This window comes from Achromobacter sp. 2789STDY5608621, assembly GCF_001299375.1.
GTDB classification, from domain to species: Bacteria; Pseudomonadota; Gammaproteobacteria; order Burkholderiales; family Burkholderiaceae_B; genus Achromobacter; species Achromobacter insuavis.
Map to the genome: position 1 here is coordinate 1 of NZ_CYTU01000024.1, position 56,289 is coordinate 56,289.

Genomic DNA, 56,289 nt, shown 5'->3' on the forward strand with positions numbered 1-56,289 from the left:
GCCGCGTTCAGGCACTGCGCTGGCGGTTTTGGTTCAGGCCCGCGGCCTTGAACGCCTCGAATAGAGCCGCTCCATGGGGGGGGAGCGCCACGTCGGTGCGCCGCAACAGGCCTATCGGCTCATCGGTTCCGCCAACCGGCATGGGAACCCGCATCAGTTCACCGCTGGCGACATAGCTGTCGACCAGGCTGGCCGGAACGAACCAGATTGCTTCATTCTGCAGCGTGAGTTGAAGATTCAGCGAGACCGACAGGCTGCAGATCATTGCCGCGCGTTCGGGCACGCCGAATGCGGCCAAGACGCTATCCGCCGACTGGCGGATGAGTGTGCCCGCAGACGGCAAAAGGAGGTCATAGGAAGCAAGCGTGCTCGCTGTGATGGGGCCCCGGAGGATGGGATGTCCCGCGCGGACGACGATCGTGAGCGGCTCGCGAAAGAGGTGCTCGAAGCTCATTCCCGTCATGGATGATGGCTCGCCCAGTCGGCCAACGACGAAATCGACCTCGGCCGCCTTGAGGCTGCGCAGCAGTTCCAGGTTGGGGCCCGTGTGGACGTCGACGCTTACGGTCGCGAATGCCCGCCGGAATTCCGCCAATGCCGGTGGGAACAACACCTGGGCGAGGGTGGGAAGGATTCCGACCCGCACAATGGACGGGGGCGCTTGATTTCCGCCCCGGAGTTTTTGCACGCCTTCCTGTAGCGCCGACAGGGCTGCGTTTGCGTAGGGCGCGAACATCCGGCCGTGGTCGGTGAGTTCCGCCCCTTTTCGTCCGCGCTCGAACAGGCGAGCGCCAGTCGCTGACTCCAACTCCGCCAGGGTCTTGGAAACCGCCGGCTGAGTGATGGCAAGCGCTTCACTCGCTTTTTGCAGACTGCGAAGTTGGGCGACCGCGATGAAGCATTGAAGATGCCGTAGTTTGATGCGATTCCCGTGTATGTTGAAATCCATAACTTTTTTTGGATATTGTAGGTAGAAAAGATCACTATATATAACTTTCGGTCGTGGTTAAAGTTGTGCTATTCCACCTACGATCGGGGTCTACCTTGAGCCACGAAGACGCTATCCTTCTTACGCCTCGCGATTGGCAGGCGAATCCGCCCTACAGGCATCCGCCGTACAAGTCCTCTGTGTTGCGCAGTCCGTCGCTGCCCTTGGTGCCTCTGAAGGGCGCGCTGGGCAATCGGTTGGCGCCCGTGTATGGCAGTGAGCAACTGGGAAATTTGGATCACGACCTGACCCTAAACGCGATCAAGAACGGAGCCCCCCTCGGCGAGCGCATCATCGTGACGGGCCGGGTGTTGGATGAGTCAGGTAGACCTGTGCGTCACACGCTGGTGGAAATCTGGCAGGCCAATGCGGCGGGCCGGTATGTTCACAAGGGTGATCAGCATGACGCGCCGCTCGACCCCAATTTTCTTGGGGCGGGGCGCTGTATTACGGATGATCAGGGGCGCTATCGCTTCGTCACGATCAAGCCGGGCGCATACCCGTGGGGCAACCATAGCAATGCGTGGCGTCCGAATCACATTCATTTTTCGCTCTTTGGCCAGTACTTCGGGTCGCGGTTGGTGACCCAGATGTACTTTCCGGGCGACCCGTTGCTCGCGTTGGATCCCATCTTCCAGGGCGTGCCCGAATATGCCCGCGACCGCCTCGTGGCGCAGTTCTCTCTTGCCGCAACCCAGGAAGGGGTGGCTCTCGGCTACGAATTCGACATCGTGCTGCGCGGCGCGCGCCAGACCCCCACGGAGTAATCATGAGCCAACTGAAGCAGACTCCCTCCCAAACGGTAGGCCCGTTCTTCGCATATGGCCTCTGTCCGGAGCAATACAACTTTGATTTGAAAAGCCTGTTCACCGCCAATGCGGCGGAACCCGGCGTGGCGGGCGAGCACATCATCATCACGGGCACGGTCTACGACGGCAGCGGAGCCGCCGTGGACGACGCCATCGTCGAGTCCCTGCAGGCCGACGCCTCGGGGCAATACGTTGCCAGCCACGATGACGCGATAGCTCGCGGATTCAAAGGCTTCTGCCGTGTCGGAACAGGCACCGAGGAGAGCAACAGGTTCGTGATTCGTACGATCAAGCCAGGACCGGTTGCCACCGGTTCGGCTCCCTACATTGATGTGATCCTTCACATGCGCGGCATGTTGATGCACGCCTTCACCCGGCTCTACTTCGAGGATGAGCCGGCGGCCAATGAGAGCGACCCTGTTCTGAACAGTGTTCCCGCAGCCCGCCGCCGAACGCTCATCGCCAAGCAGGTTGCCGGCTCGGGGGTGAAGCAGTATCGCTTCGACATCCACCTCCAAGGTCCGGACGAAACGGTATTCTTTGACTGCTGAGGGCGCGGCGATGGGCACGCTGACAGATCTGCTGCGCGGTCATCCCGCCATGAACCATGTCTGGTCTGAAACCGGGACCCTTCAGGCCATGCTCGATGTCGAAGCGGCGCTGGCCCGTAGCTGCGCAGAGCATGGCGTCATTCCTCAAGACGCGGTGGCGCCCATCGTTGCCGCATGCCGTGCCGATCTGTTCGATATCGATGCCCTCAAGAACGAGGCGTCGGCCGGCGGAAACCTGGCCATTCCACTTGTTCGGCAGCTCACGGCAAAAGTGAAGCGCGCGGACATCCGGGCGGCGGGATTTGTGCACTGGGGCGCGACGAGCCAGGACATCATCGACACCGGCCTGGTGCTGCAACTGCGTTCCTCTTTGGTGATTCTTGAGCGGCAGATCAACCCCCTTGCGTCCAGCCTGGCCGCGCGGGCCAGCGAGCACCGTACCACGCCGACGGTCGGCAGGACTTGGTTGCAGCAGGCCCTGCCGATGACGTTCGGACTGAAACTCGCGCAGTATCTCGATGCCGTGGGCCGTCTGCAGGATGACCTCGCGCGGCATCAAGAGAACGTGGCGGTGCTGCAGTTCGGGGGAGCCGCTGGCACTTTGGCCAGCCTGGGTGATCAGGCATCGGCTGTCTCCCGGTCCCTCGCGCGTCATCTTGGACTGAACCTGCCCGACATCCCTTGGCATACGCAACGGGACAGACTCGTATCCGTGGCGGCATGGATGGGCATGTTGACGGGAGCATGCGCGAAGATGGCGCGCGACATGAGCTTGCTGGCCCAGACCGAAATCGGTGAAGTCGCGGAAGCGAGTGCAAAGGGCAAGGGAGGCTCCTCGACCATGCCGCACAAACGCAATCCGGTCGGTTGCGCCGCTGTGCTCAGCGCAGGGGTGAAGGCGCCTCACTTGGTGGCGGCTCTCTTCAGCGGCATGGTCCAGGAGCATGAAAGGGCGCTTGGCGGTTGGCAAGCAGAGTGGGACGTCTTGCCGGAGCTTGCGGTGATCACGGGCGGCGCCGTGGCAACGACTGCCGACATTATGTCGGGGTTGGAGGTGCACGCAGACCGGATGCTGCAAAACCTGAACGTTACGCGGGGTCTGATCCAGGCGGAAGCCGTCATGCTGGCGCTGGGCACGCACATTGGACGCCTTCCTGCGCACGAGTTGGTCGAGAGGGCGTCGCGCCTGGCGGTCTCGTCAAATCGTCCCTTGCTGGAGGTTCTCTCGCGAGACGCCGCGGTAACGGACTATCTGTCCCCTGCGAAGCTCGCCGAGCTGTTGAGCCCGCTCAACTACTGCGGCCAGTCGACAGGCTATGTGGATGCCGTCCTCGCCAAATACCACGGGCGGTCGAGCGGTCTGGGGGCGTGCGGAGAAGTACTAAATGAGAGGGAGGAAGATCATGGACGAGCATGACCGCTATGAGGCGGGGTTGGAAGTCCGGCGTGAGGTGCTCGGCGACGCGCACGTGCAGCGCTCCTTGAGCAACCGCACCGCGCTGAATACGGACTTCCAGGATCTCATCACGCGCTATGCGTGGGGAGAGATCTGGACGCGCGATGGCCTGCCCAGGCATACACGCAGTCTCATCACCATAGGCCTGATGGTTGCCCTGAACCGCCAGGAGGAACTGGCGCTGCACCTCAATGCAGCAAAGAACAATGGCGTATCCCCCGAAGAGATAAAAGAAGTGCTGTTGCAGACGGCCATCTACTGCGGAGTGCCTGCGGCAAATTCGGCGTTTCATCTCTTCGACCGCCTGTTTGCCTCCGGGTAGTGCCGGCTTGCGAGGAGCGCCTCGGCATCCCTGCGACGGATCGCGGGGATGTTGGCGCTTGTCCGCCAGAAAGCGGCGCGGCAGCGTGCTTTCAGGGAATACGCGAACGGAAAAAAAGGCAGCAACTGATTGAAAAATACTTAGGTCTCTAATATTATTTTGGAACGCGCCCGGTGGGTGTCAGACGGCAAGAAACGTCGACATTCGCCCTCACGAGAAGGCGCGGATCCAATGGAGACAATTATGTTCAATAGATACGCAAAGCGCATTCCGTCCTGTCATGTCGTGCGCCGAGGGTTTGCGCTCGCCGCCATGCTGTCCGCGCTGACGTTGTCGGCGAATGCCCTGGCCGAAGATGCGGCGAAGTTTCCCTCTCATCCGATCCGCTTCATCGTTCCGTACGCCGCGGGCGGACTTCCAGACACGGTTGCGCGCGTTGTCGCTCAGCGCATCAGCCAGAACCTCGGACAGTCTGTCGTGGTGGAAAACAAACCGGGCGCGAATGGCGTGATCGCCGCGCAGACGCTCACCAGCAGCCCGCGCGATGGCTATACGTATCTCGTGACCGACGGATCGATGATGTCCATCAATCCGGCGCTGTATAAAGACCTTTCCTATGACCCTAAGCGGGATTTCGTTCCTGTCTCGCTGATCGCCACTTCTCCGTTGTTTCTCGCGTCCAACAGCCAGAGCAACATCAATACGCTCCAGGAGTTCGTCGAGCGCGCGAAGCGTGATGGCGCGAAGATGAACTATGGCTCTTCCGGCGTGGGAAGCTCGCACCACCTCACGATGGAAGCGTTGAACGTCGCGCTCCACTCCAAGATCACCCATGTGCCGTTCCGCGGCTCGGGGCAGTCCGTTCCCGCAATGATCGGGGGGCAGGTCGATGTCGTGTTCGCGGCGCTGCCGTCCCTCTCCGGTTTCGCGGAAAAGGGACAGGCCAAGATCCTGGCGACCAATAGCGGCCAGCGTTCCGCGCTTGCTCCGAACATTCCCGCCATCGCTGAGATCGTTCCCGGTTTCGACTTTGCCGTCACCGTGGGCGCTTTGGGCGCGTCCGGAATTCCCCCCTATGCCGTCAAGCGCATGAGCGAGGAAATCGCGAAAGCAGTCAAGGACCCCGCCGTGGTGAAGCAATTCAGCACCCTGGGCATCGAATCCGTGGGCGGTACGCCGGAAGCGTATCGCGGCGCGATCGAGGCAGAAGGCAAGCGCTACGAAAGCGCGATCAAGGATGCCGGGATCAAGGCCAATTGAACCGTCACCGTATCCAGCCGGAAATCCAGCATTGAATAAATACTTAGATCTCTAATATAATTGTTTTGCCAGACGCCGCCTGCGCGTGCTGAGAGATCCGAGGATGAGGAGGGTGTATGTTGACGAATGAAGAGAACGAACTGCTCTGCCGCGTTGAAGGGGACGCGCCGATGGGGCAGTTGATGCGCAATTTCTGGATACCGATTTGCCTGAGCGAAGAGGTGAGCGAACCCGACGGAGATCCCGTCCATGCGCGGATCCTGGGCGAAGACTTGGTCGTGTTTCGCGATACCGAGGGGCGGGTTGGCGTGATGGACGAGTACTGTCCGCATCGGCGGGTGTCGCTCGTCTACGGCAGAAACGAAGACTGTGGGCTGCGTTGCCTCTATCACGGCTGGAAAATGGATGTCGAGGGAACCGTCATAGAGATGGTCTCGGAGCCGGCAGCCAGCACCATGGCCGAGAAGGTGAAGCACAAGGCGTACAAAGTCCAGGAATGGGCGGGGCTGATCTGGGCGTTCATGGGAGACCAAGCCCGCATCCCAGCGTTCGTGCCTCCGCCCTGGGCGCCGGAGAAGTCCGCGAAAGTCAGCATCGCGAAGGTCCTGATTCCGTGCAACTGGGCGCAGATTCTGGAAGGCGCCATTGACTCGGCCCATAGTTCCAGTCTGCATTCTTCGGACTTCGTGCCGGCACGCGTGGGGGGGGCGGAGGCAACCGAAAAGAATTGGTTGCGGCCGTCGACGGACAAGGCCCCGCGCATGCAGGTCCATCGTACGGAATATGGCTTCCGCTACGCGGCCATCCGACGCCCCATTACGAATGCCGCGCAGACCGACTATGTCCGGTCCACGGTTTTCGTCGCACCCGGAACCGTGTTGATTCCGCCAAACAATCTGTACAACGTGGCGAACGTCAACGTGCCGATGGATGACACCAATTCGGTCTTCTACTTCATTGCGTGGGGTGACCGCGCCACGACGCCGGATACCGAAACCTGGCGCAAATTCCTGGGTACCAGCATCGGCTCGGATCTCGACGATCAGTACCGCCCGCTGCGTAACGTGGACAACCGATTCTGGCAGGATCGCCAAGCGATGAAGGCAGGTAACTTCACGGGCATCAAGGGCTTTCCGAACCAGGACATCGCAATGTGGGTAACGATGGGCCCGATCGCCGACCGTTCCAACGATCGCCTCGGGGCCAGTGACCTGGCCATCGTCGAGTTCCGGCGCCAGATGCTCGAAGCGGTCCAGGAATTCTCCCGGGGGCAGCCCGCTATCGGCACGGGCGACAAGCAGATCCTACCCAGCGTATGTTCGTTCCAGGCCATTGTCCCCAAGACTGTCGACTGGCGGGATTTCGAAGCGAAGCCTGTGTATGGCGCCGGTTCTGGACCGCAGCTCGAAAGCAACTACGAAACCACCGCCTAGGGGCAACAGTGCATGTCTAAACTTCAATTGTCTATTGCAATGGGCGACTACGATCGCAATCGCGCCTTGTATGACGGGGCCGTGCAGATCGATGGCGTCAATCCGGTGTATGCGCTGTTGAGCCCGGAAGAAATGTTCTTCCGCGCTTTCCGCTTTCAGGATTTCGATGTCAGTGAGCTGTCGTTTTCCAGCTACCTGGTCAAGCATGCGGCCGGGCAATGCCCGTACATCGCCATCCCGGTGTTCCTGTCCCGCGCATTCAGGCACACCTCTATCTATGTCCGCAAGGACAGGATTCGCCGTCCTGAGGATCTCAAGGGAAAGCGCATCGGGATTCCGGAGTATCAGTTGACCGCGAATGTGTGGGCCCGCGCCATCCTGGAAGAGGACTATGGGGTGAAGCCGTCGGACGTGATCTGGGTACGAGGCGGCATCGATCAGCCCGGCCGGCCGGAAAAGATCAAATTGAAGCTGCCCGACAGCGTGAAGATGATAGATGCGCCTGCCGACACGACCATCTCAGACATGCTGGATCGCGGAGACATCGATGGTTTCATGGCACCGCGCGCCCCGTCGGGGAATGCCCGTGTCAATCCCAATATCGGTTGGTTGTTCGACGACCCGACCGAGACCGCAAAGGGCTACTACCGGCGGACCGGAGTCTTTCCGATCATGCACGTCGTCGGCGTGAGAAAAACGCTGGTGGAACAGCACCCCTGGCTACCCGGCACGCTCTTGAAGGCCTTCGACCAGTCCAAGCTTGCTGCGCTGGAAAAGCTGTCCGACACCTCGGCCACTAAGGTGACCTTGCCGTTCGTGGAGGAGCAACTGAAGGCCGCAAGAGATACGCTGGGCGCGGATTACTGGGCCTATGGCGTTGAAAAGAGCTTGCCCACGCTGGAAGCCTTTACTCGGCATCATCATGCGCAGGGGCTCTCGGACCGTCAAGTTCGGGTCGAGGAACTGTTTCATCCCAGCACGTACGAATCCTACAAGATATGAAGGAGGGCGGGAGGCAATGCTTCCCCGCTCGAGGAGGCAGTCATGACAGATCCCACGACGGACAACGCGGCATTGATGTCGCTGAAAATTCTTGCTACGCACCAGGCCGCACAAGGCATACGTTCATTCGAACTGGGACGCGAAGATGGAACCGACCTTCCCGAGTTTTCGGCGGGTTCGCACATAAAGATCCAGGTCCCCAACGGAGAGTGGCGGAAATATTCGCTGTGCAATGATCCCTCCGAACGTCAGCGCTATGTCATTACTGTGAAGCGAGAGGCGCAGGGCAGAGGAGGGTCGGTCAGCATGGTCGACGAGGCCAAAGAGGGCGACACGGTTTTGGTCGCGCCGCCCGATAACGCCTTTCCCTTGGTCGACAATCCTGGATCGCTGACGTTCATTGCCGGGGGCATTGGCATCACGCCCATCTTGTCAATGATCCGATCGTTCGGCGAGCTTCCTCCCGCGCCTTGGAAGCTGTACTACTTGAGCCAGGCCGCCGAGACAACGGCGTTCCTCGAAGAGTTGGGATCGGACCTGTACCGGTCGAATGTCAAGATACACCACGACCTCGGCAATCCGGACGCCTGCTTCGACCTGTGGCCCATTCTTGAAAAGCCGAACCGAGGGCACGTCTATTGCTGCGGCCCGAGGGGGCTGATGGAAGCCGTCCGCGATATGTCGGGTCATTGGTCGCCCAAGCGCATCCACTTTGAGAGTTTCCTGGAGGGCGGAGGAAAGCGGCCGGAAGACAAGCCGTTCTTGGTGGAGCTCGCCAAATCGAACCAGACCCTTGAAGTGCCCGTGGGAAAGTCGATACTGTCGGTATTGCAGGCTGCGGACGTGCGCGTCGGCTATTCGTGCGAAAGCGGGACGTGCGGGTCCTGTCGGACGCGGATGCTCGAAGGAACGGCAGACCATCGCGACATGGTGTTGCTTCCGGAAGAGCAAGCGTCCCAGATCATGGTCTGCGTTTCCCGAGCCACGTGCGAAAAGCTGGTCCTCGACCTGTAGCCGAGCCCCCAATCATGAAAAACGGAAAATTGCGTATCGGCGTGGTCGGCCTGGGGCGGGCGTTTTCGTTGATGCTTCCCACGTTTCTTGCGGACCCCCGAGTCGAACTCGTGGCCGGGTGCGACCCGCGCGCGGGAGCCAGGGATCAGTTCAGCCGAGACTTCTCCCGGCCAGCCTACGAGGCAGTGGAAGCGTTGGCCGCTGACCCTGAGGTGGAAGTCATCTACGTCGCCAGCCCGCATCAGTTTCATGCGCGGCATACGCAGATTGCCGCCGATCATGGAAAGCATGTCCTGGTGGAAAAGCCCATGGCGTTAAGCCTGGCCGAATGCGATGCCATGATCGACGCCTGCACGCAGGCCGGCGTCCATCTGCTCATCGGCCACTGCCACAGCTTTGACACGCCCTATCTGAGAACCCGCGAACTGGTGCAATCAGGGAGATTCGGCGCCGTCCGCATGATCCACGCCCTGAACTTCACGGACTATATCTGCCGGCCGCGCAGGCCGGAGGAACTACGGACGGAACAGGGGGGCGGGGCAGTGTTCAGCCAGGCTGCGCACCAGGTCGACATCGTACGGCTGTTGGCGTGCCAGGAGCCGGAGCGCGTGCGCAGCGCGCTGGGTAACTGGGACGAAAGCCGCCCAACGGAAGGGGCCTATAGCGCGTTGATGTGGTTTCACGGCGGCGCATACGCGGCATTGAATTACAACGGGTATGGCCATTTCGACTCCGATGAATGGATGGGATGGACGGGCGAGATGGGGCTGCCCAAGTCGTCGGAAGACTATGGCGCGGCCCGGCGGCGGTTAAAGTCAATCGCTGGCCCCGCGGAGGAGTCCGCGCTCAAAAATGCGGGCACCTATGGCGGGAGCGCCTATACGCCGCCCGACCGGCAGGCGCCCGGCGCGGCGCGCCATCAACACTTCGGACCCTTCGTCGTGTCGTGTGAAAAAGCGGATTTCCGGCCGCTTCCGGATGGGATCTACGTCTACGAAGACGACAAGAAATACCTCATCGACATCGAGCCTCCCCCGGTTCCCAGAGCCGAGGTCATCGATGAACTCTATGCCGCTGTCCATGCCGGGCAGCCATGCCTGCATGGAGGGCAATGGGCCCGGCGCACACTGGAGATCTGCCTTGCGATGATCGAGTCTTCCCGGGCGTCGCGGGATGTCATCTTATCCGGGGTTATGCGCCACGTTTGATCTATGACAACCGGCTGAAGAATGTTTCGAGTATCATTTTTAGACATCTAAGTACACGAAACTTCATATAGCCGATGACTTCAAAAGAAACCAGGACAGTCCTTGACCACTGGCGCGAGGCTGTTCCAGACGATAGGCTGGCGCACCTGATCAAGGATGCCACGCGCGCTTTTGTCCGGGGCCTGCAGGTGCGCCTGTCCGACTACAACGTGTCGTTCGGCCACTGGACTTTCCTGCGTATCCTCTGGGAGCAGGACGGCCTGACTCAGCGGGAATTGAGCGAGCAGGCTGCCGTCATGGAACCAACCACGTTTTCCGCGATGAAGGCGATGGAGTCGCTCGGTTATGTCGAGCGCAAGCATCTGCCCGGGAACAACAAGAACATCCATATCTTCCTGACGCGAAACGGCCGCGCGCTGAAAAAGAAGCTGGTACCGCTTGCGGAAGAAATCAACGCGATCGGCACACGCGGCCTGACCGAGGTCGAAATCAAGACCACGCGCAAAGTGCTGCTCGCAATCATCACCAACCTGGCGGAAGACGAAGCCGCCCTCGAGAACGCCGAGCGCAAGGTACCCTCGACCCGGGAGCTGTCTCGCCGGATATCGTCGGCCGAGTGAGCCGCCGCTAATCGATCCACGCGCCCGGGCAAGGTGTTGGGGCTGGATCGGTCTCGTCCAGCCCGCCTGCCGCGGCGTGCATCGCTGTTGCAATAAAGTTAGATCTCTAATATTCTCGTTCATGGCCAACCGAGCGCCGGGTGGCGTTCCTGGTGTTGGCGCAAACAATGGACGAGACAACAATGGACTTGCTGTCCCAGGTGCCGTGGACTTTCACAGGGATTCCAGCGCTTGCGCTTCTGGGATTCGCCGGACTTGCTTTTTTTGGGGCAGGAGTCGTCAAGGGAGCCCTGGGAGTAGGGCTGCCGCTCGTCGCGGTGCCGCTATTGTCGCTAGTGCTGCCGCCGCCCACCGCGATCAGCCTGCTGGTGGTTCCCGTGCTCATCTCCAATCTTTGGCAGGCGTGGCAGGCCGACAAGCCAGCAAGGTATGCCATGCGTTTCAAATGGCTGTCGCTGAGCCTGCTGGTGAGCACGGTGGTATCCGTCCGGTTGTCGCTCGCGCTTCCCACCGAGCTCTTGAGTGTGCTCGTGGCCGCGTCGGTCATCTGTGCGGTGGTACTGATGATGTACAAGCCGCAGGGTTCGATACCGTCTGAACAGGAGCTTCCGCTTGGAATCGGGGTGGGCGTGCTGGCGGGCATGATGGGCGGATTGTCGTCCATGACAGGCCCTTTCATCATCACGTACCTGCTCGCTCTCAAGCTTGGGCGAGACGAATTCGTGGGCAGCATCAGCATCATCTACCTGTTCGGGATGATTCCGCTTTACCTTGCGCTTGCCTACTACGGTCGCCTTGGTTTGGTCGAGACGTCGATGTCGTTGCTGGCGCTGGCGCCGATGGCGCTGGGAATGATGATAGGCCGGCGAATGCGCGCGTTCCTCAGCGAAGAGGCTTTTCGTCGCGTATTGCTGGGCTTCCTGGCTTCGGTGGCGGTGCTGCTGGTTTCCAAGGGGGCTTGAGCAATCCACCCTGCGATGTCGGCGCGCTGGCGGTCCCTATCTGTGACGCCGCCGTGCCGATGCAGGATGGCCGCGGCCTGCCAGGATATCAGCGGCTAATCGTCGTGCGACCGTGTCATGCCCGATGACATTGCCGGGCTGTATCCCGGCGTCACGTGGACATCGACGACGACGCTACCCCCGGCGCGCACGAGTTCCACGGCGTTTCGCAAGACGCCCACCAATTCCGCCGGCTCGGAGACAGGGCCAAAGCCGGTAAGGCCTTGTGCGCGGGCCAGCCCTGCCAGATCAGGCGCGGGATCATCGATGCGTTGCCCGATCCACCGGTTCTCGATAGGCCGGCTGCGATCCCGCGCGACGCGTTCCTGGTGCAATTCGTCGTTGAAGAAGGATCGATTGTTGGCGACGATTATCAGTAATGGAATTCTGGCGTTGGCGGCGGTCCAGAGCGCGGATACGCCCATGAGGTAGTCTCCGTCGCCGATGATCGCGACGGGAAGCCGGCCGGAGTCCTTGAGCCCCAGCGCCGCGCCTACCGCCATGCCTGGCCCTGACCCGATCCCGCCGCCGCCGTCGTAGCCGAGATAGTCGAGCGGGTGGTCGAAGTCGCAAAGGTCGCCGGACCATCCTAGCGGCAGGCGGATCAGGCTCATGTCCAGCCCTGCGGCGGCCGCCTCGACATCGGCGGCAAGCTGAGCGATGGAAATCGTGTCCGACTTTGCAATCTGGCTGCGCGGATATGGGCGCTCGCTGGGGGAGGGTCGTTTGTCCACTTGGGAAAAATCAGGATGTTCGACGACCGACGCCACGAAGGCGTCAGGGTCGCACAAGAGGGTGAGATCTGTCTGGGGCAGCGCCTGGTGATCCATGGACCAGCCGTTGTGGACGTACTGATCCAAAGACACGTGGACGACGCGAGCATGGCATGCGGCGTCGCCAAAGGCCTGGCCCAGTGTCCCGGCCAGGTCGAGCCAGTCCAGACTGACGATCAGGTCGGCTTGCCTAAGTGTCCCCGCGGCCTGGGGAGAGAGGAAGAACCCTGGGGCGGCGCCATGTGCGCCGTGCGAGGTGGGAAAGGCGGCGCCAAGTTTCAGATCGGTCAAGACCAAGGCTCCCCAGCTTTCCACGAGCCGCACGCGCTGCTCCCAGTCGGCGGTGTTTCGAGAGACTCGCCCCATGAGGACCACGGGTCGCCGCGCGGCCCGGACCCATTCCAGTACTTGGCGCACGTCCCGCGCCAGCGGCCGCCCGCCCGCGGGCTGGGGGTAGCGGGTCCGGTCCAGCCGAGGCGGCCGGTCATTGACCGGCGCTTCCTGTAGCGCGGCGTCGAAGCAGACGTAGGTGGGACCTTGCGGCGCCGTGTTCGACATCAGCACCGCCCTGGCGATCGCCTCCTGTGCGGCTTTGGGCGATGCCGGCTGCGCATCCCATTTGACGAAATGACGAACCAATGCGCCCTGGTCCTGCGCAGTGTGTATCCAGTCGATCCAGGGACGGCGTTTCGCCGCGTCTACGGGGCCGGTCGCTCCCAGTACCAGGACCGGGGTGCGGTCCGCCCAGGCATTGAAGATGGCCATCGATGCGTGCATCAGGCCAACGTTGCTGTGGACAATGGCGCCGCACAGATCTCCCGTCACTTTGGCATAGCCGTGCGCCATGGCGACGCCGTGCTCTTCATGCAACACCAGCAGCATTTGCGGCTGCTGGTTGCCCAGGTGGTTCACCAGACTATCGTGCAGCCCACGAAAGCTGGCGCCCGGGTTGACGAAGAGATAACGGATGCCGACGTCTCGAATCGCGTCGGCGATGACGTCGCTTCCCCAGCATCCACTTTCAGACGGAGAGGGCACGGGCACATCGCGACGAGGGTAGTCCTTGCTCATATCGAACTCACATTGATGATCTTGATCGGGTGCGCAGGCACGGGCGGTGCGCTGGCGGAAACGCGGGGAGGCTTAGCGGCTTTCCGCAGAGATTCCCGCATGCTTGATGACTTGGCCCCAGCGCTTGAGGTCTTGTGCCGCAAGTTCGCGAAATTCCTCGGGTGTGCTTGTCTTCGCTTCGATGCCTTGTTCGGTCAGAGACTTTTTCACGCTGGGCTTCGTCAGGACCGCGCGGGTGTCTTGATTGATCTTCTGCAGAACGCCAGCGGGCGTGCCGGCGGGGGCAACCAGCCCCACCCAGATGTCGCTCTCGTAGCTCGGATATCCGCTTTCGGCGATGGTGGGAACGCCTGGGAGCAAGGCTGAACGATCCTTGCTTCCGAGCGCCAGCGCCCGAAGCTTCCCGGCTTGAATGTGGGGCAGAACCGAGTTCAACGGCGCAAACAGTACGTGGACCTGGCCCGCCAGAAGATCGGCGGTGGCAGGGGCCGCGCCCTTGTAGGGGATGTGCGTCATGCTTATGCCGACGACGCTTTTGAATAGTTCGGCCGAGAGGTGCTGGGGAGACCCGGCTCCCGAGGAGGCGTAATTCAATGTGCCTGGGTGCGCCTTGGCGTACGAGACGAGTTCCCGCAACGATTTCGCCGGGACCGAGGGGTTGACGACCAACACGACGGGAACCGTCCCAAGCAAGGTGATCGGGGAAAAGTCCTTTGCCGGATCGAAATTCTGCCGGTACATGACAGGATTTACGGACATCACGTTGTTGGCGGCGATGAGCAGCGTGTATCCGTCCGCCTGAGACCTGGCGACGAGTTCGGCGCCGATGTTGCCAGCGGCCCCAGGCTTGTTTTCAGCGATGACGGGCTGTTCCCATTTTGCGCTGAGCTCCTGGGCGATGACGCGGGCCAGGACGTCGTTGCTTCCGCCCGGCGTGAACGGAATGACCAGTTTCACGGCCTTTTCAGGGTATTGCTGTGTGGCCGCAGCGGGAGTTGCGGCAAATGCGGCACAGAGCGCGCAGAGCGCGGACGCAATAGTGATTTTCATGTCTTCCTCCTCGGCTCGCATGGAGCCTTTATGTTTTTTCGGTCTGCACCAATCAGGCGAAGTACCGCCCTGCCATAAAGGTTGGTGGAATCTCGTTGTTCTCTGCCGAATAGCCATCGAAAGGACGGCCGTCCATTCCAACACGCTGCAGGACGTCCGCGCCCGGCGAAACGGCCGCGCCGATTCGAAGCAGGACCAACGCTTCATCGTCGAACGCCTGGAATTTGTAAAAGCTCCCGGCGGGTAGCAAGACGCAGTCGTAACGCCGCGCCTCGTGCACTTCTCCAGCGGGTCCTTCGAACCGCGCACCTCCTTGCAGCACCACAAACACGTGGTCTTCGTTGGGATGGGCGTGCAGTTCGTTCTCGCCACCCTCGGCGTACGTCTTGAGGACGACGCTCAGCATGTCAGTGGCGCCGAGCACCTGATTGGTACGGCCCGAGGAGGGAAGCGGGGCGGTCAGATGGAAGAAGCTCGGCGTTTTTTTCTGGGCAAGCTGCAGCATTTCGGCTCGCCAGTCATCGGCGCTGTTAACGATAGGGGCTACGGGCCGGCTTCTGGATTCTTCAGGGGTTTTCATCGACACTCCAGGGGTTACGCGGTGCGATGGCTGGGCACCGCCTTCAGGTAGACGTTCTTCTCCTTGGAGAAGCTCAGAAGTTCTTCAAGGCATTCCTCGCGTCCCAGGCCGGACTGCTTGTGACCGCCAAACGGGGTGCCAAGGAAGTGCTTCGACGTTTCGTTCACCCACACGTAGCCAGCCTCGACATTGGCGATGCAGTGCTGGGCGTGCCGCAGGTCATGGGTCCAGATTGAGCAGGTGAGGCCAACGGGCAGGGCGTTCACGTCTTGCAGCATTGCGCCCTCGTCTTCCCACTTGAGCACCGAAAGAACCGGGCCGAAGATTTCTTCGGACGCGATGCGCATGTGCTGCTTGACGTCCACGAACACGGTGGGCTCCAGGAAGAAGCCGCCTTGGAGCCGCGGGTCCGTGGGCGGCTTGCCGCCACACAGCAGACGCGCTCCTTCCTGTTTCCCAAGCTCGATGTACTGGCGAATGCTGTCGTACTGCGCGCGGCTGATGATGCAGCCCATGGTGGTGGCAGGATCCGTCGGGATGCCGGGGACAAGCGCCTGGCAGTGGTCGATGAGTAGCCGGTTTACTTCGTCGTAGATGTCGGCGTGAATGAACGCTCGGCTCGTCGAGCCGCAGGATTGCCCGCACCAGGAAAAATTCATCCCTGCGACGACCGCGGCTGCGACCGTGGCAGGGTCGACGTCGGGATATGCGATCAACGCATTCTTTCCCCCGAGCTCCAGCAGTACGGGCTTGACGGTCTCGGCGGCGGCTCGACCGACGGCGATTCCCGTTGCAACGCTCCCTATGACCGCAACAGCGGAAACGCGCGGATCCGACGCCAATTCCGCACCCACTTCCTTTCCGCCAGGTATCACATTGAATACGCCGGCGGGAAACAGGCCCTCGGACAGCTCCGCGAGTCGCAGCGCAGAAACGGGCGCCTGCTCCGGCGGCTTGATGATCAGCGAATTGCCGGCAGCGAGCGGGGCGGCTGCCTTGCCGGCGGAGAACATGAGGGGGTGATTGAAGGGAATGATGCGGGCAACGATGCCCAAGGGCTCGCGCACCGAGAACGAAAAATCGCCTGGCCCCATGGGCACGGAATGCCCCTTCATCTCCGTTACCAGCCCTGCAAAGAAGTCAAGTTGCGATGCGGCAATTTCCACGTCCATGACCAGGTCGCGCCACGGATTTCCCCCGGTCGCCGCGTCTATCAGCGCGAGTTCCTTGGCGTTCTCTCGAAGACGTTGGGCAAAGGCGCGAATCGACTTGGCGCGTTCCAGGGGGCGGATGGCCTTCCACGCCAGGAAACCGGCTTGCGCTGCGGTAATGGCGCTCTCTACATCCGCGGTCGACCCTTGCGCGACGTCACAGATCTTCCCCCCTGTGGCGGGATTACGGATAACGGAGTAGCGCGCGTGCGCTGGGCGATGCCACGATCCCCCGTAATAGAGATCGAGATTTGAAGGCATCGATGCGTTCAGGCCTGGTACTTCATGCGCAGCATTGGGTAAATCAGAGTTCATCAAGCTTCCTCTTTGAAAGACGAGCTCGTCCCTTGCCATTCCTTTTCGGGGCAGGTCGGGATACTTGTGCTCCTGGAGCGCTGAGGGCTCACGATGGTCGATCCGAGGCGACGGATCTTGAAGATGGACAGAAGCTAGGGAGGCCGGGCGCTGGGCGGGCACATGGGGATGTCTCCTGATCGTGAGCCACGGAAAGGGCGGCCCGTCTTTGCGGGCTTCAATCAGAATACTTAGATCGCTAATGAAAAGGATACTGGTAGATGCCCTACGGCCTTGACGTACATAGCGTGGACATTTGACTTGCGGCTGCGTCACCGTTCCGGCCAGCACGACTCCGGTTGGAGTCGTGGCCGTGGTGTTTGCCGAGTGTCTACCGTTTGACCGCTGTGGCGGGCCTGCGTCGGCAGGGGAGCAATCTCACCTGTGATTGGCGGGAGGGGCGGTGGTGAAGGCAGTCGCCACCAATCCGCCGTTCAATCGAAGAAGGAGGCGGTGACTGGGGGACGCGGCCCTTGGGCGCGGACGGGGGCTCAGCATTGGGTGAAAGTTGTAGGGGCGCGGTTGGGAGCCTGTCCGTATTTCTGTGGGCGAGGCGTTTTAAAAGTTGTTATCCCCGCGCCGCAGCAAACCGTTCGCCGAACAGGATAGCAAACCGGTTCATGGCGGCTTTCCAGTCGAAGGTCGCCCTCACGGACTTGGCCAGCACGTTGCGTAGCGCCAACCATAGGAGCTTGATGGCGGCCTCGTCGGTGGGGAAGTGACCGCGCGTCTTTGATGATCTTTCGCAATTGCATGTTCAAGCTCTCGATGGCGTTGGTAACCGGCATGATATAGCCAGCGCCCCACCGTTCCGCGCCGCGCAGTTCCGGCGTATGGATGTGACCATTCGGGACACGGGGCACTGGGGAGCACTTCGGGTGGTCAGGCCGTTCTTATACGATGAGCCGCGAGCTCGTGTTAGTAGTTGGCCGCCCCTGCGACCCGCCCAGTTGCGCTGCGAGCGCGAATCCGTAGTTGTCGTGCTGTCCCACCGGCTCCCTACATTCATTCGAATGGGAGAACGGTTATGCGAATCGTAGGGTTAGATGTTTCTCGCTCCGTCGCTGAGATTGCGTACCTGGAGGACGGCGTACTGCGTGCAGGTGGCCGTGCCGGGCTGAGACGAGATGAACTAGAACGCTTTGCCGCGAAGTTGCACAAGAGCGATCATGTGGTGCTCGAGGCGACGGGCAACATCGCTGCCATCGTCAATGTGCTTCGCCCGCATGTGGCGCGCGTGGCGATTGCGAACCCGCTACAGGTACGGCTCATCGCCGAGGCTCGCGTCAAGACAGACAAGATTGACGCGGCGGTGCTCGCACAACTGTACGCGAGCCATTTCCTGCCCGAAGTCTGGATGCCCGACGAGAACACGCTGGCTCTACGCCGACAGGTCTCGCGCCGGGCACAACTCGTTCGGCAACGCACGAGGCTCAAGAACGGAGTCCATGCGGTGCTGGCTGTGCATCTGATCGCGCGGTGTTCTGCTACGCACCTGTTTGGCGAGAAGGGACGGGTGTGGCTCGGCGCGCAGCCTCTGCCAATGGATGAGCGCTTGGGCGTCGAGCAACGCCTGCGGGAACTGGACCGCCTTGGTGAAGATCTGCGAGAGGTGGACCGGGCCTTGGCGCAGGTCAGTATCAGTGACGAACGACTGCGCAGTCTGCTGACCATCACCGGCGTAAACACCACGGTGGCAATCGGCCTGAAGAACGGGCCGTCGCTGCGCAGGCTGAACGTACCTATCAACGGCTGTTCTCAAGATGGAAGGAGGCGCGCCCCAAGGGGCGCGACGCCCCACTGTTATGGCCGGGGACACGGATTTCATAAAAAAATCGCGTTGGGGCTTGTCGTTTTCATCCGTCGTATAGATCACGCGCCTGATGTCCGGCGGGAAGACGACGAACGGCGTGACGTTCTCCCAGGCCCGCTGCCAGGCCGCGACGATCGTTGGGTACTTGATCCCCCAGGGCCCATCGGCGAATGTTTGCAGCCCCTGCTCGGCCGCCACGGCCTTGCGATCCTTCCAACACGCGTAATCCAGGCTGTTGCGGATCAGATGCACAATGCAGGTCTGCACCGTCGTGCGCGGGAACAGGTCTTGAACCTCGCTGGGCGTCATCGGTCCCTTGACCAGATGGTCCAGCAACTCGGCCGGCACTTCAGGCAGCCGCCCACGGGCCGCTGCCTGAGCGGCTGCCGTGCGTTTCTTCTTCATCGGCATATCCATGATCTTTAGTCCTCATGATATGCCCCGCACACAAAATCACGGATAGGCCCGGCCGTCGCCGAACGGCGGCTTCCGACCGACCCAAAGCGGAAGTTCGGATGTGCTCTAACCAACGACTGTTGTGCTTGGATTGCTGTCGTAGTGGCGGCCGCCAATTTGGCAATCGTGGGCGGCGCCGCTACAATAGCGATCCTCTTTGGGGAGTAGCCGGCTTCCAGATTGCCTGGAAGAAGCTTTCGTCAACAAGCTCGGCCCCCACGGCCGTGGCGAAGGCAACCCAGCGTAGGCGAGACCAACGAGCATCTTCCGACAGCCCAGGCCGGGCGCGGACGATGTTCGTCGTGTCCCACAATGCCCGGCCGACTTCTTACCATGAATCCCATCTCTGTCTTCATGCTCGGCTTGGCCATGTCCACCGACGCATTTGCCGCCGCCCTCGCGCGCGGCGCCGCCATGTACAAACCCCGCCTCTTCGAGGCGCTTAAGATCGGCCTTATTTTCGGCGTGGTGGAAGCTATCACCCCTGCCGTTGGGTGGTTGCTTGGCTCTGTGGCGTCAAATCTTATTGAAGCCTACGATCACTGGTTGGCTTTCGTGCTCCTGATTGGATTAGGCGCGCATATGATCTACAAAGCGAGTCAGCCGGATGAGGGGGAAGAGGCGGCGCCGGTATCAAGCAAAGAGAAGAAAATCGCCGCGATTGCGCTTACGGGTCTGGCCACAAGCATCGATGCCATGGCGGTGGGTGTAGGACTTGCGTTCATTGACGTCAACATTATCGCGGTTTCGCTCGTCATCGGCTTCTGTACGTTTGTCATGGTCACCGTCGGTGTCATGGCTGGCCGGGCGCTAGGCTCGCTCATAGGTAAACGCGCCGAGCTGGTGGGGGGGCTCGTGCTGATCATGGTAGGCGCCACGATTCTCTACGAGCACCTCACTGCTACCTAACAGCGCGGCGCAAGGGATAAATTACATTCTTATCTACGACTGGGGTTTGAATTCCTGGTTGAACCAGGTTTCGAACGTGTGGCTGCTCCGCATAATCGAAGGTTTGTTCTTCGAGGTCGGCGAGGCAAACGATCTGCGCGTGCGGAGCAAGCATTTCAACGCATTGCCGGGTTTCGATTCGGTTTCGATCCATGTCGACGCGGCAGTTGAATTCGCGCTCGGAGAGCGCTTCCGGTAGTTCCTCTTCTAAAGTGCACCCGGTTTAACCTCGGACGTCCCTCGGCTGGATTTCAGCTTATGGCCGAAAACGGACCCCATCGTCGGCGGCTTCCGACCTTGGCTTACAGCCGGATATGACGTCCGGAAGACCGATTTCGAGTGTCAAGTTCTGGATGACGCGCCGCTCAGCCTCGCATGCAGCCGGTGGCTGCTGCTATTGATACGATGCGGCCGACTTAGGGCACGGGTGTGGCCACCAGCTTGTCGCTTGGAATGGGCACCAGGAAATCCCCGCATTCGTCGACAGGCGCGGTAAACCAATCGCGGTAAGCGCCCTCAGGCAGGATGACAACCATGCGCTTTTCTTTGCCGGGCTGGTGGTATTCACGGAAAAGCGGGTCCTTGCCCGCTTTGATGGTCAGCTTGGTGTAGCTTTCCTGTCATTGCCCGGCGGGATCGCGGTACCGGTGCGACAAACGTGCAATGCCGATGGGTGTGCCGTCCGGGTGAAGCGGGTCGCGGCGGCCGTGCCTAAGCGCCAGTCAGGCTCGAAGATGGCATCGGCCGGAATGATGCAGTGTTGCGCGCTTCTCCAGGCATTACCCAAGGTGAACGACTTCGGGGCTGTCTCGCTGTGGGCGTTGAAGGTGGAAATTCAGAGACACGCTGTCGGAGACCAGCGTGTTGCCGTCCCACCTGGCGCTATTATTCACGGCGTTGACCCTGCTTGCCTCTCGTGCGGAGGACATTGACTTGTCGGGGCGGGTCATCGAATCTCTCTCGGGGATTCCTGCATTCGATCCAGTTGCGCGAGCTCACGCATATCTTTCGGGCCGGACGTTCGGTGACGCGCCGCCGGGGGATGGGCAGGTTCGTAGGGACTCTGTGCCTATCGGGGGGAATCGTCAGGTCGCTCCAATCAGCGCCAGCGCCGTAGTCCGAACGAACTGTGGTTGTCGTGCCCTCCGATCCGCAGGATGCCGAAGGACGCTTCGCCCAGTAGGCGGGATACGCCTGGTCAGCCGGGTTCTTGCCGGCCAGCAAGGCCGCATTATTCGACCCCAAACGCGACTGATGCTCGCGGCTAGCGTACCCCGCAAACTTCGAAATCGTCTTGACGGGCCGCGTTCAGGCACTGCGCTGGCGGTTTTGGTTCAGGCCCGCGGCCTTGAACGCCTCGAATAGCGTCGCTCCGTGGGGGGGAGCGCCACGTCGGTGCGCCGCACCATGCCCAGCGCTCGTTCGAACGTCTCGGCGACACCGCGGAGACCGGATCGGTGGTCAGGGAGTTGATGGTGGCCTTGGCGCCCTCGCGCGGCCCAAGTCGAGCTTGGCGTCGTCCGCATCCACGGCTACAACGCTCAGGCTTATCGCCTTGGCGTACTGCACAGCCATCCAGTCGACTCCGCCGATGCAGGAGATGACAATCCGACTGCCGGACGGGGGGCGCCATTGACGCCAGCGCAAAGCACCGGCGCCAATCGAAAAAATTCTACTTCTGCCTGCATCGCGTTTCTAGAGGGGTAATTAATCGACACCGCCTTGGACATGAGGGTATTCCTGATCCAGCCTGACCTCATTGAGCAGGTGCCGACGGACGGCCGGGATCACCGCTCAACGGGGGAAGGCTTGTCGGCGTCATCCCACCCCTCTGACGGATTGAAGAAGTCGCCAGGCGAAATTTTTAGGAGACGAAACTTTTCATTTGCCGCAGGAGAGCGCCGGAGGGGCTCGTCTACACAGCCAATTGCCTCCATCAATAATAGTCACTTCAGGAGATCAGGCGGACGGAAGCGCTCATATAAGGATTGAAGTGAGAGGCGCGAACAGGAATCTAGAGACACAAAAATGTGTACTCGGGCCACTCATTTGTGCTCATCGCACGGACAGTGCCATGAGCTCAAATGAGCAAGAGTTGCGGTCGGGGACGCTGGCCCGAATTTTGCATCCATTGATTGCTGTAATACTCCCGCGTCAGCGTCGGACGAGCCGGTAGATTGAGTAACGCCAGAGACCCCAGAAGAAACTGATACAAGGCAACTTGGTCAATTCCTATCTTCACACCTGTACAGACTCCTCGCGCATGAGGCACTCGACTGTCAGAGGTGCAATTGAATATCTCGGAGGCAAGCAGATGGACTTTAATCAAACTGAAGAACAGATCATGTTGCGTTCGGCGATCGAACGGCTTGTGCATTCAATGTGCACGCCCGAAAAAGTTAGGCAGTGGGACCGCGACGGTTCGTATCCGGAGGAAGTCTATGCGGCTATGGTCGACGCCGGTTTTGTCTCCATGGTAGTCCCGGCCGAGTACGGCGGGATGGGCAGTCCGATGTCTGATTGCATCATCCTCTACGAAGAGGTCGCCAAGCCCAGCGTGGACTTCGCGACGCGCATTGCGCTACAGGCCTGGGGCTGCTCGATTCTGGCGGATGTGGCGCCAGAGGAGTTGAAGCGCGAATTCCTGCCGCGCGTGGCGCAAGGCGAGGCCAAGCTATCGTTCAGCCTCACTGAGCCCAGTTCCGGGTCGGATGCGGCGTCGCTGACCACGAGCGCGCGGCGCGACGGCGATGATTGGCTGATCAACGGCCAGAAGGTGTTCTCCAGCGGCGCGGATGCGCCCGACAACCACATCGTGCTGGCCGTCAGGACCGCGAAGAGCGACAAGCGGCACGATGGCATTTCCCTGTTCCTGGTGCCCAATGATCTCAAGGGCATCACCATCCGGCGTCTGGACGTCATCGGCCGCCGCGTGTTGGGCCTGTCGGAAATCTACTTCGACGACGTGCGCGTGCCCTCGCGCTATCTGCTGGGAGAGGAAGGCAAAGGCTGGGGATATATCGGACGCCATCTGGAACGCGAGCGCATCACGCTCGCGGCGAACTATCTGGGCTGCGCCAGCAGCGCCTTGAACGACGCCACGATCTACGCCCAGGAAAGAAAGCAGTTCGGGCGCCCCATCGGCCAGTTCCAGGCCATCGCGCACATGCTGGCCGACATGGCGACCGAGGTGGAATGCGGCCGCTGGCTGACCGCGATGGCCGCCTGGCGCTATGACAATGGCTTGTCGTGCCGCAAGGAAGCCAGCATGGCCAAGCTCTACGTTTCAGAGATGCTTCAGCGGGTCACCGCCTCGGGGATGCAGATCCTGGGCGGACACGCCTACACCACGGATCACGCGATGCAACGGCATTGGCGCGATGCCCGCAACGCGACCGTCGGAGGCGGCACCTCGCAGATTCAGCGCGAATTGATCGCGCGGGAATTGGGACTGTAAGCGCTTGACGGCAGGGCGGCCCGGTAGCGGGCCGCCCAGTGGGACGATGCCGCAGCCGCCTAGTCGGCGGTGATGCCTACCTTCTTGATGATGGCGCCCCAACGTTGCGTTTCATCGCGGATCACCCGGGTCGTTTCTTCCGGCGAGCTGCCCACGGCCTCCATGCCGCGCACGCGCATGGCTTCGCGGAACTTCTCGCTCCTGCCTATATCCATCAGCGCCTTGCTCAGGCGGTCCGTCACCTCCGCCGGCACATTGGCCGGGGCGAGGATGGCGTACCAGCCGAACACGTTGAAGTCCTTCACGCCCGATTCCTCGACCGTGGGCACGTCGGGCATCAAGGCGCTGCGCGCGTTGTCGGCCACAGCGATGGGGCGGACCTTGCCCGACTGGATAAGCGGCAGCGCGCCGCCCACCGTCGCGAATGTCGCGTCTATGCGGCCGCCCAGCAGTTCGGTAAACGCCAGGGACTCGCCCTTGTACGGGATGTGCATGATGGGCATGCCGGTGCGGTCCTTCAGCATTTCCATCGTCAAATGCGCGGTCGAGGCATTCCCCGCGGATCCATAGTTGAGCGCGCTGGGATTCTTCTTCGCCCGGTCGACGAGGTCTGCGACGGTGTTGATCGGCTGATCGGGGTTCGTCACCAGCACCAGCGAGAACTTTGCGATTAGGGAGATCGGCGTGAAGTCCTTGAGCGTGTTATAGGGCAGGTTCGGGTACAGAGTGGTGTTGACGCTGGCCAGGCCTTGGCTGGCCAGCGCCAGGGTGTAGCCGTCGGGGCGCGACTTGGCGACGAAGTCCGTGCCTATGATGCCGCCCGCGCCGGTGCGGTTTTCGACGATGACGGATTGGCCCAGACGTTCCGACAGATCCTGGGCCAACGTGCGGGCCAGGATGTCGGAAAGACCGCCGGCGGCGTAGGGGGTGATCAGGCGTATGGGCTTGTCCGGATAGCTGCCGGCCGCCGCTTGCCCTTGCAGCGCCACGCTGGCCAGCAGGGCCGCCGCAGCCAGTAGCGGTTTTCTGAAAACGGTCATTCTTATCTCCAATTCCGCTTTTCGCCAGCGGAGAATACATATGTAGTTATTGTTCAGCCTGCCTCTGCGGGCGGGCCGGCAACATGAACGCAGGGCGCGTCGGGGGTAACCACGCAACATCCGTGCCAGGGGCTGGCGCCGCCTGCCTGCCCGCCTGGAGACTGTCCGCATGCGCGTTGGTGTTCATGGTCCGATCAGCAGTGTATGGGCGGCGCACAGCAGTTGCTCCGTCTACTTCCTGCCGAGCCCGTGTTTTTTGACGACTTGCAGCGACAGCGCAAGCTGCTCCTTCACATAGGCGGAGAATTCGTCGGGGCCAGACGTCGAGATCGAAATGTGGTGAACGGCAAGCGCGCGCGCCACGTCCGGTTGGGCGAGAACCCCATTGATCTCCGCGCTCAGCTTCCTGCGCAGTTCCGGCTGCATTCCGGAAGGACCGAAGAACCCGCCCCACGGCACCAACGGCATGTTGGAGTAGCCGGCATCGGTCATCGTGGGCACTTCGGGAAACTGCTCCAGGCGTGTCCGGGTGGTGGTCATGAGCGGGCGCACCTTCTCTTCCTTGATGAAGCCCATGGTCGTGGTGGGCGTGGCGAACATGACGTCGATCCTGCCCCCCACCAGATCCACCACGGCAGGCGGTTCGCTGTTGTAAGGGATGTGATGCAGCTCCAGGCCGGCCATGCCCATCAGCTGCGCCATCGCCACGATGGAGGACGAACTGCCAGACGCATAGGTCAGCTTCTTGGGGTTGGCCCGGGCGTATTCCACGAACCCGCGGGCGGTCGTAAATGGCAGGCCGGTGTTCACGACCAGTAGGAAGGGGAACTCGCCGGCCCGGCTGATGGGAGACAGCTCGGTCAGCGGGTCGTAGATCGGTTTGGCATTGAAAGAATTTATGCCGGTGATGGCGGTGTTGGTCGAGAACAGCAGCACGTCGCCCGAGGGTTCCGCCTTCATGACCTCCTTGACCGCGATGTATCCTTCGGCGCCGGGCTTGTTGTCTATGACCACCGCGCGGGACAGGGACCGGCTCAGGTTTTCTCCGATGATGCGTGCCGCGGTGTCGGTGGCCGAACCCGACTGGAAAGGGACCACGATTCTCAGGGGCCTGTCGGCCGCCAGGGTGCGCCCGGCCAGGAGGGGCGCGGCCAGCATGGCGCCCAGAAGGTATCTTCTGCGAGCGTTCACGATGTTCTCCGGCGGTACAGCAGCGTGGCCGTCATCTCCTGGGCTATCGTGCCGTCGTGCTTGACGCACTGCCGTTGGAAGGTGACGACGCCGCGATCCGGCTTGCTGCTGGCCTTCTTGTCGACGACCCGCGAATGCAGTCTGATGGTGTCGCCATGCTTGACGGGGTCTAGCAGTTTCCACCCGTCGATCTGCAGCAGGGCCAGCAAGGTGCCGTCGTTCAGACCGCTGGCGTACTGTAGGCCGCCCATGATGGCGTACACCAGCGGTCCGTGCGCGATGGGTTCGCCGAATGGCGTGGTCTTGCAGTATTCGAAATTGGTGTGGACCTCATTGAAGTCGCCCGACAAGCAGGCGAAATTGACGATGTCCGTCTGCGTGATGGTGCGGGCCGGGCTCACGAATTCCTGGCCAACCTCGAAGTCATCGAAGTACCGGCCGCGCGCGGAGGGAGTCGTGGTCATGATTGCGTTATCCTTGTAGTGGTTTCCGGATGCGGACCAGCCGCGTTGAATTCAGCCTTTCTCGTTGGCCAGGATGGCGGTGCCGTGCGAGGACAGGATGCCGCCTTCGTTGTGCACGAGCGCCACCTCCGCGCCTTCGACCTGGCGTTCTCCCAGGCCTCCGCGCAATTGGCGCACCGCTTCCACGATGCCGAACAGGCCGCCCGCGGCGCCGGCGTGCGCATGCGAGAGCATCCCACCGTGGGTATTGATGGGCAGCCTGCCGCCGATGCGAGCGTGTCCCTGCTCGAAGAAGGCGCCGCCTTCTCCGGGCTGGCAGAAGCCGAGTTCCTCGGCCTCTAGGATGGGGACGATGGAGAAGCAGTCGTAGAGTTCGGCCACGTCGATATCGCCGGGCGCGAGTCCTGCCATCTCGTAGGCGATGCGCCCGGATTCGGCTGCGCCGAACTCGGTCAGGCTGGGGGCGCACATCAGATGCTCATGCGTGTGGTATTCGCCTATGCCTTGCAGGTAGGCGGGCTTGCATTTCAGGTCGCGCGCGCGCTCGGCGGACGTCACGATGAAAGCGCCGCCGGCATCCGAGATCAGGCAGCAATCCAGCATGCCCAGCGGATCGGCGATGGGTTTGGCGGAGATCACCTGGTCCAGCGTCAAGGGTGATTTCATGTGCGCATTGGGGTGCAGCAAGGCGTGCGTGCGCGTGTTCACGGCGACGTGCGCGAGCTGCTCCCGCGTGGTGCCGTACTTGTGCATGTGGCGCAACGCGATCATGGCGTAGAAACCGGGTATGGAAGTGCCGTAGGGCTGTTCGAAATAGGGGTGGCCCACCGCCGTCAGCGCCGCCACGGCCGCGTCCCGGCTTTGGCCCGTGGCCCGGTTCTCGCCCGCGCAGACCAGGATGGTCTCAGCCTGGCCGCTGACGATGGCCTGCGCCGCATGCTTGAGCATGACGACCGGGCTGGCGCCACCCACGATCATTGATGCGTTGAGCCTGGGCTTAATACCGAGGTACTCGCAGATGACCGATCCCAACATGAAGTACGGTTCAGTGAAGGAGTAGGCCGTCAGCACGCCGTCGATGTCGGACACCTGCAATCCGGCGTCGTCCAGCGCGCGCTTGGCGGCCTGGGCGTTGAGGCCCAAGCCCGTCATGTGGGGAACCTTGCCGATGTCCGATTCGCCTACGCCGACGATGGCGATTCTGTTCTTTAGCGATGCGCGTTCTTTCATAACAATCCCAGTCAGGCCTCGGTTCTTTTGAATTGGGGAATCAGGGCGCCATCGCCGCGGTCTTCGAAAACCACGCCGACCTTGTCCCCTATCCGTACCGAGAGGGCGTCGTCGCCCACGATGTTGGCGACCATGCGGGGGCCTTCGTCGAGTTCGATCAGCGCCGTGACATAGGGAGTCCTGGACGCGAACGCGGGCAGCGGCGCGCGGCGGATGATGGAAAAGCTGTAGACGCTGCCCGTTCCCTTGCTTTGGATCCATTCGAGCTGATCCGACCAGCATTCAGGGCAGAGATGGCGCGGCATGAAATGCAGCGCTGCGCATGCCTTGCATTTTCGGATCAGCAGTTTGCGTTCGCGGGCCCCGTCCCAGTAGGGCTGGGAGTCTGCATTGGCGATGGGTTGCGGCAGATCCTGGCTCATGTTTCTTCTCCCTTGTTCGCGACCGCGGCGGCGCCGGAAAAATCGGGGCGACGGCGTTCCAGGGCGGCATTCAAGCCTTCGCGGAATTCGGGGTTGGACATGGCCAGAACCTGACCGAATCCCTCGAATGCCAGCATGTCGTGCAACGAAGTCTCGAAGCTGCGCGCCATGACTGCTTTGGCCAGCCCCATGACCTCGGCGGGCCCCTCGGCCAGCCGCCTGGCCTCCGTGAGGCCGGCGTCATACAGGTCGGCATCGGCGACGACCTTGGACACCAGGCCCAGTTCGGCGGCTTCTTGCGCGGAGTACGTGCCGCCGCTGAACAGGAAGTTCTTGGCGCGCGCCATGCCGATCAGGCGCGGCAAGTGGTACATGACCGCGATGTCGGGCACGACACCCAGCCTGAAGAATCCGGACATGAACTTCGCGCTTTCGCCGGCGATGACCACGTCGCCGGTCAGCGCGAGGCCCATGCCGCCGCCCACCGCATGGCCGTTCACGCCGACGACGACTGGCTTGTCCAGCGTGATCAGCGGCGTAAGCCAACGGCTCAGATTGCGGAAACGCCGATGCACCGTCCACGGATCGCAGGCCGTGCGCAGATGGTTCAGGTCGCCGCCGGAGCAGAAGGTGGGGCCGTCGCCCGTCAGGAAGACCGCGCGGATGCCGGGCTCGCGCTCGGCCAGTGCGATCGCCGCGCCGAGCTGTTCGCGCATGTCCATGGTCATCGAGTTCCGGCTTTCGGGGTTCGCCAGGCGGATTATGAGTACGTCTCCGTCTCTTTGTGTTGCTACCAGCTCCTGTGCTGCCATGTAGGACGCTCCAATGGGTAAAGGGGTGTTTGCTCAAAAGCAAAGTTCGTGCCAGATGCACGCGACGCGCTGCCGTCCGCGAGCCGGAGCTGAGCGGCAGGCACACGGCCGTCCGGATCGCGTGCCGGGGTGTACTCGCGGCATACACGCGGATGCGGGACTGTGTTTGTGTGTTCGCGGCGGCGGAACCGCAAGGGCCCGCCGGCCTGGCTATTTGCGCGCCTGCGCCGCCGCCAGCGCGCGTTGATGTCCAGGCATGGCCGTGGCCAGCGCGAACGCATCGGCCTCATGGGCCATGGCGCTGTCCATGGGCTGGCTCCAGCTCTGGCGGCTGACTGACTTGGTCAGCATCAGCGCTCCATGGGGCAGCGCCAGCAGTTCGGCCGCCAAGGTGCGGCTGGCCTCGGCCAGGTTTTCCCGCGGCACCACGCGGCGGGTCAGGCCGCGCAGGCGAGCCTCCTCGGCATCCATGGCGCCGCCCGTGAGCATCAGGTCCAGGGCGGCGGGGACGCCCAGTTTTGACTGCAGCAGATAGGAGCAGCCGCCGTCCGGGATCAGGCCCAGGCGCACGAAGGGGAACCGCAGGGTTGCGTCATCCGCCATGACCAGCAGGTCGGCGGCAAGCGCCAGCGCAGCGCCGCCGCCGGCCGCCGCGCCCTGGACCGAAGCGATGACGATCTTGTTCATCCTGATTAGTGCCATGTGGTGTTGCTGCGCGGTCAGAATGCGGTCGCGCCAGGCCAGCGGGGTCGTTGGCAGATCGCCGGTATCGGCTCCGACGCAGAAGGCGCGGCCCAGTCCCTGCAGCAACACCACATGGATGTCGGGGGCGGCGGCGATGTCCTGCAAGTGGGCGCCGAACTCGGCGCGCATTGTCGTCGACAGGGCATTGAGCTTTTCGGGGCGGTTTAACGTCAAGACCGCCAGGCCGCCTGCCTTTTCCAGCAGGACCGTGGATTGGGCGCTGATGTTTTCCTGGTGATGCGTGGGCATCATGCTTCTCCTTGAAGAGGGGTTGAACCTTCAAGCAAAATGAATGCCAGCGTTCAGCCACAGCGACCGGAGGCGGCGAAACCGCGGACCGTGTCCGCGGCGCATGCAGTTCGCACAGCCAGAAGACAGGAGCTGTGCGCCGGGATCTCGGCCGCGCTCAGGCCTCGGTTGGTGGGGTGTACCACTGCGGGTAATGCTCCTTGACCAGCGGGCCGTCCTCTCTCAACGCGTGGCATGCGCCGATCTTCAAGGGGCGTTTCGCGGGATCGTCCTCGTCCTGGTGGGAGATCTTGCCCTGCAGGATCGTCTGCACGGCCAGGGTCGGCAGCAGCGTCGCGAGCTCGGACAAGTGCGTGCAGCGCTCATGGGTCGGGATCCGCTTGGCGATTTCCTGGCGGAAGCCCGTGAGCAGGTTCGCGCCGACCAGCCGCTCCAGCCGCACCTGGGCTTCGGGACAGACGGAGGGAAACGGCATGCGATGCATGCCGGCCTCGGCGTCCAACACGTCCAGGGCTTCGTTGATGGTCACGCGGATCGCCATCAAATGTATGGGCACGCCGCAGTCGAAATGCCGCATCTGTGTGGTGAAGGCTTGGGGCTTGACGTCCTCGATCAGCGCCTCCAGGTCCCACAGGCCATCCTCGCGCTCGTAGGCCTGCAACTGGATGGTGCGCGAGTGGGAGGATTTGCGGGCGCTAGCAGGGGCGGGAAGAAAATGCGAAGGCGACACCATGTGGTGGTCTCCGTGTCTGGTTCGAGGAACCGGGAAACTGGCTCCCGGTCCCGCCAAAGGGGGGCAGAGCTGCTTAGCGGGTTGCGCCGCTTTCGGCCAGTGCGCTGATTTCGTTATCGGATAGTCCGGCCGCGGCAAGAACCTCGCGGTTGTGCTCGCCCAGCCGCGGCGCAAGGCACTTGACCTGGCTTGGGGTCTTGCCGAACTTGACGGGCGGCCTGACGTGAGTCAACACGCCCTCGCTGGGATGCTCCTGTTGTACAAACATGCCTACCGCCGCCAGATGGGGGTCCGTGAACAAGTCCTCCAGGCTGTTGACCGGCGCGACGGGTATGCTCAGCGTTCGGAGTTGGCTCAGCCATTGAGCGGAGGTCCGCTCGGTCATGATGTCCCCGAGTGTCTTGTACAGGGTTTCGTAGTTCTGGCTGCGTTGGTTCGGCGTGTCGTAGCGCGGATCCTTCGCCAGATCATCGCGGCCGACCAGTTGAAAGAAGTCCTTCCAGTTCTTGTCAGTGTAGGGCAGCACGCAGAGATAGCCGTCCTTGGTCCGATGCGGCTTGCGCAACTGGCTGAGCACCCGCGGATAGCCTGCCTTGCCGTTCTGCGGGTCGAAAGCCCGTTCCCACTGATGTTCTATCAGCATGAACGAGGCCAGGGATTCGAACATCGGCACTTCGATGCTCTGCCCTTCACCGGTGCGCAGCTTGTGGAACAGCGCGGCCAGGATGCTGTAGGCGATGGTCAGGCCCGCAACTTTGTCACCGATGATGGTAGGCGTGAAACGGGGTTCGCCCGCCAGATGAGCATTGATCGAGCACAGGCCGGAAACACCCTGGATCATATCGTCGTAGGCTGGATCATCGGCATAGGGGCCGCCTTCGCCAAAGCCATAGGCGCCGCAGTAGACGATGCCTGGATTGATTTCCTTGATCTGTGCGTAGCCCAGGCCGAGCCGTTCAATGGCGGCCGGGCGCATCGCGTGGACAAACACATCGGCCGTCGCCACTACGCGCAGCAGCGCTGCACGCGCCTCGGGTTTGCGCAGGTCCAGCATCAGGCTTCTTTTGTTGCGATTGACGGAGAGATGTATCGGCCCCATGGCGCGGCTGCGGCCGACTCCCATGTGGCGCATGATGTCGCCATCGGGACTTTCCACCTTGATGACGTCTGCACCCATATCGCCGAAGATCTGGGTGGCATAAGGGCCCATTACTACGGACGTCAGGTCGACGATTTTGATTTCAGACAAAGGACCAGCCATGACACTCCTCTACGCTTCTTGATGGTTCGTTGGTTTTTTTGTTACACAGAAATCGGCCTCGGCGTCCGTGGCCCCGATCGAGGGACAGGGTTTGCTGCAGGGCATCAAATGCATTTCTGATAAATTTCTTTTAAGCAATTTCCATGCCATTGCGGACCACGGCACCGAAGGGGCGGCGGAGCGCCTAGCGTACGGGGAATCGGCCGCAAGATGTAGTGCCGGCGCTGCCTGCAGCGCTGCAGCCGTGGAGTACACTCTTCGCCACCAACATGCCGCCACGAAAGACACGGAAGGCAGATGCAGAGCGAGAGGATATGGTAAGAGACACCGAAGGGATACTTGTCCTGAACGAGAGCGGCGAGATTAAATTTTCTTCGGGTTTGGGCACGGAGGAAGTGATTGCGCGGATGCTCTCCGGCCTGTGGGCCGATCGCTCCAGCACTCCGGTCAAACGCCTGTTCGCCTTGCCCGGCATCGAGCCCGCTCACAGTGTCGCTGCGCTGGTTTGCGACCAGGGCGTGTGTTTCCTTATCTTCTCCACAGGTGGGGATGAACTGACGGAATTTATCTCTACCGTCGATTGCGCCGCGGACATCTTCCGGTACTTCATCACCAATCCTTATGAGGCCATGAACGTCGTCGACGCGGCGGGCAATCTGCTTTACATGAGTCCGATCCACGAACGGTCGATTGGCTTGAAGCGCGGCGACGCCATCGGCCGGCCGGTCAGCGATGTGATCGAGAACACCCGCTTGCAGGAAGTGGTCGTTACAGGCAAGCCGCAGATCGGCGAGGCCTATGAGGCAATGGGCGTCACCCGCATCGTTTCACGAATCCCGATCTTCGACCGCGATAAGAAGCTGGTGGCGGCAATCGGCCAGGTCATGTTCAAGGGCCCGCAGTCGATTCCGCAAGCGATCCAAGACATTTCCAACGAGCTCGCCCGCGTGCGGCAGGAGCGTGACTTCTATAAACGCGAACTCTCTGGCATACGCAACCGTTCCTACGGATTGGACCAGATCGTGGGCAGCAGCAAGGCCATCCGCCAGCTCAAGGAAGACATTCTGCGGGTCGCGCCGCTGGACGTGCCGGTGTTGCTGGTGGGGGAAAGCGGAACAGGCAAGGAGCTGGTGGCGCACGCGCTGCACATGCTCAGCCCGCGTGGCGACAAGCCGCTGACCTTGATCAATGCGGCCGCGATGCCCATCAGCCTTGTGGAAAGCGAGTTGTTCGGCTATGAAGGCGGCGCGTTCACGGGCGCCGACAAGCGCGGCCGCAAGGGTAAGTTCGAACTTTCCGATACCAGCAGCCTGTTCCTCGATGAGATCGGCGACATGCCAATGGAAATGCAGGTGAAATTGCTGCGCGTATTGCAGGACGGCACGTTCCAGCGCGTCGGCGGCGAGCGCCTGCTGCACTCGGATTTCCGTCTGATCTCGGCCAGCCATCGGGATTTCCAGAAGATGGTTGCGGACAATACGTTCCGCCTGGACCTGTTCTACCGCATCAGCGCCGTGACGCTCTACCTGCCCTCGCTACGGGACAGGCCCGAGGATATCCCCGAGCTGGCCGATACCTTCCTGGCCGCCTTCGCCAGGCGCCAGGGCGTCGCCAAGAAGTCCATCGACGACCATGTCATCCAGTACCTGCAATCGCGGAGTTGGCCGGGCAATGTGCGCCAGCTGCAGCACGCGGTGGAACGGGCGGCGATTTTCAGCGACGGCGGCCGCCTGACGCTGGAGAGCTTCGGCGGTCTGGAGCATCCAGGAGGCATCGGGGCCGAGAAGGAGTACCGCCCCTTGCAGGCGACCGCGGGCTCGGGCCGCTTCGACATGTGGGAAGCGAAGCAGCGCGTCGAAATGGAGCTGATCGCGGACGCCATGGAGCGCACCGGCGGCAATAAGAAGCGGGTCGCCGAGGAACTGGGAATCTCCCGCTCCTATCTGTACAAGCAACTGCGCCTGATGGAAGGCGGCAAGGAGAGCTGAGTCCCGGCCCTGGGATGTCAGGACTGCACAATCCCGGCGTTGAACAGCTCCTGCTGCCGGGCGGCATCCAAACCGAGTTCACTCAGGATCTGCCGGGTGTGCTCGCCGCGCCGCGGCGAGCGCTTTTCCTGGCTACCTGGCGCCGCCGTGCCCGGCAGCCGGGCGATCGGCACGCGGCATGGGCCGCCTTGCTCGCTCATCGCGAAAATCCGTTGCTGTTTGACCTGCGCGTCGGCCAGGAAGCTGGCGTAGTCGGAGACTTTTCCGCAGACCACGCCATGCCGGTTCAGGCGCTCGACCCAATGTGCCGTCGGCTTGGCACGGAAGATCCGTATCAGCGTTGAATTGATCTCCTCGCAGTGGGCGTAACGTCCGGTCGCCGTGCTCAGGCGCGGGTCGGCGAGCCAGTCGTTCTGTCCTATGGCCTGGCACAGGCCCGCGAACATCCGGTCGTGCAGCGAGGTGACGTTGATGTGCCCGTCCTCGGTTTCGAAGGTGCCGGCCGGCACGCTGAGAGCCTGCACGGAGCGTCCGGCATTGAGGGCCTCGTCGATGATCGCGCCGCTTTGCACCGCAGCCGCGGCTTCCAGCAGGGAGACCTCCACCCGCGAGCCCTGGCCCCGCACGGCGCGGCGGTACAACGCGGCGCCCGTAGCCTGCGCCGCATAGATGCCCGTCGCCACGTCGATCAGCAGGATGCCGACCTTGCGGGGAGTGCCCCGCGCGTCCCGGTTGACCACCATCATTCCACTCATGGCCTGCAGCGTCGAATCCGATCCTGGCCGTTCGGCATAGGGGCCGTCAGGACCGAAGGCGGACACCGAGACATACACCTGATCGGGCCGGGCTTTCGAAAGATCGGCGTATGACAGGCCCAGGCGCTCTATGACGCCGGGGCGGAAGCTTTCTATGACGACGTCGGCTCGTAACGCAAGTTGGCGTAGGAGGTCTCTGCCGGCCTCAGTCTGCCCATTGACGCAGATCGAACGTTTACCCAGGTTGTAGGCGATTGCAAGCGCGCTCATTCCTTCAGTTTGATAGCCAATGGCGCGGCTCCAATCGCCGGTTGGCGATTCCGCCTTGATGACCTCGGCGCCTTGTTCCAGCAGGAGCATGGCGCAGTAGGGTCCGGCGACTCCCTGGCTGAGATCCAGGACGCGCAATCCGGCGTACGGTTGATCGGGCAAGGCGGGCATTTCGGGGCTCCTAAGCAAGTCTGGCGTGTCCGTACTTTCCCGGACGAGTTCTGATATGAAGCAAAACCCGTACCACCGCTGCGTGCGCTGCGGATGTCTGTCCTGCCGCGTAACGAGTGTCTTCATAGTATGCATTTGTGTTCGCCCAGGAGGCAGGGAGCCGGCGACGGGCTGGCGGTTACATCGCAGGACGGAAGTGTGGCGTGAAGCGAGGCCAAGCTTGGCATGGAGTTTGCGTTCTCCCAGAACGAATGCAGGAGTGGGTTTTCAACCAGGGAGTCAGGAGCAGACATGAACCATGCAATCAATAAGATGGCCACCCGAATGGCGGCGATAGCGCTGGCAGCGCTCAGCGCGACCAGCGCTTTGGCCGCCGAATATCCGAGCAAGCCGATCAGGATGATCGTGCCGTTCGCCGCGGGCGGGCCGACCGACACGTTGGCGCGCAGCCTGGCCGAGGCGATGACGGAACAGCTGGGCCAAAAAGTGATCGTGGAAAACAAGCCGGGAGTGGGCGGGAACGTAGGCACGGCCCAATTTGCGCGCATGTCCCCCGACGGCTACGCAGTGCTGCTGGTCACCAACGGCCCGCTGGTGGCCAATCAGATGATGTTCAAGAACCTGGGCTTCGATCCGAAGAAGGATCTGGATCCTGTCTCCTTCGTGGCCTATCTGCCCAATATGGTCGCCGTGCATCCCAGCGTGCCGGCAAAGACCATCAAGGAGTTGATCGCGCTGTTGAAGGCGAATCCCGACAAGTACAGCTTCGCATCGGGCGGAGACGGCACCAGCACCCACTTTGCCGGCGAATTGATGAAGTCCATGGCGGGCGTGAAGATGACGCATATTCCCTACAAGGGGGATGGCGCTTCGATGCCGGACGTCGTCGGCGGACAGGTGCCCATCGTGTTCGGCAGCATCTTCGCCACCAAGCGTTTCGTCGACGGCGGCATGCTTCGGGGATTGGCGGTGACGTCCCTGGACCGGGTTCCGTCCATGCCCGAGATGCCGACGGTGGCTGAATCCGGCTTGCCCGGCTACGACCTGACTGCCTGGTACGGCGTGGTGGTCCCTGCGGGTACGCCCAAGCCCATCATCAACAAGCTGAGCCAGACCATCGCCCGGGTCGTGGCGTCGCCGGACTTCCGTGCGCGGGTCGAGGGGATGAGCGGCATACCGAAAAGCACCACTCCGGAAGAGTTTGCCGCGTTCATGGAGTCGGAGCGTCCCAAGTGGAAGAAGCTCATCGAGGAATCGGGAATCAAGATCAACTAGGCCGCTCGCGCCGGGAACACAAGCGAAATAGGAGAAAGCGATGTTTGCTGCAGATGTGCTGAAAGGAAAGGTGGCGTTGATAACGGGAGGCGGGGGCGGCATAGGACTGGAGATCGCCACGGCCTATGCGCGCCTGGGCGCCAAGGTGGTGGTGGCGAGCCGAAACCAGGAACGGCTGGACGGCGCCGTGGCGTCGCTGGCGGCGCAGGGCCTGGAGATCCTGGCCGTGCAAACCGACGTCAGAGTCTACGAGCAGATCCGGGACGCCATAGAAACCGCGGTCGAGCGCTACGGCGCGCTGGACATCCTGGTGAACAACGCCGCCGGGAACTTCCATTGCCCGACCGCCGAGCTTTCGCCCAATGGCTGGAAGACGGTCATAGACATCGATCTGAACGGCACGTTCTACGGTTGTCACGCCGCCTACAAGCATCTGAAGGCGGCCCGTGACGGCGGCTGCATCATCAGCATCGCCACTATGCTCGGCCTGAGCGGCTGGCCGGGCGCCGCGCACGCCGGCGCGGCCAAGGCCGGGATCATCTCCTTGTCGCGCGCATTGGCGGTGGAGTGGGGCGGCGACAACATCCGCGTCAATACGATTTCGCCTGGACCCATCGGCGACACAGAAGGGGTGCGCCGCCTGTATCAGGAGACTGGCCGCGAACAACTGGAGCGCAAGAAGACTGCCCTGGGCCGGTTCGGCAACAAGTCCGATATCGCCAATGCCGCGGTCTATCTGGCGTCGGACCTGGGCGCCTACATCACCGGCGAGAACATGGTGGTGGATGGCGGCCGCTGGCTCAAGTATGTGGCGGCTTGAACAGGCGGGCAGCGGGCAGCGGGCCGGATGGCCGGATGGCCGCCGCCCGCTGCCCGTTCAGCCCGCTGGCTTGACCAGTGGGCACTCGCTTTGCGACAAGGGGCGGTACGCCTCGTCTCCTGGAATGGTGTCCAGGATCTTCAGCAGGTCCCACTCGCCCTTGGACTCCGCCGGGGTCTTCACCTGCGCCAGGTACATGTCGTAGACCATCCGCCCATCGGCGCGGATGCGGCCGTTCGTGGCGTAGAAATCATTGATCGGCATCTCCTTCATCTTGGCCGCCACGGCATCGGCGTCGTCGGTGCCGACGGCCTGCACGGCCTGCAGGTAATGCAGGGTGGCCGAGTAGGCGCCGGCCTGCACCATGGAGGGCATGGATTTCTGGCGTTCGAAATAGCGCTGCGACCAGGCGCGGGTTTCCGCGTTGCGGTCCCAGTAGAAGCCGGTGGTGAACTGTAAGCCCTGCGCGGCCTGCAGACCCAGGCCCTTGATGTCATGCAGGAAGACCAGCAGGGTGGCCAGTTTCTGGCCGCCTTGCGTGATGCCGAACTCCGAGGCCTGGCGCACGGCATTCTGGGTGTCCGTGCCGGCGTTGGCCAAGCCTATCACCTTGGCCTTGCTGGCCTGGGCCTGCAGCAGATAGGAAGCGAAATCGGGGCTGGACAGCGGCGCGCGCACATTGCCCAGGATCTTGCCGCCGTTCGCCTTGATGACATTGCTGGTGTCGCGTTCCAGCGAATGGCCGAAAGCATAGTCCGCCGTGATGAAGAACCAGCTGTCGCCGCCGGCGCGGGTCACGGCGCGGCCCGTGCCGTTGGCCAGGACGTAGGTGTCGTAGACATAGTGCACGCCATAGCGCGAGCACGCCGCATTGGTCAGGTTGGACGAGGCTGAGCCGGCGAACAGCGTGATGCGCTTCTTTTCCTTGCCCAGGGTTTGCAGGGCCAGGGCCGACGCGGAGTCGGTGGATTCGATGATGGCGCTGACGCCGTCGCGGTCGTACCACTGGCGCGCGCGCGTGGCTGCGATGTCAACCTTGTTCTGGTAGTCCGCGGACAGGACTTCGATGGGGCGGTCCAGCACCTTGCCGCCGAAGTCCTCGGCCGCCATCTTGACCGCGGTGACCATGCCGGGGCCGCCGTGCGCCGAATACACGCCGGTCATGTCGACGATTGCGCCCAGGCGAAATGGGGCGACGCCCTGTGCGTGGCCAGGGAATGCGTACAGCGAACCGCCTAGCAGCGCGGCCATGACTACGGTTGTCTGTTTCATGGGATATGTCCTGCCTTCTCAGATTGGGCGATGCGAGGGGGATTCCATATGGACGACGTACTTGCCGGTGGCGCGGCCTTGCTCCAGTGCCTGCAGGGCGATGGCCACCTCTTCCAGTGGCAGGCCGGCGGCCAGCCTGGGACGGATCAATCCTTGTTCGCGCATGCGCAGCAGCCGCGCCTGCGCCAGCGCGATCTTCTCGGGCTGGCGGTCGCGGTAGTCGCTCCATTGCAGACCGATGACGCTGATGTTCTTGAGCAGCAGATAGTTCGCCTTCAGCGTCGGGATCTGGCCCGCCGCGAAGCCGATCACCACCAGCCTGCCGCACCAGGCCAGGGCGCGCAGCGAAGCCGCGAAGACTTCGTCGCCCAGGGGATCGAGCACGATGTCTGCGCCTCGGCCATCGGTTGCCGCCCAGACCTGATCGCGCAGGCTGTCGCGCAGGTTTTCCACCGACAGATCGATCACGTGGTCGGCCCCCATCTCGCGGGCCACCTGCGCCTGTTGCGGCGTGTTGACGCCGGCCAGGGCGATGCCGCCCAGGGCCTTGACCAGTTGCACAGCGGCGCCGCCGACGCCGCCGGCCGCGCCGTTGACCAGCACGGTTTCGCCGGCCCTGAAGCCGCCGCGTTCCAGCAGCGCCAGATAGGCGGTCTGGAACACCAGCCCCATCGCGGCGGCGTCTTCGTGGCTGACACCGTCGGGCAGCAGGTGGCAGTGGGCGGCGCGGGCGACGGCCTGGCTGGCGTAGGCGCCGTGTTCCATGTGTGCCACCACGCGGTCGCCGGGCTTGAAGCCGGTCACATCCGCTCCGGTGCGCAGCACGGTGCCGCTGGCGTCCTTGCCCGGCACGAACGGCAAGGCCGGCAGGATCTGGTACTTGCCCGAGACCACCAGCGTGTCCGGATAGTTCACGCCTGCCGCGGCAACCTGGATCAACACCTCGTCAGCGCCAGGCACGGGGTCGGCGACGGTTTCGACACGGTGGTCGCCGGCGGGCGCGAAGTTTCTGACCAACAGGGCTTTCATTCTGTCGCCTCCTGCGCGGCCAAGATGCGCGCCGTGTGTGCTCCCAGGCCCGGAGCCTGGACCTGGGATGCCGGCACGCGCAGGCTGGGATCGATGGGAACCGGCAAGGCGGGCATGGTCCGGCTCGCGCCGTCGGCGACTTCGCGCGAGAACAGGCCGCGCGCAATGAAGTGCGGGTCCTCCGCTGCCTCGCGCAGGCTGGCGACCAGGCTGACGCAGGTATCGCCGTCGCCGAACGCCTGCATCCATGCCTCGGCGCTGCGCTGGATCAGGACGGCCGCGACGCGCTGGCGCACGCTGGCGTCGTCCTCGGCCGCATCGGCCAGCTCCGGCAGGCCGATGACCTCGACGAAGGCGCGCCAGAACTTGTCCTCCAACGGCGCCACCGCGAGGTGGCGTCCGTCCGCCGTCTCGTACACCTGGTAGCGGCAGCTGCCACCCGTGACCTTGTCGCTCCCGGGCCGAGGCCACTGCCCCTGGCTCCAGCCGTTGCCCAGCCCCCAATACATGAGGGTGAAAAGGTTGTCCGCCATGGCCACATCGAGGTGGCGTCCCTTGCCGTCGCGGTCGCGCTGGCGCAAGGCCAGCAGGATGTTCATGAAGGCGGGGTAGGCGCCGCCGGCCAAGTCCGCGGTGAGCGTGGGCGGCACCAGAGGTCGTCCTTGCGCATCCCCTGTCAGCGACAGCATGCCGGTCAGCGCCTGATAGTTCAGGTCGTGGCCGGCCATGCCGGCCCTGGCGCCTTTCTGCCCATAGCCGGTGATGGAGCAATACACCAGGCGCGGGTTGATGCGCGCCACGCTTTCGTAGTCCAGGCCCAGACGTTGCATCACGCCTGGGCGGAACTGTTCGATGAGCACGTCGGCCCCTTCGACGAGCCGGCGCAGGCGCGCGCGCTCGTCTTCATTCTTCAGATCCATCGCCACCGAGGTCTTGCCGCGGTTGAGCAGGGTGAAGTTGACGCTGTCCTCGCCAAATCGGGGCAGGTAGCCGCGCATCTCGTCGCCGCCGGCCGGCCGTTCGATCTTGATGACGCGCGCGCCGGCCTCGGCCAGCAGCAGTGTGCACAGGGGGCCGGGCAACAGGGTGCTGAAGTCCAGCACCGTGATGTCGCTAAGCGCTTGCATTGCCGCTCTCCTGGAGGTGGCGCTGCCACGCGACGCGCGCGCGCCGCGCGGGAGCGTAGGCTTCCTGGCCCAGCATTTCGTACAAGGCCTGGCTTACCCGGTAATGGTGGTGCAGGCCGGTGCGGCCGAGCAGGGCGATGGGGCCTTCGGGATACCCCAGGCCCAGGCGCAGGGTGGTGTCCATGTCATCGGCGCTGGCCAGGCCCTCGTCCAGACGTCGCAGCGCCGCGTTGTAGTAGGGCCGCACCAGGCGGTTCAGGATGCGGCCGGGAAAGTCGTTGCAGACAGCGACTTCCAGGCCGGCCGCGGCGAAGGCTGCTCGTGCGGCCTGTAGAGCCTCAGGACTCGTGTAGGGTTTGCGCACCAGTTCGATGAGCCGGGTCGGCGCGTCGTCGCCCAGGCGGAACCGTGCGAACCCGACCACGTTGCGGGCGCGGCCGTCGTCATCGTCGCCCGTATGCACGCCCAGGCATTCCAGATCCAGTTCGATGGCAACGAAGGGCGCCTGCTGGCTTTCTGCCTGTTCCTGCCGGTAGCGCTGGCCGGTCTGGGCGCCGATGTAGACCCGTCCCTCGCCGCTGGCTTGGGCTTGCGCAAGAAAGTCGTGGGCTTGGGGGAAGGACGCGCTGTTCCCGGTGTCAATGATGCGATAGGCCATGGTAGTCATGCTCCGAAGATCTTGTCGTTGTCGTAGCGATGGAAGCCCGCGCCGCTCTTGCGGCCCAGGCGTCCGGCGCCAATCATGCGTTTGACCAGAGGGGGGCAGGCCGCTCGCGGCTCATTGGTGCTGCCGTGCAGCGCCTCGCACAAGAGCTTCTGGGTGTCCATGCCGACCATGTCCAGCAAGGTCAGCGGTCCCAGCGGATAGCCCAGGGCGGTCTTGACCGCCAGGTCTATGTCGGCCGGTTCCGCGACCCCCTGGTCCACCATGTTGATGACGTCGTTGTGCCAGGGCACCAGAAAGTAGTTGAGGATGAATCCCGGCGTGTCGCGTGTGAGCACGGGCTGTTGGCCCAGCGCCTCGCAGAACGCCCATGCCTGATCCAGCGCTTCGCGCGAGGTGTTCAGGCCAGGCGAGACTTCCACCAGCTTCATCAGCTGCGCGGGCAGGCAGAAATGCATGCCCACGACCTGGGTGTCGCGGCCGCTGCCTCCGGCGATCTCGGTGATCGACAGGGTGGAGGTATTGGAGGCGAACAGCGTGTGGGGCGCGCAGATCCGGTCCAGCTTGCGGAACAGTTCGTGCTTGACCTGGATATCCTCGAACACCGCCTCGATGATGATGTCGCAGTCGGCCAGCGATTCGATGTCGTCGCTGGCATGCCAGTTGGCCAATATGACTTCGTCCTCGCCGGCCGCGAGCTTGCCGCGCTCCACCGATTTGCGCAGAAAGCCGGCCGCCTGCCGGCGCCCCTGTTCGGCCAGCTCGGCGCGGGTGTCGTAGGCGCGCAGTTTGAAGCCGGCGCGGGCCACGACGATCGCGATTCCCGTTCCCATGGTGCCGCATCCGACGACGCCTACGGTCTTGATGGTGTTCATGGACTACTCCTTGGTCAGAAAGCTGCGGCCGATGAGTTGGCGGTGGATCTGGTTGGTGCCTTCCCAGATCTGGGTGATCTTGGCGTCGCGCATCAGGCGTTCGACGCGATAGTCCTTGCAGTAGCCGTAGCCGCCCAGCAGCTGCACGGCCTCGGTGCTCATGCGCATCGCCAGGTCGGTGGCCTTGAGCTTCAGGATCGAGGCCTCCATGCCTATGTCGTCGGCGCGGTTGTCGACCATGCCTGCGACGCGCCACAGCCAGGCCTCGCAGGTCGCCAGCTCGGCCGCCAGGTCGGCGACCAGGAACTGGATGCCCTGGAACTCCAGCACACGACGCTTGAACTGGCGCCGCTCGTTGATGTAGGCGACGGCGTCCTCGAAGGCGGCGCGCGCGATGCCCAGCGCATGCGCGGCCACGCTGGGCCGCGAGCGGTTCAGCGAGGTCAGCAGGATGCGCAGGCCGTCGCCCGGCTCGCATAGCAGGTTGGCGCGGGGGATGCGGCAGTTCTCGAAAGCCAGCGTGGCGGTGCTGGAGGCGCGGGTGCCCATCTTGTCCTCGGTGCCGACTACCGTCAGGCCTGGCGCGCCCTTTTCGACGATGACCGCGCTGATCGCCCGCTTGGCATCGTCGATGCCGGCCCACTTTCCGAACAGCAGGTAGACGTCGGCCACATCGCCGTTGGTGATGAAGGTCTTCTGGCCGTTGATGACGATGTCGTCGCCCCGGGGCTCGAAGCGGGTGCGCATGCCCGTGGCGTCGGAACCGGCCGAGGGCTCGGTGATGACCAGCGAGGCCAGGCCGCCTTCGGCGATGCGCGGCAGGAGGCGTTGCTTCTGTTCCTCGTTGCCGAATTCGATCAAGGGTTTGATGGCATGGAAATTGGTGGCCCAGACGATGCCGGTGGAGGCGCAGGCCGCGGAGATTTCGCGCACACAGGCCAGATAGCAGGAATAGGACAGCGGCGAGCCGCCATAGGCTTCGGGAATGAACATGGCGTTCAACCCCAAGGCGTTGATGTCGGCCACGTTGTCGTGGGGGAAGGCGCCGCTGCGGTCCAGTTCAGCGGCCCTGGGCGCGATGCGCTCGCGCGCCAGCTCCCGCACCGAGTCGAGCAGCATGGCTTCTTCGGGGCTCCAGGGCATGGAGGCGTCCAGGCGTTGCAGTACGTTCATTGATTGCTCCTAGCTGCTTGGGCGGGGCTCAGACTATCAGGCTCTGGCCGCCGTCCAGATAAATGGTCTCGCCAGTCAGAAAGCGCGAGCGCAGCGAGAACAGCATGGCCACCGCGTCGGCGACTTCGGCGGCTTCGGCTGGACTGCGGCGCGGAATGCGCTTCTGCAGGTGTTGGGCCAGCGGTCCGCTGGTCATGTACTCGCGGTTCAGGCTGGTCATGACGTAGCCCGGCGCCAGATTGACGACCTGGATGTCGTCGGCCGCCCATTCCACAGCCAGGCAGCGCGTAATGGCGCCCACCGCCGCCTTGGATGCGCAGTAGGACAGATTCTTCTTGACGCCCAGCTTGTCGTAGAACGAGCCCATGTTGACGATGACGCCGCCGCCGTTGGCCTGCAGCAGCGGATAGGCGGCCTGGCTGGCCATGAGCACGGACGTGGCGTTGCTGCGCATCAGGGATTCAAACGCCGCGGGCGCCAGCGTGGCGGCCGCGCCGTCGGTGTGCTGACCGGCGTTGTTCACCAGGCCGGCGATGCGGCCTGAGGCGCGTTCGGAGACTTCGGCGAATGCGCGCTGGATCTGCGCGGCGTCGCCGACGTCGCAGGCCACGGCATGCCAGCGGGCGCGCAGCGCTTCAGGCACGTCCGCCAGTTCAGGCGCCTGGCCCGAGCGCGACAGGCAGGCGACCCGAAAGCCGGCGCGTGCGAGAGAGAGAGCGATATCGGCGCCGATGCCGCGGCTGGCGCCGGTGACGACGATGGTGGATTCAGGCATGGTCATGCATCCTTGAAGCAGGGGGGGCGTTTTTCGAGAAAGGCCTGCATGCCTTCGGCGGCGTCGGCGCTGCGATAGGCCAGGGTGGAAAGGTCGCGTTCGATGCGCAGCCCGAGCTCCAGCGACGTCTGCATGCCGCGCTGGACCGCCTGGCGGGCGAAGTCGAGCGCGTGCAGGCCGTGCTGGAGCATCGGCGCGAGATAGGCCGCGCCGATGGCCGCGGGCTCGCCTTCCTCCGCGATCTGGTTCACCAGGCCGATGCGCTCGGCTTCATCGGCCTTCACCGTCCGGCCGGACAGGATGAGTTCGAGCGCGCGCCCTTCGCCCACCAGCCGGGGCAGGCGTTGCGTCCCGCCGTAGCCGGGAATGAGGCCCAGCTTGACCTCGGGCAGGCCCATGCGGGCTGCGGGCGTGGCGACGCGGAAGGTGCAGGCCAGCGCCAGCTCCAGGCCGCCGCCGAAGGCATAGCCGTGGATCACGGCAACCGAGGGGATGCGCAGCTGGCTGATGCGTTGGAACACTTCCTGGCCCAGGCGGGCGCCTTCATGCTCGTCGCGCAGCGTGCGTCCCACCAGCTCCGGGATGTCGGCCCCGGCGCAGAAGGCCTTGGAGCCGGCGCCTGTGATGACCAGTCCGCGCGCTGCCGAGGCCGACACGCGTTCGACGGCCAGGTCCAGGTTCCGCAGTTGTTCGAAGCTGAGCGCGTTCAGCGCCTTCTGCCGGTCCAGGGCCAGCACGGCGATGCCGCCCGGCAGGGTTGATTCCTGAATCATGCGTGTCTCACTTGGTATTCGTGGCGGCGCCTTGCCAGCGCACGGGGATGGGCGCGATCTTTTCGTCCTTGACCCAGTCCATCAGCGCACGCTTGAGGATCTTGCCGCTGGCGGTCATGGGAAAGCTGTCCAGCAGGATGTAGTACTCGGGCATGTCGTACTTCGACAGGCCGACCTCGTTGAGGTGATGGAGGATTTCGTCGGCCTGCGGTGAGCTGCCGGGCTGGGGGACGATGGCCAGGCACACCATCTCGCCTAGCCTTGGGTCCGAAACGGCGAAGGCGGCGGCCCGCAGCACCTGCGGGTGGCGATGGGTGAGGTCCTCGATGCGCGCGGGGTGGATGTTGTGACCGCCCCGGATGATCAGGTCCTTCTTGCGCCCGACGATGCGCACGTTGCCCTCGGCGTCCTGCACGCCCAGATCTCCGCTCATGAACCAGCCAGAGGCGTTGAACGAGGCTTCGGTGGCTTCCTGGTTGCTGTAGTAGCCCAGCATTAGGAGGCCGCCGCGTCCGCCGATCTCTCCGATTTCTCCCGGCTCGGCTTCGGCGTCGGGATCCTCCTGTTTCCAGATGCGGATCTCATAGCCCTTGCAGGCTTGTCCGCAGGTGCCCACGATGACGCCGGTGGGGGCGTCGGGCAGTGTGTACTGGTGCGAGCCGTTCTCGGTCATGCCGTAGACGTTCTGCGGCTTGACGCCGATGTGCAGGAATTTCTCCGCCAGTTCCTGGGGGATGGGCGAACCGGCCATGTAGAAGGCCTGCACCTCGCCCAGCCTGTCCAGCCCGCGGCGCTTCATTTCCGCCAGCAGATCCATGGCATGCGTGGGCACGCCCATGACGTAAGTCGCCTTGCAGGTTTGCAGCCAGTCCAGCGGCGCCAGTCCAGCGGCCGGATCGTGCAACGCCAGCTCCATGCCGGCCACCAGCATCTGCTCCAGCGCCACGGTGCCGATGTGATGGCTCATGGGGCTGAGGCTGAGAGCGACGGTATCCTGGGTGTGGTGCCAGTCGCGCACCAGCGCCCGGCCATTGGCCAGCAGCGTGTTATCGCTGTGCATCACACCCTTGGGGGCGCCGGTGGTGCCGGAGGTGAAGGCCAGGTAGGTGATCTTGTCCGGGTTGAGCACCGGAGGAGTCCGCACGGGCGGCAGGTCGGCGGCGTCGGGGAAAGGATGGGCCCCCGGGGGCAGCGGCATGTCCGGCCGCGGCAGGGCGTAGAAGCGCTTGAGGCTGGGTATCTCGTGCGCCAGCGCGAAGATGTCCTTCTTGTCGGCATCCGCGCCATAGCCGACGGCGGCGAACAGGGCGCGGCAGTACATGCGCCGTGCCAGCTCGACCACTTCGGCCACGGTGTAGTTCTGGTGCAGCGATGGGCAATAAACATAGCCGCCGCGGGAGCAGGCCAGGAACAGGATGACGGTCTCGGCGCGGCTGGGCAGCCAGGCCGCCACCCGGTCGCCCTGCCGCAGTCCGGCCCGGTGCAGGCTCTCGGCCACGCTGTCGACGTGCTGGAGCAGCTGGCTCCAGGTCAGGCGCCGGTAAGGGTCGCGCAGGGCATAGGCGTCGGGCCGCTCGCGCGCGTGATGGCGGGCCAGCGTGTACAGGGTGTCCTGCTGCCAGATGCCGGACAGGTAGTACTGGCGGGCAGCGTGCGGGGTCTGCAGCGTAAGTAGGGTGTTCATATTGGGTGTCTCGTTGCGGCAAAGCGTCTCAATGACCGAACTTGCCGGCGTCCGGCGCGCGCTTTTCCGCGAACGATGCCGCCAGTTCGTCATGTTCCGAGGTGTCGAGGTAGCCGCGCAGCAGCAGGTCGTGCGCCATGCGCGAAAGGCCGCCCACGCCGCCATGGCGCGCATTGAAGGCGCCCTTGATCGAAGCCAGCGCGAAGGCGCCGCGGTCGGCGATCTTCAGGGCATGCTCCATCGTGGCCTGGCGCAACTCTGCGGCCGGTACGACCCGGTTGATCAGGCCCATTTCCACGGCTTCCTGCGGCGAGATCTTGGGGTTGCTGTACCAGATGTCCTTGGCCCGCTTCTTGCCGACCAGGTCTTCCAGATACCAGGTGCCGTAACCGGCGTCGAAGCTGCCGACCATGGGGCCGACCTGACGGAACATGGCCTTGTCCGAGGCGATGGTGATGTCGCAAACCATCTGCAGCACATTGCCGCCGCCCACGGCGTAACCGTTGACAGAGGCGATCACAGGCTTCTGCAGGCGGTCGATGCTTTCGTACATGTCCAGCGTCGGCAACACGCCTGCGTAGAGCTGGCTGTCCTGCATGCCGTCCTTGCGTCCGCCCAGGCAAAAGAAGCGGTCGCCGGCCCCGGTGATGACGAGCACGCGGGTGCGCGTTTCGCGCCGGACCGCGTTGATGCAGTCGCGGATCTCATGGCACATCGTTTCGGTGAACATGTTTCCGTCGTCGGGACGGTTCAGCGTCAGAATGCCGACGGGGCCTTGCTCCTCGTAGAGGATGTCCTGGAACTCCATGGTGCTGTCCTTGATCTGTGGGGTTATCGAGAATGGAATGGGTCAAATCACGCCGCGCTCGCGCAGCGCGTCGATGCGCGGACCGGCGTATCCCAGCCAGCCGCGCAGGACGTCGTCGGTGTCTTCGCCCAGTGCGGGCGGAGACTTGCGGTGGACATGCTGGGAGCCGTCAAAGCCTATGCCCAGCCCCACCTGAGGAATGGCGCCGTTGGAGGCGCGGGCGCGATAGATCAGGCCCTTGTCCAGCAGGTCCGGGTCTTGCGCCACCTGGTCCAGCCGGTTGATGGGGCCGGCGGGAATGTTGTGCTCGGCGAACAGCGCCAGCCAGTGCGCGCGCGGCTGCGTGCGCAACAGCTCGGCGATGTGCATCACGATGGCCTCCCGATGCGTCCTGCGGTGCGCATTGCTGGCAAACTCCACACGCGCGCCAAAGGCCGGATCTCCCACGGCCTGCCAGAAGCGCTGCCAGATCCTGTCGTTGCCCAGTCCCAGCGACAAGGGGTCATCGGCCGTATCGAAGACCTGGTAGATGGCGATGACCGAATCTTTGCCGCCCGAGCGCCTGGGCAGCTCGCCGGACCCCAGATAAGGCAGCAGCCGTGGCGAGACGAAGCGCGTCATGCTCGACTGCATAGAGATGTCGATCTGCGTGCCGCGGCCATGCTGGCCGCGCGCGATGTAGGCTGCTAGTACCGCCAGCGCCAGGTCCTGGCCGGCCAGCAGGTCGGCGGCCGGCGTGCCGACTTTCTGCGGCGCGGATTCCAGTTCGCCGGTCAGGTCCATGATCCCGGCGTAGCCTTCGGCGATCAGGTCGTAGCAGGGAAAATCGCTGCGCGGACCCGTCAGGCCGAAGCCGGTGAGCGAAGCATGGATCAGCGCCGGGTAGGCGGCTTTCAGGCTGTCATAGTCCAGGCCCAGCTTGCGCTGCACGCGGGGCACCATGTTCAGCACCAGCACATCGCTTTGCACCAGCAAGCCATCGAGGACTTCGCGCCCTTCGGGCTGCGACACGTCCAGCGTGAGGCTGTGCTTGTTGCGGTTGACGCTGAGGTACCAGAGCGAGACGTCCTGCAGAAAGGGCGGGCCCCAGGCGCGCGTGTCGTCTCCGGTGCCGGGCTTTTCCACTTTGAGCACGGTCGCGCCCAGGTCGGCGAGCAGTTGCGTCGCGTACGGACCGGCAATCGAGGTTGTCAGGTCCAGGACGCGCAACGGCGCCAGCAGTTCCAGGCCGTTTTTTTGCGAATCCGCGTAGGGCAGGTTTTCTTGCGGTGTCATCTGTCATCCAGGGGGGAAGTCACGTGGATGACATCAAGCAAGTTTCGTGCCATCTTATAAAAAGGGAGTGCAGCTGGGCTGGCCACGCCTATGGATACGTCCTGAAGCGGTGGGTGTCTTCGGCGCAAACACTTTCCCAAAAACACGAAATCACTCGGAGACACAGGCGTCATGGAAAACGAGATGCGCGGCGTCGTGGTGCTGGACGCCAGCGGCAAGGTGTGCTTTGCCTCGGGGATCGGCTCCGACTCTGGACTGCTGCGAGATCTGTCCAAGCGCTGGGCGGCGCGCACCTTGCGGCCCATCCCTTCCAGCTTCGCGCTCGAGCACCTGGACGAGCCGCTCAGCGTGCTGCATGTGGCCACGCCCGAGGCGGCGTGCTTCCTGGTCAGCAGTCACGACGACGCGGACCCGCTGTTCAATTTCGTGGCCAGCGTCGACTTCGCCGGCGATATCCTGCGGCATCTCATCACCAATCCGTACGGCGCGATCAACGTGGTCGATGCACAAGGCACCTTGCGCTACATGAGTCCGGTGCACGAAAAGTTCTTCAAGTTGTCGCGCGGCGAAGGCGTGGGTCGGCCGGCGCGCGAGGTCATCGAGAACACGCGGCTCGACAACGTGCTGCGCAGCGGCAAGGCCGAGATCGGCCAGACCCAGGAGATGCACGGCACCACGCGGGTCGTGAGCCGCACGCCCATCTTTGATCGCCAGCGCCGCGTGGTCGGCGCCATCGGCCAGGTCATGTTCAAGAGCCCGGACGCGCTGCAGAAGATGAGCGCCGAGATTTCCCGGCTGCGCAAGGAGGTGAACTTCTACAGGCGTGAACTATCCAGTATGGACCGACCGAATCGCGGCCTGGATGCGATCATCGGCGACAGCGAACCGGTGGCGCGGCTGAAGGAACAGATCGTCAAGATCGCGCCCTTGGATGTGCCCGTGCTGCTGTTGGGCGAAAGCGGCGTGGGCAAGGACGTGGTGGCGCATGCCATCCATATGCTGGGTCCACGTGCCAGTGATCCCATGGTGGTCATCAACGCGGCGGCGCTGCCTGTTTCCCTGGTTGAAAGCGAACTCTTCGGCTACGAGAGCGGTGCGTTCACGGGCGCAGATCGCAAGGGCAGGCCCGGAAAGTTCGAACAGGCCGATGGCGGGTCGCTGTTCCTGGACGAGATCGGCGACATGCCTCTGGAAGTGCAGGTGAAGCTGTTGCGGACCTTGCAGGACGGCACATTCCAGCGTGTTGGAGGCGAGTCGCTGCACCGCTCGAACTTCCGCCTCATCTCGGCCAGCAACCGCGACTTCCATCACATGCTGGACAGCGGCGCCTTCCGTCTGGACCTGTTTTACCGCATCAGCGCCGTTACCTTGCGCCTGCCGTCCTTGCGCGAGCGCCTGGAGGATATTCCCATGCTGGCGGGTGCCTTCCTAAAGCAGTTCGCGGATCGGCACGGCCTGCCCCTCAAGGAGATTGAGCCGGCTGCACTGCGCTTCCTGCAGTCTCTGCCTTGGCCAGGCAACGTGCGCCAGTTGCAGCACGCCATCGAACGCGCCGCCATTTTCTGCGACGACGATGCGATCCGGGTGGCGGATTTCGAGATGGCGGGCGAGGCGCGCGACACCTATCACCTGGATACCGTGCGCGTGGCCAACGTGGCGCCGCGCGACGGCTCGATGAAGGAGGTCAAGGACCGCATGGAGGCAGATCTCATCGTGGAGTATCTACAGCGATTTCACGGCAATAAGAAGAAGGTTGCGGAAGCGCTGGGAATTTCGCGATCCTATCTATACAAGCGGCTGGCCGAGATCAACGAACAACCGGACAAGTAATTGTTCGCCTGGACACCCTAGGGATAACCACCTACCGCACGGGGAGTTGATCGTTTCACCCTCTAGCCAATAGGGGAGGAGCGCCGCTAGCCGCATTAACACTGGTTGGGATGGTGGCGACGAGACCTTTCGCAAGGCGACGACATCTGCAATGTAGCTGCAGAAGGCAGTTGTGAAGTTGTTGACGCCATCCTTCCAAAAGTGTCGCGCGCGCCTTCGTCGTAAAAATGGATAGTCAGACGGTGGCACGCCTTTTGCTTGAAGATCTGATCTCATCAATGTAAGAGGCGAATATGGCAACTATTGCCGGGAAGAACGAGAGAATAGATAGTCGCCCGCTCGCGGGAATTCGAGTGTTGGATATGACTCGGGTGTTCTCTGGGCCTTGGGGAACACAGATCCTTGGCGACTTGGGCGCAGATGTTATTAAAGTTGAACAACCTGGTAGAGGCGACGATCAGAGGCGCCTTGGCCCCCCGTTCTTGGTGGACGGTCAAGGAAAGCCTACCGACGAGTCCAGTTACTATCTCAGCGTCAACCGCAATAAGCGCTCGGTCGCGTTGGACATCAGCACACCCGAAGGACAGAAGGCCGTTCAGAAGCTAGCGGAAAAGTGTGATGTTTTTGTCGAAAACTTCAAGGCCGGTGGCCTCGCCAAGTACGGGCTAGATTACGTCACCATTTCCAAGATAAACCCTCGCATCATCTACTGCTCGATAAGTGGGTTTGGGCAGACCGGTCCTCGTAAGCATCAGATGGGCTACGACACAGTGATGCAGGCAATGTGTGGCCTCATGAGTGTTACGGGCAAGCCGGACGAGGAGCCTGGAGGTGGGCCACTGAAAGTTGGGCTAGTAATGTCTGACATGATGGCCGGAACCTACGCCGCTCTGGCGATTCAGGCTGCCCTCTATGCGAGAGATACTCGCAGCACCGAGGGCCAATACATCGACATTTCGATGTTCGATGCGCAGTTGGCGGCGATGTCTCACCAAGCCAGTCATTACCTCGTTTCCGGCGTAGTGCCCGGTCGGTTCGGTAACGGTGCCCCCTCGGTATCACCTTCCTGTTCGTTCGCCTGTGCAGACGCCAGCATTGTCATAGTCACGGGTAACGACGCTCAATTTCGCCGTCTTTGCGAAGTCCTCGATCTCGCAGAGCTGATGGATGACGAGCGCTTTAGGACAAACAGCGCACGAGTCACAAACCGTGCTCCGCTTTTGGAAGCGATACAGGCTACGCTACGCACGAATACCAAGGCCCATTGGCTGATGGCGCTTGAGCGCGCTGGTCTGGTGGCGGGCCCTATCAATACGCTCGCTGAAGCGTTGGCAGATCCACAGACAAGCGCGCGCGCAATTGTCCGTCACGTCAAACACGTTAGCGGTGGCGTTGTGCCCTTCATAGCGTCACCGATGCGCATGTCCGCGACACCCCTCGAGCACTACAGCTCGCCTCCAACATGTGGCCAGCACACCGAAGAAGTGCTGCAGGAATTGCTGGGCTTGTCCTTAGAAAATCTTACGTCAACAGGAAGCAAGCATGAAGCTTAGGATCATTCTCGCAATATTGACTACTGCCATTTTTCCATTCGTTGTAACGGCGCAGAATATCTCAACACGGATCATTGTGCCGTTCGCGCCCGGCGGGGCTACAGACCTCGTGGCGCGCGATCTGGCCGGCAGACTTACCGTTATGTGGAATCAGCCGGTAGTGGTGGAAAATAGGCCAGGAGCGGCTGGCACCATTGGTGCACGGCAGGTTTCGACAGCAGCCCCCGATGGACGTACGCTATTGATCGTTGCGAGTGGACACGCGATAAATGAATTGGTGTATGAGAAACTGCCGTACCGCACCGTTGAGGACTTTACGCCGGTTGCTAAAGTAGTCGACGTGCCGAATGTGCTGCTGGTGCCGAAGAATAGCCCGTACCAGAATGTTATGGAAGTGGTTGCCGCATCGAAAGCCGATCCGAGCCTGTTATCTTACGGAACTTCCGGCAAGGGAACGTCTGTGCATCTGTCAGGTGAGCTGTTCAATTCGATGAGTGGTGCGAACATCGAGGCTATCTACTTCAAAGGGGACGCTGAATCGCTCACTAATGTAATGGGCGGACACGTGCCACTCAGCTTCAACACGGTTCCGGGCGCCAAGGAGCAAATCGACGCCGGAAATGTCAGGGCGATCGCAGTTACGTCGCGCACGCGCGTGCCCGTGCTCAGCAGCGTCCCTACGATAGCCGAATCTGGGGTGTCTAACTACGAAGTCAGTACATGGTTCGGTATTCTTGGGCCAAAAGATATGGATAGGGCTCTGGTCAAGAGGATCAACGCAGATATTCGCATTGCCATGAATGCTCCCGAGATCGTTAAGAAATTACGCGATCGAGGCATGATTGTCAGCGTCGGGACGCCTTCCGACTTCGATCAGTTGATTCGCGCTGAAATTAGCAAATGGCGGCCGGTCGTAACACAATTGGGCCTGCGTGGGAAAAACTGAGTGGGGCACGCGAGCGCGCTGCGAACTCTCGTTCGCTCCGTTGATGCGTACAGATTCCATCAGAAGCTGAATGGAAATGGGCGACCCCATCGTAGTGTGGAAATAGGCCGCCCTCAAGCATGTTCAGTACGCTAGGAAGCGCCCAGCGAAGATCACGCCAGTCCATGAAAGTGCAGATACTTTTGCCGCCAGTTTTGCTGGCGTCGGGGGACTTGCGTCGAAGTCCCATTTTTCGACGGTTCGGTAAATGCCTTTGTGAAAGACGGCAATATTGATGCCAGCAATAGCGATGAGTCCGAATTTCCATGGTGCTGCCGGACTTTCACCGACAGCCATCGCAATAGCCACGAACATCGCGATTCCGGTACAGAGGACGACCGCAAATCCAATGTGGCACACGGGAAGCAGATACCGGGTCGTTACAGTCACCGGGACGACCTTGCGAGCGATCCCAAGCGACCGTAGATCCACGACAAGGGCAGGACCTACCAAGATGCTAATTCCCACGACGTGAAGGCTCATGAGGATGGGATACAGATAGGGCGTTGTTCGTATTGCCTCACCAAGGCCCGAGCGCTCAATGGAGCTGAGGATATCGACGAGCATCCGCATCACTGACTGTGCTGATTCGATGCGGGCTCTGGCTGCTGTGGCAGCGAAGTCAACTGCTGCCAAACGCCCTGGCCGTTACTAAGCCAAAAGATCATCGGACGCAGTTCCCGATCCTGGCTGGAATTGAGAAAACCCACCACTTCAAGTTTCTCGCCAACTTTCAAGGGGCGATCCAGACCCCAGCGCTCCATCCAGCCAGGGCCGGCGAGTACCAGGCGCAGTTCCTTTTGCTCCCCTCCATAAGGGCGAGCAGACGCCATCGTTGCGCGAGCACTCGACTCATCCGCTCCGGGAGGAAGGTCGCGCTCTTTCCAATTCGTGGGAAGTTTCGTGCTCTCGACTTTGAGCCGAACTTCGCTGTGCGGATTGCCCCAGCGCACATATGTGATGGTGCCGGAGGCGAAATACGCATAGCGTGTGTCGAACGAACTCCACCCGTGATGTGCTGACGCTGGCGATGCAAGAATAAACAACAGAGCGATGGATGAAAGCAGCGTAAAGAATGCCGCGGCTCTGGTGGTGAAATTGACCATGATCGGACCCCAATCTTACGAGGATGAATCCCAGCGGCATTGGACAAATGCAGCACCGTGACTGTTCCCACTGGACGGAAAACATAACTTTAAGTGCGGACATCCTTGCGCACTAGACGCAGAGACTGATTACACCTATGAGTAAAGCTCATTGGTGTATCTTGTAATCCTGAGATACTGAAGATCGGCAGTTGCCATTACGCGACCACGCGGCCCTCGACCGGGTAGCCAGGGTCGGTGTAGCCCGGCGTGGAAGCCCTTCGTCGCCACAAGGGCGAAACGCATATCAGGGCCGACCCTGACCGCGATCGTGTCCTGCGCCAGTGACTCGCCGAATCGCACGCCCGCGTCGTAGCGATCCGCCGCAATGTCGCTCATGGTGTAGTTGCTGACCAATTCAACCTTGGTGTCGGGGTACTTCGGAAGGAACTTCAGCAGCTTTGGCCAGAGGATTGTCTTGATCGCATAGTCCATCGCCGTGATGCGGATGGTTCCGCTGGGTTTGTCCCGAAACTCGCTCAATGCCTGGACTTGGGTATCGATCTCGGCCATTTGCGTCGAGATGTTCTGGTACTGCCGCTCGCCGGCCTCCGTAGGCGAGACATTGCGGGTCGTCCGTGTCAGCAGTCGAATGCCGAGATTGGTTTCTAGCATTCGGATGCTATGGCTCAACGCCGACTGAGAGACACCCAATCGAGCAGCCGCGCGAGTGAAATTGCCTTCACGGGCGACGGTCACGAAGGCGAGCAAGCCGCTGTAGTTGTCACGAGGCATTCATGAAACTATTTCATGGGCGTATTATGATTCTACCAGCTTATCGCGCTACTGATCTCTTGCCACAATATCAAGAACTTCACTGTTCAGCAGCACTGGCGTGCCTTGGCTAATCCATGCCCTCCAGGTCCGGGGGCGGTACCCCTTGCGCAAGCCCGCCGCTGGAATCAACCATTGATGGATGCCTGTCTTGTCCTGCATTCGTCGAATCGAGAAGGCACATGCGCCCGAAAATCATCTGTCACATGATCGGCTCCATTGACGGCAGACTCCTGTCCGATCGCTGGACCCCACTTCCCGAAGGAGCGGAGGTAAACACCATCCTCACGGTCTATGACGAAGCCGCACAACGGTTGAACGGACAGGGGTGGATTGTCGGCCGCAAGACCATGGCCGATATGATCAGTGGGACCGCCCGCTCGCATGGCGCTTTCGACACGTCATGCGACCGCAGCACCTACATCGGGAATCGCGGGGAACGCGCCGTCGCGGTTGCCGTCGATCCTTCCGGAAAGCTCAACTACGGCACGGATCATGTCGGGGCCGAGCACCTGGTGGCGATACTGGGTAAGCAGGTATCGGACGAGTACCTGGAAGAGCTGCGCAACGACGGGGTATCCTATCTTTTCGCCGGCGCCGACGGCCAGGACCTGCACTCAGCCATGGCGACGCTTGGCGATGAATTTGGCATCGAGACCGTGCTCCTGGAGGGAGGTGGCACGATCAACGGGGCGTTCCTCAAAGCCGATCTGATCGATGAGATTAGCTTGTTGGTGTATCCCGGCATCGATGGGCTGGCCGGAATACCCAGCATTTTCGAGTACCACGGCGCATCGGCCAATGAATTGCCTGCGGCCGGGCGCACTCTGCGCCTGCTATCCGTTGAAACCCTTTCTGCCGACATCGTATGGATACGCTATGCCGTCGATAGACGGGCTGTTGCGTAGTCCCCCGGGTTGTGGTGGACCACAGGGTGGGCTTGGAAGGCGACAAGATGAGAAATCCAACGATTCGCACAATGAGGTCATGGCCGCGCACATGGCTCCGCGCGGCATTCATCGCGGTCAGTGCTCTGGCGATCAGCGCGTGCGCGTACCTCCAGCACCCGAAGTTCGGGAAGTTGCCAGAAGGGGCGGATCTGGCTCGCATCGAGCGATCCCCGAACTACGTCAATGGTGAATTCATGAACCTTGTCGAGACGCCGATGTTCACCGAGGGCGCCAGTTTCACGTCGGTGCTGCTGGGGAATCTGTTTTCGCAAGCGGAGGGCAGACGGCCGGACAAACCCATCCCCACTGTCAAGACGGACTTGAGGGCACTGGACATCGAACGCGACACGGTGGTTTGGCTAGGTCACTCGTCCTACTTCGTCCAGTTGGGTGGCAGGCGACTGTTGATCGATCCGGTTTTCAGCAGCTATGCGGCTCCAGTGCCCGTCTCCAATCGAGCGTTTCCAGGCACTGGCATCTATACCGCGGAGGACATGCCTCCCATCGACTACCTGCTCATCACTCACGACCATTGGGACCATCTGGATTGGGCCAGCGTGACGGCCTTGCAGGACAAGGTGAAGAACGTCATCACGGCGCTTGGCGTTGGTTCGCACCTGCGGTACTGGGGCTACCCCGCCAACCAGGTCCACGAAGGTGACTGGTTCGACACCATTGCCTTGGAAGCCGGCTTTCTCGTGCATGTAGTGCCTGCGCGGCACTTCTCTGGACGCCTGCTGACCCGCAACAAAACCTTGTGGGCTGGATTCGTCCTGGAAGCTTCGGGAAAGCGTT

General features: G+C 62.4%; 51 protein-coding genes, 3 pseudogenes and 1 riboswitch (1 of these 55 only partly in view). Of the genes and pseudogenes, 23 read left to right on the top strand and 31 right to left on the bottom strand.

Going from position 1 to position 56,289, the window contains the following annotated elements; translation table 11 throughout:
• Window positions 1-7 precede the first annotated feature (7 nt).
• On the bottom strand, window positions 8-949 hold the full coding sequence (gene pcaQ / locus AOZ53_RS20505) for a pca operon transcription factor PcaQ (protein WP_054435562.1): 942 nt from the start codon (window positions 947-949) through the stop codon (window positions 8-10).
• A 95-nt stretch (window positions 950-1,044) separates the two neighbouring features.
• Between pcaQ and pcaH the strand changes: the two genes are divergently transcribed.
• The 11 genes from pcaH to AOZ53_RS20560 all read left to right on the top strand — a co-directional run bounded on the left by pcaH (window position 1,045) and on the right by AOZ53_RS20560 (window position 11,625).
• Window positions 1,045-1,755 carry a protocatechuate 3,4-dioxygenase subunit beta gene (gene pcaH, locus AOZ53_RS20510; protein ID WP_054435563.1) on the top strand — a complete coding sequence of 237 codons (711 nt, stop codon included), beginning with the start codon at window positions 1,045-1,047 and terminating at the stop codon, window positions 1,753-1,755.
• A 2-nt stretch (window positions 1,756-1,757) separates the two neighbouring features.
• Complete coding sequence (gene pcaG / locus AOZ53_RS20515) at window positions 1,758-2,348, top strand: protocatechuate 3,4-dioxygenase subunit alpha (RefSeq protein WP_054435566.1); 591 nt, start codon at window positions 1,758-1,760, stop codon at window positions 2,346-2,348.
• Window positions 2,349-2,358: 10 nt separating this feature from the next.
• Window positions 2,359-3,765, top strand: a complete 1,407-nt coding sequence (locus tag AOZ53_RS20520; protein ID WP_054435569.1) for a 3-carboxy-cis,cis-muconate cycloisomerase — start codon at window positions 2,359-2,361, stop codon at window positions 3,763-3,765.
• Window positions 3,752-4,126, top strand: coding sequence for a 4-carboxymuconolactone decarboxylase (gene pcaC, locus AOZ53_RS20525; RefSeq protein WP_054435571.1), 375 nt, complete (start codon window positions 3,752-3,754; stop codon window positions 4,124-4,126). The genes AOZ53_RS20520 and pcaC overlap by 14 nt, the downstream gene beginning before the upstream one ends.
• Window positions 4,127-4,369: 243 nt before the next feature.
• Window positions 4,370-5,386: a Bug family tripartite tricarboxylate transporter substrate binding protein gene (locus AOZ53_RS20530; protein WP_081397568.1), complete on the top strand. Its 1,017-nt coding sequence runs from the start codon at window positions 4,370-4,372 to the stop codon at window positions 5,384-5,386.
• A 116-nt stretch (window positions 5,387-5,502) separates the two neighbouring features.
• Entirely contained in the window at window positions 5,503-6,819 is a 1,317-nt protein-coding gene (locus tag AOZ53_RS20535) for a Rieske 2Fe-2S domain-containing protein (RefSeq protein WP_054435573.1), read from the top strand.
• A 12-nt stretch (window positions 6,820-6,831) separates the two neighbouring features.
• Complete coding sequence (locus AOZ53_RS20540) at window positions 6,832-7,821, top strand: ABC transporter substrate-binding protein (RefSeq protein ID WP_054435574.1); 990 nt, start codon at window positions 6,832-6,834, stop codon at window positions 7,819-7,821.
• Between the two features lie 42 nt (window positions 7,822-7,863).
• Window positions 7,864-8,835: a PDR/VanB family oxidoreductase gene (locus AOZ53_RS20545; RefSeq protein ID WP_054435577.1), complete on the top strand. Its 972-nt coding sequence runs from the start codon at window positions 7,864-7,866 to the stop codon at window positions 8,833-8,835.
• Window positions 8,836-8,849: 14 nt separating this feature from the next.
• Window positions 8,850-10,043 carry a Gfo/Idh/MocA family protein gene (locus AOZ53_RS20550; protein WP_054435579.1) on the top strand — a complete coding sequence of 398 codons (1,194 nt, stop codon included), beginning with the start codon at window positions 8,850-8,852 and terminating at the stop codon, window positions 10,041-10,043.
• A gap of 74 nt (window positions 10,044-10,117) precedes the next feature.
• Window positions 10,118-10,663, top strand: coding sequence for a MarR family winged helix-turn-helix transcriptional regulator (locus tag AOZ53_RS20555; protein WP_054435582.1), 546 nt, complete (start codon window positions 10,118-10,120; stop codon window positions 10,661-10,663).
• Window positions 10,664-10,845: 182 nt separating this feature from the next.
• On the top strand, window positions 10,846-11,625 hold the full coding sequence (locus AOZ53_RS20560) for a sulfite exporter TauE/SafE family protein (RefSeq protein WP_158072276.1): 780 nt from the start codon (window positions 10,846-10,848) through the stop codon (window positions 11,623-11,625).
• A gap of 95 nt (window positions 11,626-11,720) precedes the next feature.
• Here the strand turns inward: AOZ53_RS20560 and AOZ53_RS20565 are convergent, their stop codons facing one another.
• The 5 genes and pseudogenes from AOZ53_RS20565 to AOZ53_RS33640 all read right to left on the bottom strand — a co-directional run.
• Complete coding sequence (locus AOZ53_RS20565; RefSeq protein WP_054435586.1) at window positions 11,721-13,508, bottom strand: thiamine pyrophosphate-binding protein; 1,788 nt, start codon at window positions 13,506-13,508, stop codon at window positions 11,721-11,723.
• Window positions 13,509-13,580: 72 nt separating this feature from the next.
• Complete coding sequence (locus AOZ53_RS20570) at window positions 13,581-14,558, bottom strand: tripartite tricarboxylate transporter substrate binding protein (protein WP_054435599.1); 978 nt, start codon at window positions 14,556-14,558, stop codon at window positions 13,581-13,583.
• 52 nt (window positions 14,559-14,610) lie between these two features.
• The gene (locus tag AOZ53_RS20575; RefSeq protein ID WP_054435588.1) at window positions 14,611-15,138 is read right to left on the bottom strand and encodes a cupin domain-containing protein; all 528 of its coding nucleotides are present in this window, start codon (window positions 15,136-15,138) and stop codon (window positions 14,611-14,613) included.
• Window positions 15,139-15,152: 14 nt separating this feature from the next.
• Window positions 15,153-16,664, bottom strand: coding sequence for an aldehyde dehydrogenase family protein (locus tag AOZ53_RS20580; protein WP_054435600.1), 1,512 nt, complete (start codon window positions 16,662-16,664; stop codon window positions 15,153-15,155).
• 607 nt (window positions 16,665-17,271) lie between these two features.
• A pseudogene (locus tag AOZ53_RS33640) lies at window positions 17,272-17,494 on the bottom strand (transposase); the annotation flags it as partial.
• A 236-nt stretch (window positions 17,495-17,730) separates the two neighbouring features.
• Here AOZ53_RS33640 and AOZ53_RS35070 point away from each other — a divergent pair.
• Window positions 17,731-18,105 (top strand): annotated as a pseudogene (locus tag AOZ53_RS35070) (transposase); the annotation flags it as partial.
• 456 nt (window positions 18,106-18,561) lie between these two features.
• Here AOZ53_RS35070 and AOZ53_RS33650 read toward each other — a convergent pair.
• A pseudogene (locus AOZ53_RS33650) lies at window positions 18,562-18,801 on the bottom strand (transposase); the annotation flags it as partial.
• Window positions 18,802-19,119: 318 nt separating this feature from the next.
• Window positions 19,120-19,289, top strand: a riboswitch (yybP-ykoY riboswitch).
• A gap of 16 nt (window positions 19,290-19,305) precedes the next feature.
• Here AOZ53_RS33650 and AOZ53_RS20590 point away from each other — a divergent pair.
• The 3 genes from AOZ53_RS20590 (at window position 19,306) to AOZ53_RS20600 (ending at window position 23,377) form a co-directional block, all read left to right on the top strand.
• Window positions 19,306-19,881: a manganese efflux pump MntP gene (locus AOZ53_RS20590; RefSeq protein ID WP_054435593.1), complete on the top strand. Its 576-nt coding sequence runs from the start codon at window positions 19,306-19,308 to the stop codon at window positions 19,879-19,881.
• A 58-nt stretch (window positions 19,882-19,939) separates the two neighbouring features.
• Complete coding sequence (locus AOZ53_RS20595; protein WP_054435595.1) at window positions 19,940-20,119, top strand: hypothetical protein; 180 nt, start codon at window positions 19,940-19,942, stop codon at window positions 20,117-20,119.
• A 2,115-nt stretch (window positions 20,120-22,234) separates the two neighbouring features.
• Entirely contained in the window at window positions 22,235-23,377 is a 1,143-nt protein-coding gene (locus AOZ53_RS20600) for an acyl-CoA dehydrogenase family protein (protein WP_054428390.1), read from the top strand.
• 59 nt (window positions 23,378-23,436) lie between these two features.
• Here AOZ53_RS20600 and AOZ53_RS20605 read toward each other — a convergent pair whose 3' ends face one another.
• The 9 genes from AOZ53_RS20605 to AOZ53_RS20645 all read right to left on the bottom strand — a co-directional run bounded on the left by AOZ53_RS20605 (window position 23,437) and on the right by AOZ53_RS20645 (window position 31,523).
• Window positions 23,437-24,366, bottom strand: coding sequence for a Bug family tripartite tricarboxylate transporter substrate binding protein (locus tag AOZ53_RS20605; protein WP_231690651.1), 930 nt, complete (start codon window positions 24,364-24,366; stop codon window positions 23,437-23,439).
• 282 nt (window positions 24,367-24,648) lie between these two features.
• Window positions 24,649-25,608: a Bug family tripartite tricarboxylate transporter substrate binding protein gene (locus AOZ53_RS20610; protein WP_127185446.1), complete on the bottom strand. Its 960-nt coding sequence runs from the start codon at window positions 25,606-25,608 to the stop codon at window positions 24,649-24,651.
• Window positions 25,605-26,072: a MaoC/PaaZ C-terminal domain-containing protein gene (locus AOZ53_RS20615; protein WP_054428387.1), complete on the bottom strand. Its 468-nt coding sequence runs from the start codon at window positions 26,070-26,072 to the stop codon at window positions 25,605-25,607. Before AOZ53_RS20615 ends, AOZ53_RS20610 begins: the two co-directional genes overlap by 4 nt.
• 51 nt (window positions 26,073-26,123) lie before the next feature.
• The gene (locus AOZ53_RS20620) at window positions 26,124-27,302 is read right to left on the bottom strand and encodes a thiolase C-terminal domain-containing protein (protein WP_054428386.1); all 1,179 of its coding nucleotides are present in this window, start codon (window positions 27,300-27,302) and stop codon (window positions 26,124-26,126) included.
• A gap of 11 nt (window positions 27,303-27,313) precedes the next feature.
• Window positions 27,314-27,724 carry a Zn-ribbon domain-containing OB-fold protein gene (locus AOZ53_RS20625; protein WP_054428385.1) on the bottom strand — a complete coding sequence of 137 codons (411 nt, stop codon included), beginning with the start codon at window positions 27,722-27,724 and terminating at the stop codon, window positions 27,314-27,316.
• On the bottom strand, window positions 27,721-28,536 hold the full coding sequence (locus AOZ53_RS20630; RefSeq protein WP_054428384.1) for an enoyl-CoA hydratase/isomerase family protein: 816 nt from the start codon (window positions 28,534-28,536) through the stop codon (window positions 27,721-27,723). Before AOZ53_RS20630 ends, AOZ53_RS20625 begins: the two co-directional genes overlap by 4 nt.
• 210 nt (window positions 28,537-28,746) lie before the next feature.
• Window positions 28,747-29,532 carry an enoyl-CoA hydratase/isomerase family protein gene (locus AOZ53_RS20635; RefSeq protein ID WP_234353514.1) on the bottom strand — a complete coding sequence of 262 codons (786 nt, stop codon included), beginning with the start codon at window positions 29,530-29,532 and terminating at the stop codon, window positions 28,747-28,749.
• A gap of 154 nt (window positions 29,533-29,686) precedes the next feature.
• Window positions 29,687-30,262, bottom strand: a complete 576-nt coding sequence (locus AOZ53_RS20640) for a DUF2889 domain-containing protein (RefSeq protein WP_054428383.1) — start codon at window positions 30,260-30,262, stop codon at window positions 29,687-29,689.
• Between the two features lie 73 nt (window positions 30,263-30,335).
• Window positions 30,336-31,523 carry a CaiB/BaiF CoA transferase family protein gene (locus tag AOZ53_RS20645; protein ID WP_054428382.1) on the bottom strand — a complete coding sequence of 396 codons (1,188 nt, stop codon included), beginning with the start codon at window positions 31,521-31,523 and terminating at the stop codon, window positions 30,336-30,338.
• A 314-nt stretch (window positions 31,524-31,837) separates the two neighbouring features.
• Between AOZ53_RS20645 and AOZ53_RS20650 the strand changes: the two genes are divergently transcribed.
• Entirely contained in the window at window positions 31,838-33,511 is a 1,674-nt protein-coding gene (locus AOZ53_RS20650; protein ID WP_054428381.1) for a sigma-54 interaction domain-containing protein, read from the top strand.
• A 17-nt stretch (window positions 33,512-33,528) separates the two neighbouring features.
• Here the strand turns inward: AOZ53_RS20650 and AOZ53_RS20655 are convergent, their stop codons facing one another.
• Window positions 33,529-34,707 carry a CaiB/BaiF CoA transferase family protein gene (locus tag AOZ53_RS20655; RefSeq protein WP_054428380.1) on the bottom strand — a complete coding sequence of 393 codons (1,179 nt, stop codon included), beginning with the start codon at window positions 34,705-34,707 and terminating at the stop codon, window positions 33,529-33,531.
• Between the two features lie 291 nt (window positions 34,708-34,998).
• On the opposite strand from AOZ53_RS20655, the gene AOZ53_RS20660 reads away from it, so the two are divergent.
• Together AOZ53_RS20660 and AOZ53_RS20665 are read left to right on the top strand one after the other, a co-directional pair.
• A complete protein-coding gene (locus AOZ53_RS20660; protein ID WP_054428379.1) occupies window positions 34,999-35,982 on the top strand; it encodes a Bug family tripartite tricarboxylate transporter substrate binding protein in 984 nt (327 codons plus the stop codon).
• Between the two features lie 40 nt (window positions 35,983-36,022).
• Window positions 36,023-36,802 carry a glucose 1-dehydrogenase gene (locus AOZ53_RS20665; RefSeq protein ID WP_054428378.1) on the top strand — a complete coding sequence of 260 codons (780 nt, stop codon included), beginning with the start codon at window positions 36,023-36,025 and terminating at the stop codon, window positions 36,800-36,802.
• Window positions 36,803-36,859: 57 nt separating this feature from the next.
• Here the strand turns inward: AOZ53_RS20665 and AOZ53_RS20670 are convergent, their stop codons facing one another.
• From AOZ53_RS20670 to AOZ53_RS20720, 11 genes are read right to left on the bottom strand one after another with little or no spacing between them, the layout of a single operon-like run.
• Window positions 36,860-38,074, bottom strand: a complete 1,215-nt coding sequence (locus tag AOZ53_RS20670) for an ABC transporter substrate-binding protein (RefSeq protein WP_054428377.1) — start codon at window positions 38,072-38,074, stop codon at window positions 36,860-36,862.
• Window positions 38,075-38,092: 18 nt separating this feature from the next.
• Window positions 38,093-39,103 carry an NADPH:quinone oxidoreductase family protein gene (locus AOZ53_RS20675; protein ID WP_054428376.1) on the bottom strand — a complete coding sequence of 337 codons (1,011 nt, stop codon included), beginning with the start codon at window positions 39,101-39,103 and terminating at the stop codon, window positions 38,093-38,095.
• Complete coding sequence (locus tag AOZ53_RS20680; protein WP_054428375.1) at window positions 39,100-40,230, bottom strand: CaiB/BaiF CoA transferase family protein; 1,131 nt, start codon at window positions 40,228-40,230, stop codon at window positions 39,100-39,102. The genes AOZ53_RS20675 and AOZ53_RS20680 overlap by 4 nt, the downstream gene beginning before the upstream one ends.
• Window positions 40,217-40,888, bottom strand: coding sequence for a 3-hydroxyacyl-CoA dehydrogenase family protein (locus tag AOZ53_RS20685; RefSeq protein WP_054428374.1), 672 nt, complete (start codon window positions 40,886-40,888; stop codon window positions 40,217-40,219). The genes AOZ53_RS20680 and AOZ53_RS20685 overlap by 14 nt, the downstream gene beginning before the upstream one ends.
• Window positions 40,889-40,893: 5 nt before the next feature.
• Window positions 40,894-41,769, bottom strand: coding sequence for a 3-hydroxyacyl-CoA dehydrogenase family protein (locus AOZ53_RS20690; protein WP_054428373.1), 876 nt, complete (start codon window positions 41,767-41,769; stop codon window positions 40,894-40,896).
• A 3-nt stretch (window positions 41,770-41,772) separates the two neighbouring features.
• Window positions 41,773-42,942, bottom strand: coding sequence for an acyl-CoA dehydrogenase family protein (locus AOZ53_RS20695; RefSeq protein ID WP_054428372.1), 1,170 nt, complete (start codon window positions 42,940-42,942; stop codon window positions 41,773-41,775).
• Window positions 42,943-42,970: 28 nt separating this feature from the next.
• Complete coding sequence (locus tag AOZ53_RS20700; RefSeq protein ID WP_054428371.1) at window positions 42,971-43,717, bottom strand: SDR family NAD(P)-dependent oxidoreductase; 747 nt, start codon at window positions 43,715-43,717, stop codon at window positions 42,971-42,973.
• A 2-nt stretch (window positions 43,718-43,719) separates the two neighbouring features.
• A complete protein-coding gene (locus tag AOZ53_RS20705; protein ID WP_054428370.1) occupies window positions 43,720-44,490 on the bottom strand; it encodes an enoyl-CoA hydratase/isomerase family protein in 771 nt (256 codons plus the stop codon).
• Between the two features lie 7 nt (window positions 44,491-44,497).
• On the bottom strand, window positions 44,498-46,174 hold the full coding sequence (locus AOZ53_RS20710; RefSeq protein ID WP_054428369.1) for a class I adenylate-forming enzyme family protein: 1,677 nt from the start codon (window positions 46,172-46,174) through the stop codon (window positions 44,498-44,500).
• 28 nt (window positions 46,175-46,202) lie between these two features.
• Window positions 46,203-46,982, bottom strand: a complete 780-nt coding sequence (locus AOZ53_RS20715; RefSeq protein ID WP_054428368.1) for an enoyl-CoA hydratase-related protein — start codon at window positions 46,980-46,982, stop codon at window positions 46,203-46,205.
• 42 nt (window positions 46,983-47,024) lie between these two features.
• A complete protein-coding gene (locus AOZ53_RS20720) occupies window positions 47,025-48,257 on the bottom strand; it encodes a CaiB/BaiF CoA transferase family protein (RefSeq protein WP_054428367.1) in 1,233 nt (410 codons plus the stop codon).
• Window positions 48,258-48,428: 171 nt separating this feature from the next.
• Here AOZ53_RS20720 and AOZ53_RS20725 point away from each other — a divergent pair, with 171 nt between their 5' ends.
• The 3 genes from AOZ53_RS20725 (at window position 48,429) to AOZ53_RS33665 (ending at window position 52,586) form a co-directional block, all read left to right on the top strand.
• Window positions 48,429-50,087, top strand: coding sequence for a sigma-54 interaction domain-containing protein (locus AOZ53_RS20725; protein ID WP_054428366.1), 1,659 nt, complete (start codon window positions 48,429-48,431; stop codon window positions 50,085-50,087).
• Window positions 50,088-50,380: 293 nt separating this feature from the next.
• On the top strand, window positions 50,381-51,640 hold the full coding sequence (locus AOZ53_RS33660; protein WP_054448035.1) for a CaiB/BaiF CoA transferase family protein: 1,260 nt from the start codon (window positions 50,381-50,383) through the stop codon (window positions 51,638-51,640).
• Entirely contained in the window at window positions 51,630-52,586 is a 957-nt protein-coding gene (locus tag AOZ53_RS33665; protein ID WP_076409397.1) for a Bug family tripartite tricarboxylate transporter substrate binding protein, read from the top strand. The genes AOZ53_RS33660 and AOZ53_RS33665 overlap by 11 nt, the downstream gene beginning before the upstream one ends.
• A gap of 123 nt (window positions 52,587-52,709) precedes the next feature.
• Here AOZ53_RS33665 and AOZ53_RS33670 read toward each other — a convergent pair whose 3' ends face one another.
• The 3 genes from AOZ53_RS33670 to AOZ53_RS20730 form a co-directional block, all read right to left on the bottom strand.
• The gene (locus tag AOZ53_RS33670; RefSeq protein ID WP_108914246.1) at window positions 52,710-53,198 is read right to left on the bottom strand and encodes a DUF6644 family protein; all 489 of its coding nucleotides are present in this window, start codon (window positions 53,196-53,198) and stop codon (window positions 52,710-52,712) included.
• Window positions 53,198-53,731: a DUF6152 family protein gene (locus AOZ53_RS34340; protein ID WP_127185445.1), complete on the bottom strand. Its 534-nt coding sequence runs from the start codon at window positions 53,729-53,731 to the stop codon at window positions 53,198-53,200. Before AOZ53_RS34340 ends, AOZ53_RS33670 begins: the two co-directional genes overlap by 1 nt.
• Before the next feature lie 135 nt (window positions 53,732-53,866).
• Complete coding sequence (locus AOZ53_RS20730) at window positions 53,867-54,505, bottom strand: LysR family transcriptional regulator (RefSeq protein ID WP_081397570.1); 639 nt, start codon at window positions 54,503-54,505, stop codon at window positions 53,867-53,869.
• Window positions 54,506-54,726: 221 nt separating this feature from the next.
• Between AOZ53_RS20730 and AOZ53_RS20735 the strand changes: the two genes are divergently transcribed.
• Window positions 54,727-55,452: a RibD family protein gene (locus AOZ53_RS20735; protein WP_054428365.1), complete on the top strand. Its 726-nt coding sequence runs from the start codon at window positions 54,727-54,729 to the stop codon at window positions 55,450-55,452.
• 47 nt (window positions 55,453-55,499) lie between these two features.
• Window positions 55,500-56,289 carry the 5' portion of an MBL fold metallo-hydrolase gene (locus AOZ53_RS20740; protein ID WP_197286504.1) on the top strand. 356 nt of this gene lie beyond the right edge of the window, so only the first 790 of its 1,146 coding nucleotides appear in the window; the start codon lies at window positions 55,500-55,502; the stop codon falls past the right edge of the window.

Coding starts and splice junctions, on each gene's coding strand:
- pcaQ (WP_054435562.1), bottom strand. CDS start 949: ATGGATTTCAACATACACGGGAATCGCATCAAACTACGGCATCTTCAA.
- pcaG (WP_054435566.1), top strand. CDS start 1,758: ATGAGCCAACTGAAGCAGACTCCCTCCCAAACGGTAGGCCCGTTCTTC.
- AOZ53_RS20520 (WP_054435569.1), top strand. CDS start 2,359: ATGGGCACGCTGACAGATCTGCTGCGCGGTCATCCCGCCATGAACCAT.
- pcaC (WP_054435571.1), top strand. CDS start 3,752: ATGGACGAGCATGACCGCTATGAGGCGGGGTTGGAAGTCCGGCGTGAG.
- AOZ53_RS20530 (WP_081397568.1), top strand. CDS start 4,370: ATGTTCAATAGATACGCAAAGCGCATTCCGTCCTGTCATGTCGTGCGC.
- AOZ53_RS20535 (WP_054435573.1), top strand. CDS start 5,503: ATGTTGACGAATGAAGAGAACGAACTGCTCTGCCGCGTTGAAGGGGAC.
- AOZ53_RS20540 (WP_054435574.1), top strand. CDS start 6,832: ATGTCTAAACTTCAATTGTCTATTGCAATGGGCGACTACGATCGCAAT.
- AOZ53_RS20545 (WP_054435577.1), top strand. CDS start 7,864: ATGACAGATCCCACGACGGACAACGCGGCATTGATGTCGCTGAAAATT.
- AOZ53_RS20550 (WP_054435579.1), top strand. CDS start 8,850: ATGAAAAACGGAAAATTGCGTATCGGCGTGGTCGGCCTGGGGCGGGCG.
- AOZ53_RS20555 (WP_054435582.1), top strand. CDS start 10,118: ATGACTTCAAAAGAAACCAGGACAGTCCTTGACCACTGGCGCGAGGCT.
- AOZ53_RS20560 (WP_158072276.1), top strand. CDS start 10,846: ATGGACTTGCTGTCCCAGGTGCCGTGGACTTTCACAGGGATTCCAGCG.
- AOZ53_RS20565 (WP_054435586.1), bottom strand. CDS start 13,508: ATGAGCAAGGACTACCCTCGTCGCGATGTGCCCGTGCCCTCTCCGTCT.
- AOZ53_RS20570 (WP_054435599.1), bottom strand. CDS start 14,558: ATGAAAATCACTATTGCGTCCGCGCTCTGCGCGCTCTGTGCCGCATTT.
- AOZ53_RS20575 (WP_054435588.1), bottom strand. CDS start 15,138: ATGAAAACCCCTGAAGAATCCAGAAGCCGGCCCGTAGCCCCTATCGTT.
- AOZ53_RS20580 (WP_054435600.1), bottom strand. CDS start 16,664: ATGAACTCTGATTTACCCAATGCTGCGCATGAAGTACCAGGCCTGAAC.
- AOZ53_RS20590 (WP_054435593.1), top strand. CDS start 19,306: ATGAATCCCATCTCTGTCTTCATGCTCGGCTTGGCCATGTCCACCGAC.
- AOZ53_RS20600 (WP_054428390.1), top strand. CDS start 22,235: ATGGACTTTAATCAAACTGAAGAACAGATCATGTTGCGTTCGGCGATC.
- AOZ53_RS20615 (WP_054428387.1), bottom strand. CDS start 26,072: ATGACCACGACTCCCTCCGCGCGCGGCCGGTACTTCGATGACTTCGAG.
- AOZ53_RS20620 (WP_054428386.1), bottom strand. CDS start 27,302: ATGAAAGAACGCGCATCGCTAAAGAACAGAATCGCCATCGTCGGCGTA.
- AOZ53_RS20625 (WP_054428385.1), bottom strand. CDS start 27,724: ATGAGCCAGGATCTGCCGCAACCCATCGCCAATGCAGACTCCCAGCCC.
- AOZ53_RS20630 (WP_054428384.1), bottom strand. CDS start 28,536: ATGGCAGCACAGGAGCTGGTAGCAACACAAAGAGACGGAGACGTACTC.
- AOZ53_RS20635 (WP_234353514.1), bottom strand. CDS start 29,532: ATGATGCCCACGCATCACCAGGAAAACATCAGCGCCCAATCCACGGTC.
- AOZ53_RS20640 (WP_054428383.1), bottom strand. CDS start 30,262: ATGGTGTCGCCTTCGCATTTTCTTCCCGCCCCTGCTAGCGCCCGCAAA.
- AOZ53_RS20645 (WP_054428382.1), bottom strand. CDS start 31,523: ATGGCTGGTCCTTTGTCTGAAATCAAAATCGTCGACCTGACGTCCGTA.
- AOZ53_RS20650 (WP_054428381.1), top strand. CDS start 31,838: ATGGTAAGAGACACCGAAGGGATACTTGTCCTGAACGAGAGCGGCGAG.
- AOZ53_RS20655 (WP_054428380.1), bottom strand. CDS start 34,707: ATGCCCGCCTTGCCCGATCAACCGTACGCCGGATTGCGCGTCCTGGAT.
- AOZ53_RS20660 (WP_054428379.1), top strand. CDS start 34,999: ATGAACCATGCAATCAATAAGATGGCCACCCGAATGGCGGCGATAGCG.
- AOZ53_RS20665 (WP_054428378.1), top strand. CDS start 36,023: ATGTTTGCTGCAGATGTGCTGAAAGGAAAGGTGGCGTTGATAACGGGA.
- AOZ53_RS20670 (WP_054428377.1), bottom strand. CDS start 38,074: ATGAAACAGACAACCGTAGTCATGGCCGCGCTGCTAGGCGGTTCGCTG.
- AOZ53_RS20675 (WP_054428376.1), bottom strand. CDS start 39,103: ATGAAAGCCCTGTTGGTCAGAAACTTCGCGCCCGCCGGCGACCACCGT.
- AOZ53_RS20680 (WP_054428375.1), bottom strand. CDS start 40,230: ATGCAAGCGCTTAGCGACATCACGGTGCTGGACTTCAGCACCCTGTTG.
- AOZ53_RS20685 (WP_054428374.1), bottom strand. CDS start 40,888: ATGGCCTATCGCATCATTGACACCGGGAACAGCGCGTCCTTCCCCCAA.
- AOZ53_RS20690 (WP_054428373.1), bottom strand. CDS start 41,769: ATGAACACCATCAAGACCGTAGGCGTCGTCGGATGCGGCACCATGGGA.
- AOZ53_RS20695 (WP_054428372.1), bottom strand. CDS start 42,942: ATGAACGTACTGCAACGCCTGGACGCCTCCATGCCCTGGAGCCCCGAA.
- AOZ53_RS20700 (WP_054428371.1), bottom strand. CDS start 43,717: ATGCCTGAATCCACCATCGTCGTCACCGGCGCCAGCCGCGGCATCGGC.
- AOZ53_RS20705 (WP_054428370.1), bottom strand. CDS start 44,490: ATGATTCAGGAATCAACCCTGCCGGGCGGCATCGCCGTGCTGGCCCTG.
- AOZ53_RS20710 (WP_054428369.1), bottom strand. CDS start 46,174: ATGAACACCCTACTTACGCTGCAGACCCCGCACGCTGCCCGCCAGTAC.
- AOZ53_RS20715 (WP_054428368.1), bottom strand. CDS start 46,982: ATGGAGTTCCAGGACATCCTCTACGAGGAGCAAGGCCCCGTCGGCATT.
- AOZ53_RS20720 (WP_054428367.1), bottom strand. CDS start 48,257: ATGACACCGCAAGAAAACCTGCCCTACGCGGATTCGCAAAAAAACGGC.
- AOZ53_RS20725 (WP_054428366.1), top strand. CDS start 48,429: ATGGAAAACGAGATGCGCGGCGTCGTGGTGCTGGACGCCAGCGGCAAG.
- AOZ53_RS33660 (WP_054448035.1), top strand. CDS start 50,381: ATGGCAACTATTGCCGGGAAGAACGAGAGAATAGATAGTCGCCCGCTC.
- AOZ53_RS33665 (WP_076409397.1), top strand. CDS start 51,630: ATGAAGCTTAGGATCATTCTCGCAATATTGACTACTGCCATTTTTCCA.
- AOZ53_RS33670 (WP_108914246.1), bottom strand. CDS start 53,198: ATGCGGATGCTCGTCGATATCCTCAGCTCCATTGAGCGCTCGGGCCTT.
- AOZ53_RS34340 (WP_127185445.1), bottom strand. CDS start 53,731: ATGGTCAATTTCACCACCAGAGCCGCGGCATTCTTTACGCTGCTTTCA.
- AOZ53_RS20730 (WP_081397570.1), bottom strand. CDS start 54,505: ATGCCTCGTGACAACTACAGCGGCTTGCTCGCCTTCGTGACCGTCGCC.
- AOZ53_RS20735 (WP_054428365.1), top strand. CDS start 54,727: ATGCGCCCGAAAATCATCTGTCACATGATCGGCTCCATTGACGGCAGA.